The following is a 55,274-nucleotide window of genomic DNA, read 5'->3' on the forward strand; positions in this document are numbered from 1 at the left end:
AGGTCGATCACCCCCTGCTTGAGGAAGTCGATGATGCGCCCCGTGGTGCCGATGAGAAAGTCCACCCCCTGCTCCAGGGCCGCCAACTGCTTCTCGTAGGGCTCACCGCCATAGGCCAGCCCCAGGCTCAGGCCTGTGCTCTGGCTCATGCTCTGGGCGTCGTGATAAATCTGCACCGCCAGCTCCCGGGTGGGGGCCATGATGATGACGCGGGGCTGATTGGTCTTGCGCTGTTCAGAGGCGGGGTGAGTCAGCAGGTGGTGAAAGGCCCCTGCCAGAAAGGCGATGGTCTTACCCGTGCCTGTCTGGGCCTGGCCGGCCAAATCCTTGCCGTTGAGCAGCAGGGGCAGGGCCAGCGCTTGAATGGGGGTACAATAATGAAAACCCTTGGCTTCCAGACCTGCCAGCACCCGGGGATCCAGGCCCAGCTGGGCGAACTTTACGTCGGTTAGGTGTGTCTTGCTCATGAGCGGGTAGGTTGTCAGGTTAGGCTTGCAATAATAAACAGGATCCATTCAAATAGGGCAACTATTTGCCTTTTTATTTACATCTTAACCCCCGGCTAAAATTGCGGAGGAAGAGGATGAAAACACAGAACTGGAGTGGGAGATGAGTGACAAGATTGTGCATCTGACCGATGCCGGCTTCGAAGCTGATGTCATCAAGGCCGCCGGCCCCGTGCTGGTCGACTTCTGGGCCGAATGGTGTGGCCCGTGCAAGATGATAGCCCCGATCCTGGACGAGGTGGCCGATGAATACGCCGGCAAGTTGACGGTCGCCAAGCTGAACATCGACCAGAATTCCCAGACGCCGCCCAAGTTCGGCATCCGCGGCATTCCGACCCTGCTGCTGTTCAAGAACGGCACAGTGGCCGCCACCAAGGTGGGCGCCCTGTCCAAGAGCCAGCTCAAAGAGTTCCTGGACGCCAACATCTGATTCGACCCAAGGAGCGCAACGCGCTCCTTTTCTTTGCCCCCTCGCTGGACGCCCCCTTGCATTGGTGCTAACTTACTGTCTGTTTACTGAACGACTTTGCGCTGATCCCACCTGCAGCGGCCTCCGGCACCATCCTAATAACACCCCTGTTGATAGACATTCCTTGCCATGAATCTGACTGAATTAAAGAACACCCCTGTCTCCGAGCTGGTCAAGCTGGGCGAATCCATGGGGATCGAAAACCTCGCCCGCCTGCACAAGAAAGACATCATCTTCGCCATCCTCAAGGCCCACGCCAAGAGCGGTGAAGACATCTTCGGTGACGGCGTGCTGGAAATCCTGCAGGACGGCTTCGGTTTCCTGCGCAGCGCCGACAGCTCCTACCTGGCAGGCCCGGACGACATCTATGTCTCCCCCAGTCAGGTTCGTCGCTTCAACCTGCGCACCGGCGACACCATCTCCGGCAAGATACGGCCGCCGAAGGAAGGGGAACGCTACTTCGCCCTGCTGAAGGTGGATCGGGTCAACTACGACCGTCCGGAAAACGCCCGCAACAAGATACTGTTCGAAAACCTCACCCCTCTGCATCCGACCCAGCGCCTGCGCCTGGAACGGGGTAACGGTTCAACCGAAGACATTACGGCCCGGGTACTGGATCTGGCCTCTCCCATCGGTAAGGGACAACGGGGCCTGATAGTCGCACCGCCCAAGGCCGGTAAGACCATACTGCTGCAGAACATCGCCCAGAGCATCACCAGCAACCATCCCGAATGTGAGCTCATCGTCCTGCTGATCGACGAACGTCCCGAAGAAGTGACCGAGATGCAGCGCATGGTGAAGGGCGAAGTGGTGGCCTCCACCTTCGACGAACCGGCGACCCGTCACGTGCAGGTGGCCGAGATGGTCATCGAGAAGGCCAAGCGTCTCGTCGAGCACAAGAAGGACGTGGTGATCCTGCTGGACTCCATCACCCGTCTGGCCCGTGCCTACAACACCGTCATCCCCTCCTCCGGCAAGGTACTGACCGGTGGTGTGGACGCCAACGCCCTGCACAGACCCAAGCGCTTCTTCGGTGCCGCCCGTAACGTGGAAGAGGGCGGCTCCCTGACCATCATAGCCACCGCCCTCATCGACACCGGCTCCAAGATGGATGAAGTCATCTACGAAGAGTTCAAGGGCACCGGCAACATGGAACTGCACCTGTCGCGCAAGATCGCCGAGAAGCGGGTCTACCCGGCCATCGACATCACCCGTTCCGGCACCCGCCGCGAAGAGCTGCTGGCGCCCCAGGACGAGCTGCAGAAGATGTGGATACTGCGCAAGATAGTCCACCCCATGGGCGAGATCGACGCCATGGAATTCCTCATCGACAAGCTGTCCCTGAGCAAGACCAACGACGAATTCTTCGACGCCATGAAGCGGCAGCAGAAGTAAGTCCGTCTGGGCTAAGAAAAACGCCGGCAATTGCCGGCGTTTTTTATTGGGCGAGTCAGGCTCATTCGGGCAGCAGACTGCGATGCACCTTCACCACTATCTTGCGCAACCCGGCCGGCGCCAGGGGAGTACACAGAGGGGTGTGCAGCTCGCCAGGCGGGAAGATGACAAAGTCCCCCGGCAGCAGGGCCACCAGGCTCTGGGCCGGCGTATCGACGAAGAACAGATCCGGATGCGGATGATCGGCCCGGCTGTGGGGGCCGGTAAAGGGCCCGACGCCCATCCACTCGCGGCCACTGAGCAGCACCTGGATGTCCAGGTGCTCGTCGTGGTACTCGGCCCGGCGTTCCGCCACCGGCTGGCTCAGATCCTCCGACAGGATCAGGAACAGCCGGCCATCGCCCACGAACTCCGGCAGCAGATCGTCATGCTTGCCGGTCTTGGCACTCAGCCAGCGGCTACCATCACCGATCACCTCCTGGAGGATGCGGCGCAGCAGGGCCGGCAGCAAGGGATGTTCCTGAGCCAGATTGCCTTGATACATGTCCGCTCCTTAGGCCACACAGGCCCGGCTGATGATGCCGTCGAGGAAGCGGCCAAAGTCGTGACCATTGTGCTCCAGCAGCTTGGGGAACATGGAGATGGGCGTCATCCCCGGGAAGGTGTTGATCTCGTTGAGCAGTATCTCGTTGTCCTCGGTGAGGAAGAAGTCCACCCGCGACAGGTGCTTGAGCCCCAGCTGGCGGAAGGCCTTGAGGGCATAGGTGCGGATCAGTTCGATCTGCTCGGCGCTGAGGCCGGGAGCCGCCAGATGGGTGGTGGAGTGGCTGCCGGCACTGTACTTCTCCTCGTAGGAGTAGAAGCCATCGCTGGGGGCGCAGATCTCACCGGGGGCCGTGGCCACCAGCTCACCGTCATACTCGTAGACCGCCACCTCCAGCTCCCGCGGCTTGACCGCCTTCTCCACCAGCACCTGCTGGGAGTAGCCGAAGGCCGCATTCACCGCATCGGACAGCGCGGCGGCATCCTTGACCTGGTAGCAGCCCACGGAGGAACCCTGGCTCGCCGCCTTGACGAACACGGTTCCCCAGTTACGCAGGGCCGTGTGAGCCTGGGCGTGGGCCGCCTCGTCGTTCTGGGACAAAAACAGGAAGGGGGTGTTGGGGATGTCCAGGGCACTGAGCCACAACTTGGTGCTCACCTTGTTGAAACACAGCTTGCTGCCTTCGGCCTCGCAGCCCAGAAACGGCAGGCCCATCAGGGTCAGCAGCGACTGGATGTCACCTGTCTCGCCGGGATAGCCGTGAATACAGGGCACCACGAAGTCCACCGGCTGCTGGCCATCGGCAAATTGCAGCTGGCGATCGGCGCCCAGGCGACAGGTGCGGCCATCGGCGGCCACCCAACGATCGGGGAAGATTTCCACCCGGGTCACGCTCAGGTGCGGCAGGCTGCGCAGTTGCAGCTCGAGAAAATTGGCACTGAGCAGGGAGATGTCGTGTTCGCTGCCGCCACCGCCGCACAGCAACAACACATGGAGCTTGTTCATGTCTGAATTCCTTCGGTTCCTTCGGCCCCACGGGAGGCGCGACCTGGCGTGCCAGTCTAGCAAGCCGGATCCGACGATGAAAGGCGCCAGCCCACATCTGTGGCCAAGCCGCCCCCGGCGGGGACAGTAAGGGAGCCAGAAGCGTCGCAAGCTGATAAGCTTAGCCTTCCCATCACCACCCCCGGAGGAAGAGGATGCGACTGCTGATGCTGTGCCTTAGCCTGTTGCTGGCGGGCTGCGTTACCGAGATCGATGGCAAGCCTGTGCCCCCCCCCATGGAGCCCAAGGGTGAGTTCGCCCAGCTGCCTTTCGCCGCCACCCAACAGATGATGGAGCGCCTGCTGGCCGCAGAGGACAAGGCCAAGCAAGAGGTGCTGGCCGCGCCCAATCAACAGACGCCCCCCGTGCTGTTCGCCCTGGCCCTGCTGCTGGAACAGCAAGGGGATCATCAGGGCGCCCTGTTCTGGTACTACACGGCTCAGCTGCGCGCCCGCTCCGATGCCAACAAGTCGCTGGATCCCACCGTCACCGCCGGCGTAACCCAGTTGGGTAGCCAGTTTGGCGGCCTGATCGAGCAATATGCCGCCGGTCACCCGGATCTGGTGCGCTATGTCGTCCCCAAGGTACTGCGCTGGGATGCCAAGGCGATCCGCCAATATGATGCCCGCTGGGTGGCGCTGCAGGGCCAGGATGTGCGGACCAAGACGGTCATCGCCTTCCTGCCCGAGGCCCAGTGGCCGGAAATTGACCGCCTCACCCGAGAAGGCTTTGCCCGGGGTTTCCGCCGGGCCCTGCTCAAACAGAGGCAGCAGCCATGAGCCCGAATCTGGATGCCCTGCGCCACCGGCTGCTGAGCCTGCCCGCCAGCCAGGAGACCTATCCCTTCGGCCCCGAGGTGATGGTGTTCAAGGTGGCGGACAAGATGTTCGCCCTGCTGGCCTGGCAGGAGAACCCCCTGCGGCTGTCGGTGAAGGCCGAGCCCCAGCAGGTGCTCTGGTGGCAGCAGTGCTACCCTCAGATAGGCCCGGGCTATCACCTCAACAAGCGCCACTGGCTCACGGCTCAGCTGGATGAGGCCCTGCCCTGGGAGACCATCTGCCGCCTGATGGGCGACTCCTATGCCCTGGTGGTGGCCGGTCTGCCCAAGGGCCGCCGCCAGGCGTTGCAGGCCGCATCCCGGCCAGACGGTTGCTGATAGGCGTCTCCCCGCCTAGACTCCAGAACCTGGTGCCATCCATGAGTGACCCCATGAAGTACAAAGATCTGCGTGATTTCCTCCATCAGCTGGAACAGCAAGGCCAGCTCAAACGCATCCCCCAGGAGATAGATCCCTACCTGGAGATGACAGAGATTGCCGACCGCACCCTGCGGGCCGGCGGCCCGGCCCTGCTCTTTGAGAACCCCAAGGGCTATGACATGCCGGTGCTGGCCAACCTGTTCGGCACCCCCCAGCGGGTGGCGCTGGGCATGGGCCAGCCCGACACCTCGGCGTTGCGTCAGGTGGGGGAATGGCTGGCGCTGCTCAAGGAGCCCGAGCCACCCAAGGGACTCAAGGATCTGATGGAGAAGTGGCCCCTGTTCAAGCAGGTGCTCAACATGCCGGTCAAACGGCTGGCCAAGGCCCCCTGCCAGGAGCTGGTGCAGGAAGGCGAGGCGGTGGATCTCACCGCCCTGCCCATCCAGCACTGCTGGCCCGGTGACGTGGCGCCCCTGCTCTCCTGGGGCCTGACCATCACCCGCGGCCCCTACAAGAGCCGACAGAACCTGGGCATCTACCGCCAGCAGCTGCTGGGCAAGAACAAGCTCATCATGCGCTGGCTGGATCACCGCGGTGGCGCCATCGACTGCCGCGAGTGGCAGGAGCGCCATCCGGGCAAACCCTTCCCGGTGGCGGTGGCCATCGGTGCCGATCCGGCCACCATTCTCGGCGCCGTGACCCCGGTGCCGGACACCCTGTCCGAATACGCCTTCGCCGGCCTGCTGCGGGGTGGCCGCACCGAGGTGGTCAAGGCCATCAGCTGCGATCTGGAGGTGCCCGCCAGCGCCGAAATCGTGCTGGAGGGCTACATCCAGCCCGGCGAGACGGCCCCCGAGGGCCCCTATGGCGATCACACCGGCTATTACAACGAGGTGGACGAATTCCCGGTGTTCACCGTCACCCATATCACCCGTCGGCGGGATGCCATCTACCACAGCACCTACACAGGCCGCCCGCCCGATGAGCCGGCCATGCTGGGAGTGGCCCTCAACGAGGTGTTCGTGCCCCTGCTGCGCAAGCAGTTCCCCGAGATAGTGGACTTCTACCTGCCGCCGGAGGGCTGTTCCTACCGGCTGGCGGTGGTGACCATGAAGAAGCGCTACCCGGGCCACGCCAAGCGGGTGATGCTGGGGGTATGGAGCTTCCTGCGCCAGTTCATGTACACCAAGTTCGTCATCGTATGTGACGAAGATGTTAACGCCCGGGACTGGAATGACGTAATATGGGCCATCACCACCCGGATGGATCCGGCCAGAGACACCACCCTGATAGAACACACCCCCATCGACTACCTGGACTTCGCCTCCCCGGTCTCCGGACTGGGATCTAAAATGGGGTTGGATGCCACCAACAAGTGGCCCGGAGAGACGCAGCGGGAGTGGGGGCGACCCATCGTCATGGATGAGTCGGTCAAACGGCGTATCGACGATCTCTGGCCAACCCTGGGGATCCTGGACCGGGGTGACAGCTAAGGAGCCCTATGCAACGAATCATCTGTACCCTGGACGCCTTGCACGAGTGCGCCAGTCATATTTGGCACGTCCGCCTCAAACCGCAACAGCCGGTCAGCTACAAGGCCGGCCAGTACCTGCAGGTGGTGATGGGGGAGAAGGACAAGCGCCCCTTCACCATCGCCAACTCCCCCACCCGCAACGGCTATCTGGAGCTGCAGATCGGCGCCCCCCCCGGTGCTCCCTACCCGGGCGAGGTATTGGCCCGCCTGCGGGAAGAGGGCGAGCTGACGGTGGAGCTGCCCCTGGGCAAGGCCACCCTGCGGGAGGAGTCCCAACGCCCGATCCTGCTGATCGCCGGCGGCACCGGCTACTCCTACGCCCGCGCCCTGCTGCAGTACCTGATGGACACCGGCCTCAACCGCCCTGTCTACCTCTACTGGGGCGTGCGTCATGCCGAACAGCTCTACGAGGGCCAGGAGGTGCTGGAGTGGACCGGCGAGTTCCCGCCACTGACCTTCGTCCCCGTGGTGGAGCAGCCGCCGGTGGGCTGGCAAGGCAAGACGGGCCTGGTACACGAGGCGGTGCTGGCGGACTTTGCCAGCCTGGATCTGTACGACATCTATGTGGCGGGCCGCTTCGAGATGGCCGCCGTGGTGCGCGAATCCCTGCGCCTGCGGGGCGTGTCGGCGGATCACCTGTTCGGTGATGCCTACCAGTTCATCTAGGCGCTCTTGTCTCGGCGCCAAAGACCACAAAGGCGGCCCAAGGGCCGCCTTTGTCTTGTCTGTCTGACCGGCCTTACTCGGCCTTGTCCTGCAGGCGGGCTTCCAGCTCCGCCAGCTTGGCCTCCAGGGCGGTGAGCTTCTCCCGGGTGCGCAGCAGCACCTTGGTCTGCACCTCAAACTCCTCGCGGCTCACCATGTCCAGCTTGTTGAGCTGGGCCTGCAGCACCTGCTTGACCTTCTTGTCCACCTCTTCGCCCAGGCTCTTGATACCGGGCGGCAGGGCCGCGTGTATCTTGCTGGCCATCTCTTCAATCTTCTTGGGGTCGATCATGCTCGTCTCCTCATCGGCTGGCGTCATTGTGCCTGAGCCGGGCGTCCGGCTCCAGCACAGGGATCCCACTAGCGAGTCAGGTGATCACGAATGCAGGTCAGGAAGGCCTCGCCGAAGCGCTCCAGCTTGCGATAGCCCACGCCGTTGATGGCCAGCAGCTCGGTCTCGTCACAGGGCTGCTGGCGCGCCATCTCCTGCAGGGTAGCGTCGTTGAACACCACGTAGGGCGGCACCTCTTCTTCTTCGGCGATCTGCTTGCGCAGGGCCCGCAGGGCACGGAACAGCTTGGCATCCCCCGGCGCCAGCTCGCTGTCGCGCTCCCGGGGGGAGCGGGCCTTGCGGCCGGTGAGCACCTGCAGCCGCGGCACCGCCAGCATCAGGGTCTGATCCCCCCGCAATACGGGGCGCGCCGCCTCGGTGAGCTGCAGGGTCAGGTGGCGGGTGATGGACTGGGTGAGCAGCCCCTGGTGGATCAGCTGGCGTAACACCGACAGCCAGTGCTCGTGGCTGCGATCCCGGCCGATGCCGTAGGTGGAGAGCTTGTCGTGGCCCTGCTCCTTGATACGTTGGTTCTGGGCGCCGCGCAGCACCTCGATGACATAGCCGGTGCCGAAGCGCTGGCCCAGGCGGTAGACGCAGGAGAGCGCCTTGCGGGCGTCCTCGGTGGCGTCGAAGGTGCGGGGCGGATCCAGGCAGACATCGCAGTTGCCGCAGGGCTCGCCCTGGCTCTCGCCGAAGTAGTTGAGCAGCACCTGGCGGCGGCAGGTCTGAGCCTCGGCGAAAGCCGCCATCAGGTTGAGCTTGTACTGCTCCACCCGCAACCGCTCCGGATCCACATAGTCGCCGGCCTCCAGCATGCGCCGCAGCCGCTCGGTGTCCGCCGGATCGTAGAGCAGCAGGGCCTCGGCGGGCAGACCATCCCGCCCGGCACGGCCCGTCTCCTGATAGTAGGACTCGATGTTCTTGGGGGTGTCGTAGTGCACCACGAAGCGCACGTTGGGCTTGTCGATGCCCATGCCGAACGCCACCGTGGCCACCACCACCTCGATGTCGTCCTTGAGGAAGCCCTCCTGCACCCGGTTACGCTCCGCCACCGGCAGGCCGGCGTGGTAGCAGGCCGCCTTGTGGCCCCGGGTCACCAGCAGGCGTGCCACCTCCTCGGTACGGCTGCGGCTGGTGCAGTAGACGATGCCGCACTGGCCGCCCTGCTTGGCCAGGTAAGCCAGCAGCTGGTCGTTAGGCTTGTACTTGTCCAGCAGGCTGTAGCGGATGTTGGGCCGATCGAAGCTGGCCAGATGGACGAAGGGATCCGGCAGGCCCAGCCGCTGGAGTATGTCCTCCCGGGTGGCCGCGTCGGCGGTGGCGGTGAGAGCCACCAGGGGCACCTGGGGAAAGCGCTGCTTGAGGCAGCCCAGCTGGGCATATTCGGGGCGAAAATCGTGGCCCCACTGGGAGATGCAGTGGGCCTCGTCGATGGCAAACAGCGCCAGGGGCAGCTCCGCCAGCCGCTCGAGAAAGTCCGGCAGCAGCAACCGCTCCGGCGCCACGTACAACAGCTTGAGATCGCCGCGGCGCAGCTGGCCGTAGATCTCCTGTGCCTCGTCCCGCCCCAGGGAGGAGTTGAGACAGGCCGCCGCCACCCCGTTGGCCCTGAGGGTGTCCACCTGATCCTTCATCAGGGCGATGAGGGGCGACACCACCACCGTCAGGCCGGGCCGCACCAGCGCCGGGATCTGATAGCAGAGGGACTTGCCGCCGCCGGTGGGCATGATCACCAGGCCATCACGGCCGGCGATGAGCTGATCCAGGATAGCCGCCTGCCCCGGGCGGAACGCCTGGTAGCCGAACACCTCCCGCAACACCTGCAGCGGCGTCGGGCGCTGGGTGAAGGGGCTGTCGGAGACGGAAAAATCGGGGCTGGCTGGCTGCATAGGGGCGCCATTGTAATGCAGGCGGCAAGCACAATAAACCGACTTTGGCCAACTAGACTCACCCGCAAACCTGACAGGTCAATTGGCGAAAACCGGCCTAATTGACTAAAATTTGACCTCAGTCAATCCCCCATCCGTCCGCCGGCCGGTCACCGTCGCATACTTGATTAGGGAGGTGAGCTGTATGAGCAAGTTGACGACCATCCAGTGCACGGATCTGATAGAGCGCATGCATTGCCTGTATCAGACGGCACGCGAAGCAAGCCTGAAGCAGTGGCTGCAACGGGAGCTGGAGGGTTATGCGGACATGGACGCCCTGCCTTGGTATCGGGTTGTAGAATGCCGGCAACGGGGGCTCTTCATCCATGCCCACAGCGGTCGGCAACGGACCTGCCATATCCACGACGATAGCCTGGGGCAACGGGATCTGAACGAGGTGAAGTTCCTCTTGCTACGGGGACCCGTCTCCGCCTACCTGGACTGTCACGTGCTGGTGCTGGAGCGGTGGCCGGACGAGCTGCTCGACGCCTACCGACGGCAGCTGATCCCGGATCACATCTGCCTGCACGCCTGGCGCGAACCCGTCGGCTCGGTGAAAGAGAAACTGCTGCTGGGGGTGGATCACATGCTGCAGGAGTACCTGCCGGCCATGGCGCGGGAAATGTGCCAGTGCAACAAATCCCTGCGGGCCATTCAGCACAGGCATTGGCAGATTTAGGGTTCTCCCCGTGTAGACAAGCGGAGCTGCGGCTCCGCTTTTTGTGGCCACGTTTTGCGTTACAATGCCCGGCGACCCCGCCCGGGGCCGTCTTCCTCAGGTACCCTTATGAACCCCCATCGCCAAGGCGTGCTCTTCGCCGTTGCCGCCTTTCTCATCTGGGGCATCTGCCCCCTCTATTTCAAGCTGCTGACCCAGGTGCCCGCCGGGGAAATCCTCACCCACCGCATCATCTGGTCCTGTGTGCTCCTGCTGGGCCTGTTGCTGGCCAGCCGCCAGGTGCACCGCATTCGCGCCGCCCTGCGCCAGCCCCGCCAGCTGCTCAACCTCACCGTCTCCGCCCTGCTGGTGGCCGGTAACTGGCTGCTGTTCATCTGGGCGGTAAACAACAACCACCTGCTGGAGGCCAGCCTGGGCTATTACATCAACCCCCTGTTCAATGTGCTGCTGGGCCTGCTGTTCCTCGGTGAGCGGTTGCGCCGCCTGCAATGGCTGGCGGTGGCGCTGGCCAGCACAGGGGTGCTGATCCAGGTGCTGCTGCTGGGCCACCTGCCCTGGATCGCCCTGACCCTGGCCGGCAGCTTCGGCATCTATGGCCTGATCCGCAAGCAGATCCCGGTGGACGCCCAGACCGGCCTGTTCGTCGAGACCCTGCTGCTGTTGCCCCTGGCGCTGATCTATTTGTTCGTCATCGCCGACAGCCCCACCAGCCACCTGGCGGCCAACCCCTGGCAACTGAACGGCCTGCTGCTGGCCGCCGGCGTGGTGACGACAGTGCCCCTGCTGCTGTTCACCGCCGGCGCCCGCCTCATCCCTCTCTCCACCCTGGGCTTCATCCAGTACCTGGGCCCCAGCCTGATGTTCCTGCTGGCCATCTTCCTGTATGGCGAGCCCATCCAGGGCGCCAAGCTGCTGACCTTCGCCTGCATCTGGCTGGCGTTGGCCCTGTTCAGCCTGGAGGGCTGGCAGCGCAGCCGGCGCCAGCGGCTGGCGAGTCAAGCGGGCTAACGCCTGCACAGGCTGGCTGACGGTCATTTTTCGGTTTGACCGTTACGCCCTACTCGGCGCCGAGCCTTTCCAGCTTCCCGCTTGGCGGGGGCGCGCAAAGGGGGATTGTGCCATCCCCCGTTACGACGTCATCCCTGACTAACGACCCGCTCCGGGCTCCTGCCCTCCGCGCCAAACCGGGCCGGGATACTCAATCCCGTCCCTGTCCGGTTTGGCCCCGGCATGACAGACCGAGGGGAGCCGAATCCAATTAGCCAGTCCGCAGGCTTGTATCGCTGGGAGGATTGTTTCCCATGCGTGCGATTGGGCTAACGCTAATCACCTATGCGGACTCCCACACCAACCTGTGGTGTGGTTGGCAAAAACCGATCAGTCAGGGTGTCATACGGCACAACAACAATTAGGATGCGACCGATTGGGAAATGACCGACCTCACCCGCAAAACCAAGGCGCACGGCGAGAAACCACGCCAGTCACATCAGGACAAGGACGCACGATGGAAGAGAACCGTTTTTTCAAATACGTCTGGCGGATAAATGGTCTGCTGTTATTGCTGGTCGGCCTGTTGGCTGCGGCCCTGCTGGCGTTTACCGGCTACCAGCTGTATGCGTCGAGCGGCCTTCGCGCCCCCCATGACCTGCCGCGAACGACGGACACGAAGACGCCCTCGCCGAGGCAGCTTGGCACCCCCGTCGCCATCGCAGGTACACCCCATGTGATGGTGCCACTCTGGGCGGATGCGGTGGAGAAGCGCGACTACTTCAGCAAGTCCAACGACAACGCGAGCAACTACCTGTTCATCGATGGCCAGCATCAGACGCAGCACTGGCTGCTGCCGGACAACAACCGCCTGATCCTCGGCTCAGACCTGCTCTCGGAACTGGGCTGCTGCGACGACAAGCGCACCATTCGCGCCATCCTCTATCAGGTGGTGACGGCAGACAGCAATGGTGACCAAAGGCTCAGCCAGCAGGATGCCGTCACCCTGGCACTCTCCCGCGCCGATGGCAGTGGGTATCGTCAGTTGATCCCGGCGGTGGATCGCCTGCTGGGGCAGCTGCCCCTGGATGATCACACCCTGCTGCTGCTCTATCAGAAACAGGGGATGGGCTATGCCGCCTGGGTCTCACTGACCGATCTCGTCCTGTTGAAGGAGCAGCCCCTGGCCAAGGTCGGTGACCCGGCATCTTGAGCGGATGACAGACCTTAGATGGAACTCTTAATGCGTTCTCTTCTTGAGATTCTGGATATGAGGCCAACCATGCTTAAACCGTCAGACGGTGGGATAACATACTGGCTCACAACAGTGCGAGGATGAACACCCACCCACTAATCTGAGCTGAAAAGACCGAGACCACTCAGGTATCCAACGGCCGAGTGTTCATGTGATAGACCTTGTTGACCGTCACTTGATTGGCATCCTCCTGATAGGAATCGCCATAGCTGACCTGCATGGCGAAATGAGGGGAGTAAAGTTCGGATATCTCATGGTCGATTAATGCGGCGGAATCCTGATTTCTCATGGGATCTGCATCTTCTGTCGTTAATAACAACATGGGTTTCAATAACGGCATGAATGAAAGTAACTTGGTGACATAGGCCTTCCTGATTTTTTCTGGCAGGGCGGTCAACGCAGCGCGATCGTAGACGGCGTCAATCAGGCCCAGGCTCGCGCTTTTTAATAAAAAAATATCACCGCAAAAAATACTGATCCGCCCGTGTCGCCACACGGTGAAGTTGCCGAGGCGCGTTTTCTTTGGTTTCAACTTGTTCTCATCGAAAAAGGCTCTCACGGCCACCGAGCTCAGCTCAATACCAACGACCTGAAACCCCTTTTCGGCAAGCCAGATCAAGTCGTTACTCTTGCCACACAAGGGTACCAACACTCGCCCCCAGGCGGGGATTGCGAGTCGATGCCAATGGTCCTGCAACTGCTGATTGACGAGCACCTGATGAAAGTCGCTCTGTCGATTCTTCCACATGGCGAGCCATAAGCCATTGTCCGCTGATGTCAACATACCCGGTTCCTTCTGTTGTGATCAGCACAATGTCTGATTGTCCGCATCGATATTGATGGCAGGTGCTGCATGATGTTGCGGTACAACACCACATAGAGCGTGGCCTGATGCCAATCTGGTGCTGTCGTGTTCAGGCCAATAAGCGGAGTGCAGAGTTAGGGTTTCAAGAATCGATCCAGACCAGGCGAATGGCGCCCCTTTCTCGACAGAAGCCCATAGGGGTGGCTGAGTAACAAGGCCTCTACCCCACGGCAAGGTGCTCTATCTGACGCTGAACGGCCAAAACCCGGTGCCTATGCCTGTTTCCTCAAAAATCCGTTTCAGGATAACGGGCCCCGCCGATCCTCTGCCTATCTTCTGTCATCCCCTCGCCGATTAAGCCGCACCATGCCAGCTGACGCCGCCTCCCTTGGCGTTATGCTGGCCGCTCCCCGCCCCCGACCCGGAGTCTATCGTGAAGATTTAGCTTGGCCCGCTGCAGCCCGTGTAGGGGCTATTAGCGCAGCGTAAGAATTCGTAACGAATTCATCGATGGCTGCCGCCGTTCTCCACCGGTATGGTGGCTTCAGGTGTCCGGTCTGGCCGGACGAAGAGAGCCGGGGCCGGATTGTCCGGCACCGTGACGAATTGGGTGTTTCCATGAAGAGGATACTGTTAAGCGGTATCTGCCTGAGCCTTTTGGCAGGCTGTTTCGATTCGCCCTCGCCCCAGGCGACGGGGGCCGGGCCAGTCATGCCATCGACCGCGTCGGCCACCCTGCTGCCGCCCAGCGATCCACCGGGTGCCCTGCCCGGTGCCGCCTCGGGCGCCCTGCCGGTTCCCCCCTCCGGGGCCAGGCCTGCCGCACCACTAGGCTCGGGGGGCGATCGTCAGGGGCTGCCACCGGGTGGTCCGGGCAGACAGAACATGGGGGGCGGCCCGGGTGGTCAACCCCCAGGGCCACCGCCTGGCGGCATGGCCGGGGGACCAGGCGGCCCACTGCCGGGCCCGCCCCCCGGGGGCTTCGGGCCTGGCGGGCAGGGTGGCCCCGGAGGCGCGGACAAGGTAGAGACGGGGCACGGCGCCCTGGTGCTGGCTGCAGGGCAGCAGCTCAAGGGCGGCGTCTATGGCTCCAGCCAGGCGGATGAGAACGCCATCCGGGCCGACGGCAACACCCGGGCCCGGCTGCTGGATGTGACGGTAGAAAAGAACGCCGGGGCGGCCAGCAACAACGAGGCCTCCAGCTTCTATGGCCTGAACGCCGCCGTGTTAGCCCTGGGCCAGGCGCACCTGACCCTGGAGGGGGGCTCGGTGCAGGCCTCCGCCGAGGGGGCCACCGGGGTGTTCGCCTATGACGGCGCCACCATCTACCTGCAGGACACGGACATCCAGGTCACAGGCGGTAACGCCGGGGGGATCGAGGTGGCCGGTGGCGGCACCCTATATGCCCGCAACCTGACGGTGAGTTCGGCGGACAAGGCGGCAATCCGCAGCGACCGGGGCGGCGGCAAGCTGTTGGTGGAAGGCGGCCGCTATCGCACCCAGGGGCATCTGGGGGCGCCGGTGATCTACAGCACGGCGGATATCCAGGTGCACGATGCCAGCCTGATGGCGCTGGACTCGGAGGCGGTGGTCATCGAGGGGTTCAACTCGGTGAGCCTGGTGAACAGCCAGCTAAGCGGGCACATGCAGGGGAGCTATGATCCGGCGGCCAGCGACAATCCGCGCACCGTGATGCTCTACCAGAGCATGTCCGGCGATGCGAACGAGGGTACCAGCCACTTCAGCATGCAGGGCGGCAGCCTGGCCTCCGGCAACGGCGATCTGTTTTATGTCACCAACACCGCCAGCATCATAGACCTGCACCAAGTGGCTGTGACCCCTGCCCAGGGTGCCTGGCTGCTGAAGGTGGCAGGCAATGATGGCGCCCGGGGTTGGGGCCGAGTCGGCGCCAACGGCGGCCGCTGCACCCTGAACCTGACTGCCCAGCTCCTGACCGGTGACATACGGGTGGATGCCATCTCCAGCCTGACCCTGAACCTGAGACGGGGATCTGTCCTGACCGGCACCATCAACGCCGACGGCACCCAGGCCCAGTCCCTGGTGGTGAGCCTGGATGCCGGCAGCCGCTGGATCCTGACCCAGGACAGCCATATCACGGCCCTGCAGGGCGACCACCAGGGGCTGGATCTCAACGGTCACCAGCTCTACGTGGCCGGTCAGCCGTTTACCCCCTAGCCAAGCCGCTTGGGCAGAGGTGCAATCAACAGGAACCGCACGCTGTTCCTTTTTTATGGTGATTGCGCCGCATGGATGAACGGCGACAGGCAGTGGGTTTACACAGCTAGATGCGGCGATTGTCGTTACGCTCCCCGTCTGGCCAAAGAGAGCCGATGGCCCGGACGACGGGTGTGCCGCGGCGCCCGCCTCCTACTCCCCCCGCGCCTGCAACAGCAGGCAGCCCAGTATCAAGCCCATGCCCAGCCAACCCAGGGCGGGGATGGGTTCCCCCACCACGGTCACCGCCAGCAGGGCGGCCACCACCGGCTCGAACAGGGTCAGCAGGGTGGCCTGGCTGGCCGCCACGTGGCGCAGGGCAAAGCCGAAGGCCAGGTAGCCGAGAAACATGGGCACCAGGGCCATGTAGCCCACCACCAGCAGGTTGCCGACGGGGGCCGTCAGGTGACTGCCGGTGAGCAGCAGGCTGGGCAGCAACAGCAGGGCGCCGAGGCCGAACAGGCTGCCCATGGCGGCCTGGGAGCGGATGCCGCCGGCAATCAGCCGCTTGGCCACCCAGGAGTAGAGGGCATAGGTGAAACCGGCCAGCAGCCCCAGCAGGGTGCCGATCACCGGGGCCGGCGCCGAGGCCGGCGCGGCGCCCGGCAGGCTCAGCAGCGCCAGGCCGATGACCCCCAGGGCGAAGCTCAGCCACCAGCGGCGGCTCACCGCGCCACCTTGGCCGATCAGACACTCCAGCAGCAGGGTGAAGAAGGGGGCGGTGCCGATGGAGATGACGGTGCCGATGGCCACCCCCGCCAGGCGCATGGCGCTGTAAAAGGCCAGCGGGTAGACGGCGATGGCCAGGGCGCCGGTGAGCACCAAGGGCCAGTGGGCCTGCAGGGCAGCCAGCGCCCGGTGGATATGCCGCCAGGCCAGCAGGGTCTGCAACAGGCCACCCACCCCCATGGCGAAGGCGCCGATGGCCAAGGGGCTCAGGGCCTGGGAGAAGCTGGCGACCGTGCCCGTGGTGCCCCACAGCAAGGAGGCCAGCAGGACGGCGGCACGGGCCTGGGGCACTGGGGCGGACAGACGGGCAAGCATGGTGATTCCTTTTGAGACCTGCAGACAACCCGGCCAGCATAGGGTATGCGCTGGCCTATTAGTTTGCCGAACGGACGCTTTTGTTGCCAAAACGGCCGCACCTACCGCCGGCTCAGCGGCGCGCCTTAGCCGCGGAACTGGCGGGGCGAGAGGCCGGTGTGGCGGGTGAAGCGGCGGCTGAAGGCCGACACATCGCCGTAGCCCACCTGCTCGGCCACCTGCTGCACCGGCAGGTCAGTGTGGGTCAGCAGGGCGCGGGCCTTCTCCATCCGCTGGCGGATCAGGTACTGGTGGACGCTGAGATCCAGCTGGGCGGTGAACAGCTTCTTGAACTGGGTGGGCGACAGGCAGGCCACCGCCGCCAGCTCGGCGATGGTCAGGGGCTCGGCCAGCCGTTCGGCGATCACCGCCTGCACCGCCCGGATGCGAGGATCCCGCGGTCTGTCCTGGGCCTGGCGGGCCAGCAGCTGGCAAAACAACGGCAGCAGGGCCGACTCCAGCTCAGGATCCAAGTGATGTTGCAGTTGGCACTCGACGAAGGTCAGGTAGGCCTGCAGTGGCGGGCTGACCGCAAACACCCGGCCCGGCAGGGCCAGCAGGCCGGCGGGCAGGTTGTCCAGATCCGCGACCATGAAGCGGGCCGCCTCATCGGCGCGAAAGTCGTGGGCCTCCCCGGCGGGGATCACCACACACTCCCCCACCGCCACCTTGCCGGTGAAGCCGGCCAGCTCGATGCGGATCACCCCCTGCAGGGGCAGCACCAGCTGGTGAAAGGCGTGGGCGTGACGCTGCCGCTGCCGGCTGTAGCGACGTATGCTCAGACTGTTGGGCATGCAGACCTCCGGATCTGGAGGCGCCATTATAGCCCCAGCCCCATGGCCGGCCAGCGCGCCCGCGCCTGACGACAGGCCGGCACGCTCACTGCATAAGCCTCATCACGCCGATAGGGGTATGATGGCCGCCGGCTCGGCGGGGTTGCCGCCTCATGACGACACGAGAACAAGAGAAACGCCTATGTTGACACCCAAGCTGCGCTGGTGGAGCGCCTTGCTCATCAGCGCCCTGCTGCTGTTGTGGCGCCTGCTGGATTTTCTGGATGAGGCCCGGCACCACGACTACCACATCAGCCGGGTGGGCCTGTCGGTATTCGGCGGCAAGGCCGAATGGCTGCAGCTGCTGCTGATCCTGGCCTGCCTGGGGGGTGTGCTGCTGAGCCTGGCCCGCCTCTGGTGGTTGCGCCGCCCGACCCAGTCGCCCGCCAATGAACCCGAAAAAATGTGCTTGGCTTCACAAAGGGACTCGGATATTGTCTAGGCTCGGACGTTTGGATGGCTAAACGTCCAAATCATCCCGCGCGGCGCGCCCCAGACTGGCGCAGCTGCCATGACAAGGAGCCCGTTATGACATCATCCCTGCGACTCGCCGCCGCCCTGCTCGGCGCCACCCTCTTCGCGGCCAGCCTGCCGTTGCAGGCCGCCGATCCGGCCAAGGCCACCATCGTCATCGGCACCACGGTGGGCGACTTCGGCAACATGGTCACCGACTCCATCAAGCCCCAGTTGGAGGCCCAGGGGTACCAGGTCAAGCTGGTGGAGTTCACCGACTACATAACTCCCAACATCGCCCTGGCCGACGGCTCACTGGATGTGAACTGCTTCCAGCACAAGCCCTATCTCGACAGCTTCGCCGCCAGCCGCGGCCTGGATCTGACCCCGGTCACCCAGGTGCCCACCGGCCCCATGGGGCTGTATGCCGGCAAGAAGAGTCGGCTGGATCAGGTGGCGGATGGCGATAGCGTCTCCCTGCCCAACGATCCCACCAACCAGGCCCGCGCCCTGCTGATGCTGCAGGAGCTGGGCTGGCTCAAGCTCAAGGACGGCATCGATCCCCTGAAGGCCAGCGAGTTCGATGTGGTGGAGAACCCCCACCAGCTCAAGCTGGTGCTGCTGGAAGCGGCGCAACTGCCCCGCTCCCGGGAGGATGTGGACTTTGCGGTGGTGAACGGCAACTACGCCGCCTCCAGCGGCATCCCCTTCACCAGCGGCCTGTTCCTGGAGAAGGGCTATGACTTCATCAACTGGGTGGTGGTACGCAGCCAGGACAAGGACAAGCCCTTCGTCAAGGATCTGGTGGCCGCCTACAACTCACCGGCGTTCCGCGACTACGCCAAGGGGCGTTACCTGGGCTACAAGTTCCCCCAGGGCTGGTAAGTCAGCCACCACAGCAGACGCCGGGCCCCGCCCGGCGTTTTTGTTGGCCTCAGGCCAGGGCCCACTCCAGCGCCGCCGCCGCGTGCAAGGCCGCGGTGTCGTACAGCGGGATATCGGTATGCTGCGGCTGTACCAGCAAAGGGATCTCGGTACAGCCCAGCACCACCGCTTGGGCCCCCCGTGCTTGCAGCTTGGCCATGATGTCCAGGTAGGCCTGCCGGGAGTCGGGGCGGATCTGGCCGCAGCACAGCTCGCGGTAGATGATGTCGTGCACCCGCTGACGCTCCTCGGCTTCGGGCACCAACAGCTCTATGCCGAAGCGCGCCGCCAGCCGGGCGTGGTAGAAGTCCTGCTCCATGGTGAAGCGGGTACCCAACAGGCCCGCCCGGGTGACGCCGTCGGCCTTGAGCCGGGCCCCCACCGCATCGGCGATGTGCAGCAGGGGGATCTCCAGCGCCGCCTCAAGCTGGGGCGCCAGCTTGTGCATGGTGTTGGTGGCGATCAGCAGCCCCTGGGCCCCCGCCCCCTGCAACCCCAGGGCCGCGTCCACCAACAGCCGGGCCAGGGCATCCCAGTCACCCCTGTGCTGCAGCGCCTCCACCTCGGCGAAGTCGACGCTGTGCAGCAGCAGGCGTGCCGAATGCAGGCCCCCCAGCCGCGCCTTCACCCCCTGATTGAGCGCCTGGTAGTAGCTGACGGTGGACTCCCAGCTCATGCCACCCAGTATGCCTATGACCTTCATCGCATTTCTCCAATATTCAAATGGATATCATGACGGCGCGCGTGCCTTTTGGCTTGCACGGGATTGCGCTTGTACCCCGCCGGTTCACTGTGCCCGCCTGCCACAAGCCTGTCATCAAACGGGCATCCAATGATCAGACCGCTTGCGGACGGAGCGGTTACCCATAATCAGACCAACGAAGGAAATCAGCATGTTCAAATATCTTTTCAGGGGGGGGCTGCTGTGTCTGCTGGCGCTGGCACTGTGCAGCTGTAACGACTCGGACTCCACCACCAGTACCAGCAGCAGCGATGTACCCGTGACCCTGAGCGACGCCGTCACGGCCCGCACCTTTGCGCTGAGCAGCGATGCCAGCCAGGTGATCTTCGTGTTCGATGCCGCCAGCCAGAGCGATGCCCTTGACGCCCAGGGCATCACCGACAGCAGCACCATCTCGGCGGTGGAGGTGCGCGGCTCCTTTAACGGCTGGAGCAGCGACAGCGCCCTGCCCCTGACCGCCAGTCAGACCGACAGCGGCGTCTGGTATCTGGCCACCGATGCCGACGCCCTGGATGTTCCGGGCAACAGCGGCCATCCGGAGTACAAGTTCGTGGTGACGGTGGACGGCACCACCCACTGGCTGGATCTCTCCAGCACAGTGCCGGACGGCTACCACTTCCTCGGCAACCATATCCTGGTGGGTGCCGATGAGGATCTGACCACCATCATCGCCAACGAGGCCCAGGCCAACGCCATCAAGACACTGGCGGACTTCGACCTCACCACCACAGAGGGGCAGCAGACCCTGGCCAACTTCCGCCGCGCCGCCGACGGCCTGCAGCTGTTCCGCTCCTATCACCCCTACAAGCAGTCCCGCCCGGCGCTGGAAACCGAAGCGCCGCGCCTGACCTACGTCAACAGCCTGATGGCGGCCAACGGCATCGGCTCCGTCATCACACTCTCCGGTGACGAAACCGCCAGCCTGGACAGCAGCCTGGGCGAGTCCATCAGCGACTATATGCAGGCCATCATCGACCAGGGCGACAACCTGAACCTGGAGCTGGGTTACAACCTGGTGTACTACAAGTCCGACAGCAGCGAGTTCGGTCAGGCCATCCAGACCATCGTCAGCTTCATCGATGACGACGTCCATCCTGGGCCCTATCTGGTGCATTGCCGCCTGGGCACCGACCGCACCGGGGTGATCACCGCCATGCTCTCCGGCCTGGCCGGCACAAACTGGCAGACCATAGCCGCCGACTACCAGGCCTCCAACAACATGGGTATCGGCGAATTCCGCGACTACGGCCTGCTGGAATACTCGTTGCGCCACATGCTGGGAGTGGATCCGGCGGATGCCGATCTGGATCTGCAGGCGGCGCTGACCGAATACTTTGTCAGCAACGGCTACCTGACCCAGGCGCAGATCAGCACACTGCAGCAGAAGCTGAAGGCGGGCTAACCCGCCAACGTCGTGCGCAAGATGCCGGGCTCTGCCCGGCATGGTTTTCTCCGGCGCAGGACTGGGCACTGGCTGACGCTTGGCTTACTTGTTGCGCTTCGCTCTGGGATGGGCCTGGTCGTAGACCTGGGCCAGGTGCTGGAAGTCGAGGTGGGTGTAGATCTGGGTGGTGGCCAGGTTGGCGTGGCCCAGCAGCTCCTGCACCGCCCGCAGATCGCCGGAAGATTCCAGCAGGTGGGTGGCGAAGCTGTGGCGCAGCTTGTGGGGGTGGACATGGCTGGGCAGGGACTGCTTGACGCCCCACTCCGCCAGCCGCTTCTGCACCGAGCGGGGGCTCAGCCGCCGGTGCTGCTGGCTTAAGAACAGCGCCGGCTCGTCACTGCCCGGGGCGACAAACGCCGGCCGCAGGGCCAGCCACTTGGCCAGCCACTCCAGGGCCAGGCGGCCCACCGGCACCACCCGCTCCTTGCTGCCCTTGCCCAGCACCCGCAGCATGCGCTCGCCGGGCACCAGATCCGCCACATTGAGGGCCACCAGCTCCGCCAGCCGCAGGCCGGAGGAGTAGAACAGCTCCATGATGGCGCGATCCCGCACCGCCAAGGGGTCGCTCTCGTCGGTCAGGTTGAGCAGCTGGTGCAGCTCGTCCACGTCCAGGTTGTTGGGCAGGGGGCGCCCCTGCTTGGGGGTGACCACACCCCGGGCGGGATTGGCCTTCAGCACCCCCTGGCGCACCAGGTAGTCGCCGAAGCTGCGCAGGGCGGAGAGCTTGGTGGCCAGGGTGCGGGGGGCCTGACGGCCGCCCTTGTGCAGCCGCACCACCAGGGCCCGCACCAGGGGCGCCTTGAGCCAGTGCCAGTCATCCAGCCCCAGCTCCGCCAAGTGGGCACTGCACTCCCCGAGGTGGCGACGGTAGTTGGTGAGGGTGTGCGGGCTGAGCTGACGCTCCACCCGCAGGTGTTGCAGGAAGGCCTCGACGGCCGGGGCCAGGGCCTCAGGCACGCCCCAGCACCAGATCCGGCAGCAAGAGGGCGACGAAGCGGCCCAGCTGCTCCAGCAGCAGGCAGTCCATCCCCGGCTGGTAGTGATGGGGGTTGGCGTGGCCAAAGGCCAGCAGACCGGCCTCGCCGTTATCGCCCAGGCGCAGCAGGGCCACCGAGTGCACCAGGGCATCGGCGCCGAACAGGATCTGCTTGTCGCTCTCGCCGATGGGCCCCAGGTAGATGGTGCGCTGTGCCATGGGTTGGCGGGTCAGCCGCGCGAAGGTGTCGGCGGGCAGCACGAAGCCCTTGTCGGAGCGCTTGACCTGCACGGCCCCGGCGTTGAGCCAGAGGGCGCTCACCGGGATGCGCAGCCGCTCCTGGAAGGTGTGGTGCAGCCGCTTCCACAGCTGGCGCAGTGTGGTGCAGTGGAACAGCTCGGGGTAGACGTCACCGTAGACCCGGAAGATGTGCTCGTTGCGGCTGGCGTTGGCCAGCAGGGCCCGCTGCTGCTGCTCCAGCTCATGCAGCCGCTCCCGCCAGCGCTCCTGCTGCAGCTGCAGCAAGGAGGCGGCGCCATAGGTCTCGTGGGGGATCACCAGCTCGTCCAGCAAGGCCCTGTGCTGCAAGAAAAACTCTGGATGACGGCGCAGGTACTCGGCCACTTCCGCCGCCTTGCTCATCTCGGTGAACACCCCACTTTCGCTCATAGTTCGATTACACCATCAAACACATGTTCTGCCGGACCTGTCATGAACACAGGTTTGCCGGGCCCTTGCCAACTGATGACCAGGCTGCCGCCGGGCAGGTTGACCTTCACCTTGTCCCGCAGCCGCCCCTGGCTCATGCCCACCACGGCGGCGGCACAGGCGCCGGTGCCGCAGGCTAGCGTCTCGCCGGCTCCCCGCTCGAACACCCGCAGGTTGATCTCACCGGCGCTGATGCGCTGGGAGAAGCCCACGTTGACCCGCTCAGGGAAGCGCTCGTGGCTCTCCAGCTCGGCCCCCAGGCGCTCCACCGGCGCCGTCTTGACGTCGTCCACATCCAGCACGCAGTGGGGATTGCCCATGGAGACCACGCCGCACAGCACCGTCTGATCGTTGCTGCGCAGCAGGTAGGTCTTCTCGGCCTTCTGGGCGCGAAACGGCACCTTGCCGGGCTCGAACTCCGGCACCCCCATGTTGACCGTCACCTGGTTGTCGCGCTCCAGGGTCAGCACTATCTTGCCGCTCATGGTGCTTACCGCGATGCGATCCTTGTTGGTGAGGCCCTTCAGGCGCACGAAGCGGGCAAAGCAGCGGGCGCCGTTGCCGCACTGCTGCACCTCGGAGCCGTCGGCGTTGAAGATGCGGTAGTGGAAGTCCTGCTCCGGGTCGTAGGGCGGCTCCACCAGCAGCAGCTGGTCGAAGCCGACGCCGAAGTGGCGATCCGCCAGGCGACGGATCAGCTCAGGGCTGAAGAACACCTTCTGGGTGATACCGTCCACCACCATGAAGTCGTTGCCCAGGCCGTGCATCTTGGCAAAGTGCAGGGTCTGGCCGTTGCGCTCACGATCGCGATCGCGCTCCCGCTCGCGGTTCATGGCAGTACCTTCTCCAGTCGCCACAGATCCTCCAGGGGCTCACGCTGGCGCACCAGATGGGCGGTATCGCCGTCCACCAGCACCTCGGCGGCACGGGGACGGGCGTTGTAGTTGGAAGACATGGAGAAGCCATAGGCGCCGGCGGAGCGCACCGCCACCAGATCGCCGGCGGCGATGGTCAGTTCACGATCCTTACCCAGGAAATCGCCGGTCTCGCAGATGGGGCCCACCACATCGTAGCGCTTAGGCTCACGCACCAGTGCCTTGTTCACCGGCACTATGTTCATCCAGGCGCTGTAGAGCGAGGGCCGGATCAGATCGTTCATGGCGGCGTCGACGATGGCAAAGTCACGATCCTCGCCGGCCTTCAGGTATTCCACCTTGCTCACCAGCACGCCGGCGTTGGCCATGATGGCGCGGCCCGGTTCGAAGATCAGGGTCAGATCCCGGCCGGTCAGGCGCGCCTTGAGGGCGGCGGCATATTGCTCGGGATGGGGCGGGTTCTCGTCGCCATAGTTGACCCCCAGGCCCCCCCCCACGTCCAGGTGATGGATCCGGATGCCCTCGGCCGCCAGGCGGTCGATCAGCACCAGCAGCTTGTCCATGGAGGCCAGGAAGGGTTCCAGCTCGGTGAGCTGGGAGCCGATGTGACAGTCGATGCCGGTCACCTGGATGTGGGGCAGCTTGGCTGCCACCCGGTACAGGGCGATGGCACGCTCGATGGGCACGCCGAACTTGTTCTGCTTGAGGCCGGTGGAGATGTAGGGATGGGTGCCGGCGTCGATGTCCGGGTTCACCCGCACGGAAATCGGCGCCACCTTGCCCAGCTCGCCGGCCACGGCGTTGAGCCGCTCCAGCTCCGCCTCGGACTCCAGGTTGAAGCAGAGGATGCCCAGCTCCAGGGCGTAGCGCATCTCCTCGGCGGTCTTGCCGACGCCGGAGAACACCACCTTGGCCGGATCCCCGCCGGCCGCCACCACCCGGGCCAGCTCGCCACCGGAGACGATGTCAAACCCCGAGCCCAGGCGCGCCAACAGGTTGAGCACCGCCAGGTTGCCGTTGGCCTTCACCGCGTAGCAGATCAGGTGGGGCACCTCACCGGCGGCGGAGTCGAAGGCCTGCCAGTGGCGCTCTATGGTGGCGCGGGAGTAGACATACAGGGGCGTGCCGTGTTGGGCGACCAGCTCGGGCAGGGCGCAATCTTCGGCACAGAGGACACCGTCATCCCGGTAGTTGAAAAAATCCATGTTACTCTTGTTCCTTGTCTTGGGGGGTGGCAGGCACGTCCTGCGCCTCGACCTGGGCAGGCGTCTCTTTGCTGGGCATCTGCAGCGGCCCCTTGAGGCCACAGCCGGAAAGACCGGTCATCACCAGCAACAGCAGCCCGCAGGCCAGCTTGGCGTTGTTCATGGCGCTAGTGCTAAATAGGTAAATGGGCCCCTATAATCGCACTCATCCTCTTAAATGCAATAGGACGGTAACAGATGAAAGACAGCGAATTCCACGCCCTGGCAGAGCAGCAGTTCCAGGCCATCGAGGAAGGGATCGAGGCCAGCGGAGTGGACATCGACTGCGAGCGCCAGGGCAATGTGCTGACCCTGACCTTCGAGAACAAGAGCAAGATCATCATCAACACCCAGGAACCCCTGCATCAGATCTGGGTAGCCACCCGCGCCAACGGTTTTCACTTCGCCTATCAAGGCGATGCCTGGATCGACAATCGGGAAGGCAACGAGCTGATGACACTGCTGTCCGCCGCCTGCTCCAGCCAAGCCGGCGAAGACGTGGAGCTGCTCTCATGAGCGGCACCGACAAGCCCAGGGTCGACATCTACTACTGCCGCCAGTGCAACTGGATGCTGCGGGCCAGCTGGATGGCCCAGGAGCTGCTGCACACCTTCAGCGAGGAGCTGGGCAGCGTGACCCTGCACCCGGATACCGGCGGGCATTTCGAAATCCTGGTGAATGGCGAGACCATCTGGGAGCGCAAGCGCGATGGCGGCTTCCCGGATGTGAAGCAGTTGAAGCAGCGGGTGCGGGACTGTATCGACCCGGCGCGGGATCTGGGCCACCTGGATCGCCCCGCCACCCCGCCGGCCGAATGAGGGGTTAGCTCGGGATGCGACGCCTGATCCAGGCGTCAAAGCGACTGGCCGCTTAAACCCTCCGCCGCCGGGTAGCTATTCTACAAGTGAGTGGAGTAGAGAGGCTTTATGGCTGCCTCTCTATTTTCATTAATTAATAACCAAACTCTTTGCGGGTTGCAGCTTCAATCACTTTATACTGCGGCAAGGCCTGAATAATATCCCTGAGTACTTTGTCGTATTCCTTTGGCTGGTTAAATATAACGGCATACTCCCCACCACTTGCTGGTATTTCCATAATTTCAACACCATAAACCTTGCCAAAGAACAATATTTCACCAGATCCTTTGTAGATACAGCCATAATGGCGAATACGAGGTTTCATCTTGGTGATTTTAAAGGCCAGGAATGCGCCGGCACCGGCCCCCGCCAGGGCCAATGGGCCAACCAGCCCCATGGCGATAAGACTGACCAGGATCAACAGCCAGCCGATCCCGCGCGCAATGGTATAAGCCATCGCGGGAATATTGTCCTGCTGGCTATAGTAGATCCCCTTGGCAGTCATTCGGTAGTGATAGAGTTGGTTTGGATCAGTTAAACACCGACAATAAAAAACAGATATAAGCCCAAGAACCATAAAAAACAGCGTTAACTGACCAGCAACATGACGGTCATCAAAGATGAAGAAGCCTAAACCAATTGTCCAATACACAGCCCCCATCAAGAGTGATGATGACCAAGCGTAGGGAGGAGCATGGTCAATCTCCCACGCATACAAGACCGGCTCTTTCTGTAATTCAAGGTACTGCTCACTGTAGTAGTGGTTAGCCGCGTCACCCTCGGTCATTGATCGCTGCTCTGTGGCGTCGTTCATTTTAATTCAACTCTATGCTGGTGCCCTGAACAGGCAGTTTATCATCGATCTCCGCCGTCAAGACGACCCCGTTAACAGCAGCTCATCCCCCTCACTGGCGGCAATCACCAGGCTCACCTGCCCGGGGCCTTTACTGGCGACCTGGATGGCCGCCTCTTGCGCCGGCCCCAGCACCGACGTCACCACGGAGGCCGGATAGCTTTGCTTGGCCAGTTCATAACCGAGGCGCTTTATCGACAACCGCAGGGTGAGGCTGCTCAGGTGGGTGGGTACCTCGACCACCAGCTTGTCCGCCGCCAGCTGTACCGTCGGCTGGCTGGCGATCCGTTCATATTGATATAGCTCCTCAGCCGCCGGCCATCCCGCCGGTTTGGTGCCCCAGGTGGATTGCAGCAGCCAGCGCTCGATAGGCAGACGCGCATTGCTAGCCAGTATCAGGGTAGCCGCCAGATAGAGCAGGGTACCGATCCCCATAGCCACCACCATCCAGGGGGCCCAGATTGCGCCAAGTGATGCTCCACGTCCCAAGAGCCAAAAATGGGCAAGTCCAAGCACAAGATCAGCAACTGGAAACAGTACAACCAAGCCATGGTGCAACGCGGTTCGTTGAAGCCCTCGCCCTGGTGGGTTTCGGTGCGCAGCACGGTGCGGATCTTGTGCTCAGGCGGCGCATAGGGCGGCCGGTTGGTGGCATGAAAGGTGCGGCCGGTGACGATGGGCTGGTCGGGGTCGACTGCTAAGAAAATTTGGGAACGTGTGTGCCGGTCACGTTGACCGGCAGTTTGCCCCGGATGGTGAACCACTGGTTCTGCTCCGGCGGGTCAATCGGCGCCTAGTCATAGTGATAGCGGCTGCAACCGCCCAGCCCGCTGGCCAGTCCGATAAGCAGGCCGGAAATGAGATATTTCGGCATCTTGGCGCCCTGAGAAAAGTTGCGTCCTAATTGTTGGTCGGTGCCTGGGCCTGCTCCAGGCGCCGCAGGCCGCACCAACCAATGTGGCCGACGTTAGGCCTCCACCTCTTCAGCAGCGGTAACCGTCTCGATACCACGAGGGAGAAAGAAGTTATTGCTGCGCAGCAGGGTATTGGCCTGGGCATCCAGGGTGGCGTGCTTGAGTTCGGCTGAGCCGAAGTCGTGCATAAAGTAGTTGAAGAAGGCGTCAATGGCCGGTGGCACCCGCATCGACTCCTTAAAGTGGATGACAAGGTGGGCGTAGTGGATGGCTTGCGCTGCCTTGCTGCCGCTGAGCTGCGATCTGGCTATGTTTTCGGCATCCCGCCCCACCTGCTCAAGCCAGCCCCACTGCTCTTTAAGGGCATCTCTGTCACTGCCGCGCGCCTCGCGCAAACAGGCCAGGTAGTCATGGAGCTTTTCCCCCAGCCAGACGCAATAGCCCTGCATATGCCGCGCAAAGCCGGCGGGCGTCGGGTCATCAAACCGGCCTATCCAGTGGCGGTAGTAGTGGCTAAAGTCCCGCACCGAATGGCCCGCCAGGTGATCCCGCATCACGAAGTAACTGGCTACCCTACGAGAGGTTTTCTGTAGCGTGAGAAAGTTAGGAAAGGGCACCTGGGCACCACGGGCGGCATCAAACATCTGGCGCAAGGGCACCCGGCACAGCTCGGCGCTGGGGCGCTGCTCGTTGGGCAAGAGCCCCCCCGTCACATCCTCACTGACGCCGGGGCAGAGCTGTTCACGCCACCCCGGCCGCAGCGGCCCCAACGGCAACCAGGGGCGATAGTCTCGCCGCTCGTGAGCCGCCACCAGATGCAAGGCCCGCTTTACCGCCGGATGCAGGGGCTGGTCGAATTCGATCACCTTGGCTCCGGCCACCACCCCTAACGGTGCGCCCGCCGGGCTCTTGCTAAACAGCCCGGCCCAGCTTGCCGCCTCGGCAACCGCATCCCCCATATCCAGCGGGCTGCGGCGGCTACAGTCGAACAGGCCGGCGAAGATCACCTCAACCTTGCTTTCCTGGTAACGGTACTCGTTGCCCGTCTTGCTGCAGACCGACGCCAGCAGCTCGTCGATAAAGCGGCGCGCCAGCACGGCCCCCAGATCGGCGCCAAACACCGAGATCTGGATCAGCTTGATGGGGAGCGGGTTCTCTTTCTTACTGAGTGCAATGCTTTCTTTAAACTTGTTTTTGGCAAAATCCACCCGGGCATCGACCCCGGACATCAGCAGATCCGCCACCAACGGGTTGTCCCGGATGGGGGCGGCAGCCTCCAGCAGGGTCCGTTTGGCGGCGTTTTTGACGGCGGAGACGGTGGCGTTGAAACCGCTCTTCAGGCTCAACAGCTCCTCCAGCTTATTGGCCGGCACCTGACTCCAGTCGCCATGGGCGGCCCCCTTGACCGTATCCACCACGGCTTCCTTGCCCTGCTCGATAAGACTCTCGCCATAATCGGTTGGCAAGGCCTTAAGCCGGGCATCCAGAATACTGTCCAGCCGCTCGGCGGCCGTATCCTCAAGCAGCGTGCCCAGGCCGGGAATATAGACTTTCGCGTATGAATAAAACGAAGTGAGCGGAGCCTTTAGCTCAAGGGGGTGGGCTCGAAACAAACGACCGACATTGGTCAGCCGATGGCTATCCTCATCCACATAGATATTGCGCTCACGGCCATCGAAGAAGAAGCCTATCTGTAAGGCCAGCGAACAGGTGCCGATGCCCGCCTGATGACGGCTCTCCTCCCGCGCCACCCGGCATGCCAGATCATCCTGATCGATCATCTTCCTTTCCTCGTACGATAGGTCTCAATTACATCGTCCATTACGGGCTCTGCCCAGCCGCCCCATCGCACCATCACTTTATTGTCGGGCAAGAACAGTACATGAAAGTTATTCTGCCCCTTTTCCCGCTTGGGCATGGGTAGCGTGAGGGTATGCTTTTCAAACTGGTATCCCGCCATTTCTTGCTCTTCGGTCATATCGAGTTCCCAGTCAATCTTTACCGTATCGCCCTCAATACGATAAGGGCCTGCAAAACTACCGCCGCCCGCGCTAAATCCATCGAACGCGAAGGTGTTGCCGCCCATCTTGCCGTTGACATAGACATAGCTGATGGGTCTGTCCATCACCGACATGACTATCAAGGCTGCTCCACCATGCCTCTCCTGCCCTAGCCAGCTCCAGCCCAGCCAGAGCACCAGTAAAATGCCGGAGACCCCGCGGCCCCAGCGGGGCATCAGCTGCCAAGCCGCCGTGGCCATCATGGACATCAGTCGCGTCAGACTGTTTGCCACTGTCATGCTGATGTCCTCTGGCTTGCCAGGGACCAGTTTCTGGCGGCCTGATGACGGCTCTCCTCACGCGCCACCCGGCACGCCAGATCATCCTGATCGATCATCTTTATCTCCTTGTTCGATAGGTATCCACAATGCTATCCATCTCAACGGGGCAGCTATTGGCCCAACGCACCAATGGCTTGTTATCCGGCAAAAACAGCACGCAAAAATCATTCTGCCCTTTTGTCCGCTTGGGCATGGGTAAAGTAATGGTATGGATCTCAGGCCGGTAACCGAGTTCATCGTACTGCTTACGGGTCATTGCCAATTCCCATTTGATTTCGACCGTATCGCCCTCAATACGATAAGGGCCAGCAAAACTACCTCCACCTGCATTAAATCCATCAAACGCGAAGGTGTTACCTCCCATCTTGCCGTTGACATAGACATAGCTGATGGGGCGGTCAATTACCGAATGAACCACAATGGTTGCACCACCAAACCGCTCCTGCCCTAGCCAGCTCCAGCCCAGCCAGAGCACCAGTAAACTACCGGTTAACCAGCGGCCCCAGCGGGGCATCAGCTGCCAGGCCTCCGTGGCCATCATGGACATCAGTCGCGTCAGGCTGTTAGCTACTGTCATGCAGACCTCCTCTGGTTTGCCAGGGCCCAGCTTCTGGCGGCCTGATAACGCCTCTCCTCCCGCGTCACTCGGCACGCCAGATCATCCTGATCGATCATCTTTATCTCCTCGTTCGATAGGTATCCACAATGCCATCCATTTCCACCACACAACTCTGCGCCCAATGCACCAATGGCTTGTTATCCGGCAAAAACAGCACACAAAAATCATTCTGCCCCTTCTCCCGCTTGGGCATGGGTAGCGTCAGCGTGTGCTTTTCAAACTGATATCCCGCTTTTTCTTGCTCTTCGGTCATATCGAGTTCCCAGTCAATCTTTACCGTATCGCCCTCAATACGATAAGGGCCAGCACTGCCACCACCAGCATTTAGGCCGTCAAAAGCGAAGGCATTGCTACCCATCTTGCCGTTGACATAGACATAGCTGATGGGCCTATTCATAACCGATCCGACATCAATCGATGCACCGCCAAATCGCTCCTGGCCCAGCCAGCTCCAGCCCAGCCAGAGCACCAGTAACATACCGGTTAACCAGCGGCCCCAGCGGGGCATCAGCTGCCAGGCCGCCGTGGCCATCATGGACATCAGTCGCGTCAGACTGTTTGCCACTGTCATGCGGACCTCCTTTGTTGTTCCAGTGCCGGGCGACCACCCTCCAGATAAGCCAAGGCCCATAACAGCAACTGGGCTTCGCTGGCACCGGCTTGCTCGGCCTTGCCCAGTGCCTTGCGAACCATGGCCATCCGCTCACAGGGTGGGAAATGGCCGCAGTGCGCCCCCTCCGCCCAGAGCGCCAGCAGGCGATGGGCCTGTGGCGAGCCCTGCAGCGCCTGTTGAAGCTCGGGTGTCAGTTGTATCAACGCTGGCTCGACAGGCGGAATCGACAGCGCCAGCTCTCGCCAGCTGCCATCACACTCCCGCAGCCACCAACTAGCAATGCCGCCAAACAGACCGCCATACCAGGCGGCTTGCTGCTGCGCCAGCAGCAAGGGCAAGGCCTGCGGGGTGTAGAACCGCAGCAGTTGGCTAAACCGGCCTGCCGGCTCAATCACCCTAACCCCCAACGCCAATTGCCGTTGCAACCGAGCCATCGGCAGGTCGCTGTCAATGAGCCCCACCACATGCCCCTCTTGAACCAATTCCATCAGCAGGGCTTCATTGTCTGCCGAACAGTGCCAGAGCCAAGGTCCCAGGCTGACCAGCTCGAAGAGGTCGTCATGCAGATAAAGCGGCAGGAAAGGTTGCTCGCTGAGTCTTTCACGCTGCATCTGGTTTAGATGTGCGCCTTCCAGCAGAACCAGGCTCTGCGCCTGGCGCCAAATTCCTGCGGGTAACATCTACTCCCCCTTCACCAGAGCATCGCCTTGCGCCATGGCGCGCAGCAGACAGGGAATGCACACCGCTGTCTCAAGGGCCGGCATCCCCTCAAACAGCGGAGGTTTGGGTGGTGCAACCACTTCCACCGCCCCCGGCTGCTTGGGCAGCTGGGCGGCGCAGCCGGTGCCGGTGCCCGGGCTACCGCCGGAGTTCATCTTGATGCTGGCGCCGGACAGGGTGACACCGCTGGGATCCAGCTTGACGAAGTTGCCACCCACCTTGAGGGTGAGCTCCGCCCCCGCCTCCAGCACGATTTTCATGCCGGCCTTGTGGTGCACCTGGCTGCCCGCCTCCACCCGCAGGGACTGGCCGAGTTTGTGGTGCTGGCTGCCGTCCACGGTGAGCGAGTAGTCCTGCTGGATATGGTCGCGCTTCTCTCCCTGCACGCTCAGGTGGTCGTGGGCCTGGATGCGGGTGATGCGCTCGTTGTCGATGTCGAAGTGCTGGTCGTGTTTTATCTGCCAGGCCGCATCGTTCTCGATGAGCAGGTTGAGGTCTTTTTGCCCGTGGAGGTATATCTCTTCGGCGCCGGCCTGGTCTTCAAAGCGCAGCTCGTTGAAGCCCTCGCCCTGGTGGGTCTCGGTGCGCAGCACGGTGCGGGTCTTGTGCTCGGGCAGCGCATAGGGCGGCCGGTTGGTGGCGTGAAAGGTGCGGCCGGTGACGATGGGCTGGTCGGGGTCGCCCTCTAGAAACGAGACGATGACCTCGTGGCCGATGCGCGGCAAGGCCAGCATGCCGTACTGGCCGCCGGCCCAGCCCTGGGCCACCCGCACCCAGCAGGAGCTGTGTTCATCACTTGAACCATAGCGGTCCCAGGGAAACTGCAGCTTCACCCGGCCGTGCTCGTCGCAGTAAATCTCCTCGCCCTGAGGGCCCACCACTGTGGCCATCTGCGGGCCGTCCACCCTGGGCTTGACCATCGGCTGGGGCCGCCAGGGGGTCTGGGCCGGCACCAGGGTGAACTCGTTGACATAGACGGTGGCCTCGCCGCCCCCCTCTTCCTCCAGCGCCTGGGGCTGGCGACCGGTGTGCTGGATACGCACCGGCTGCCAGGCGATGTTGCACGCCGGGTTGGGGTGTTCACTCAGGCTGAACTGCTGACCCGGCTGCAGGCTGGCGGCGTTGGACGCCCCCTGGGCGCGCTGGGCCTCGGCCCGCAGGGCGTCCAGCCGGTAGTCGGTGAAGGCCTGGCCGCTGGGGTCGGCCTTGAAACGGCCGGGGTAGTCGAAGTGCTCATAGTGCTGTTGCGGCAGCTCACCGGCCTGGGCCTGATGCAGCAGGCCGTAGGCCGGGGTCTTGAAGCTGTAGTCCTTGAGGGCCACCTCATCCACGGCCACCGTCTGCTGGCAGCTCAGGCGGCGGATGAAGGCGCCCTGCTGCAACCCCTGGTTGGCCGGGTTGTAGAAGAGGTCGGGGCCGGAGCCCAGGGCCTGTACCGTGTCCGCCAGCACCAGGCGATGGACCCCCTGCTCGAACTCGTGAAAGTAGAACAGCCCCTCTTCGGCGGCCAAACGCTGGACAAAGTCCAGGTCGCTCTCCCGGTACTGCACGCAGTACTCCCGCTGGGCATGGTCGTGCTGCAGGGCGAAGGCGTAGTCGCTGATGCCGGCCTCCTGCAGCAGCACGCTGATAATCTCCTGGGGGGTGAGGGCCTGGAAGATGCGGCTGTTGTGGCGCAGCCCCAGGCGCCACAGGACCGGGCGCACCTCCAGCTGATAGCGGGTGCGGCGAAAGCCGGTGTCGCCCTGGGCAAATTGACTCACCACGCCACTGATGCGCCGCTGCAGCTGACCGTCGAACCAAATCAGCAGCTCGCAGGGGTGCTCCAGCAAGTCGGCGGCCTGGATATCCGGGCGTGGGCTGGCCAGGGAGAGCCGCAGGGTGAAGGGGGCGCTCAAGGCCTCCTCCAGGGCGAAGTCCACTACCGCCAGGCCCTGGTCCGTGCCGCCGTCGATGGTGACCGTAAACTGTAATCCCGTGCTGTTTGCCATCTGCTGCTGCCTTGTGAGGTGAGGCCGATTAACCAAGCTACCGCCCTCCTGCGTCGCTGGACAGGATAGGGGGTACTGTGTGCGGCGTGCCGCTTTGAGCTGGCCTGGAGGTCAAGCCAGGGCAAAATGGCAAAAGGCTCCGGTCGCCGCCAGGGCGGTGAGCCGGAGCAATGTGCAGGGAAACACCTTGGGCGGTTAGGCCTCGATGGGAGCACGCCAGTCATCGGCGCCGGAGGTGCCGGCCACCGTGTGCTCCCAGTCAATCTTGCGGTAGGCCAGAGAGACCTGGATGAGCTGAGTGAAGTCTGACTTGGTGGGGTCCTGGCAGTGGGGCATCTGGCAGTCGATGTCGACTATGGTGGCATCGGTCAGCAGGGTGCTGAAGAAGTGCTCCTGCTTGCCTTCCACCGAGGTGCGGTACCACTTGAGGGTGACCTTGGGCAGCATCTCGCCGGAGGCCAGGGCGTTGTACATCAGGGGCACGGCCTTGTTGAGCGCCACGGTGAACTTGAAGGGCTTGTGCACCCGCTGGCCGGCCGGCTGGCCGGACTGGGGGTCGGTGGGGACGGTGACGATGTGTTTGAACTCTTGCACCAGCATCTCGTCTTCATGGCCCTGGACAAAGATGTTGCCCACGGACTCGGAGGTGAAGGCACCGGCGGTGATGTTGCCCTGGGTCTTGCCTTCGATGCTGATATAACATGGGGTTGGCATGGATAACTCCTGTTAATGGATGGATTAGACGCAAATCCATACACGCAGGAGCCATGCCAATCTTTTTTATTGTTAATAATCAATAGATTAATTGTTTGCACCGCGCCGTCACGCGGCTTTTTGCGCAAAACAGCCAATATGGCTGCATTTTATTGCGCAGATGGCGGCATATCTCACCATTGATTTCTTTGGCGATAGATATGACCACTGGCAAGCATTATTTTGGCTGATGCCACCATTACGATTGAGGCGACGTGGCGGTTGGAGTCAAGAGGTGGTGCGGACTGACGGTTAACGGGGGGCGCTGCGGTAGGGCACCACCTGCTGCTGCCCGTTCTCTTCCACCAACTCGTAGAACTGGGGCAGGTTGAAGTTGATGAACTGCCCCTCGTTGTTGAAGCGCTCATGGGTCAATGTGTAGTAGCGGCTGACGCTCTGCACCAGATCATCCTTGCTGCCGAAGTAGTCCCGGTACATCTCCACCTTGTTGTGCTCATCCAGCACGAAGACGCTGAAACCGTGCTCCCTGTCTTGGAAGAAGAACTGGATCAGCCCCTCGCTGGCATAGGAGTCGACCACGGATGGCACGCCCTGGCGTCCGCCCTCGTCGTCATCCGGCAGCCGTTCGAGCTTGTTGTTGGCGATCTGGCGGTAGAAGTCGATGGCACCGGACATCTGCTTGACCGACACCCCGCGCCGCTCCAGGAACAGGGCAAACTTCTGCTGCCCCACCGACAGCAGCTTCACCAGCCGCTGCTTGTCCCGGGCCAGCCGCAGCTCGATGCACTCCTGCACCAGGCGGTTGAACTGATTGCGAATGAGGCCGCGGAAGTGCTGGCTGTAGCAGAACACCTCCACCGCCTCGGGGGCCGCGGCGTCCTGGTGCATCTTGCCCAGTATGGTGGACAGGGCGTCCACCACCGCCTCGGGGCCGGTGAAGTGCAGGGTGCGCATCTCGTTCCAGGAGTTGCGGTAGACGAGATCCACCGTGCCCACCAGGCACTCCTGCTCCAGGCCGAAGCTCAGCACGTCGGCATTCTCGGCATCGAAGGCCAGCTCCCGGTCCTGCCAGTGTGAGGTGGGATCCAGCTCCAGATTGAGGAAGATGCCCAGGTGGCGCACCTCGCAGGGCCGGCTCAGGGCCAGGTTGGCCGCCGGCGGCAGGCGCACCGGGAAGGTAGCCGCCAGGTCATGGCAAAACTGGTGCAACGCCGGCAGGGCCAGATCCGAGCCCAGGGAACGCAGATGAACCCGACTGGTACCGGTGAGCAGGCCGTTGAAGTAGGCCCAGGCCACCAGCTTGCTGATGTAGCCGTTATATTCCAGCGGCGCCCGGCCTATGATGGCCGCCGGCGCCAGGCTGTACTTGTAGAGATACCAGCCGGCGCGGTTGATGCCGCCGGGCGGCACCTGGATGAAGCTCAGATCCGCCTCGTGCAGGTTGGGCGCTATCTTGAGGTTGATGCGCTGCACCTTGCCGGGCAGGGATTCGAAGGCGGCATACAGCTTGCGGGAGAGGATGCCGATGTCCTCGGGGTTGATGGACTCGCTGATGTTGTTGCGCCGGGCGAACTGGATGAGCTGGCTGTAGCTCTGCATCAGGGTTTCCAGCAGCTCGCCATAGGCGTACTTGACCTCTTCCACCTTCCAGCCGTCGCGGCTGTCCAGATGGTGCACCACCTCGGCGCTCCAGCCCCACTCGGCGATCAGCCGATCCAGCACCGCCTGGCGCCAGGGCTGACGGCCACCGCCGTGATCGCACACCTTGAGGTAGAAGCAGCGGCGGGCCAGATCCAGCCGCTTGAGATCGCCAATGCCCTGCAGGTACTGGGTGACCTTCTGCAGCATCAGGTAATAGGTGTCCATGGCCAGATCGTAGCCTTCGTGGTGCTGGAACCACTCCTTGGCCTCCACCGACAGCAAGCGGGTGTCGGGGAACTCGGCGGAGTAGGCCTCCATCAGCAGTATCTTCAGCACCGCCTTGTAGGGGGAGTCGAGGCCCTTGTACAGCAACCAGAGGGCGGAGCCGAAATACTCCTCCGCCGGGATGCGCTGCAGGCCGCCCAGATCCAGCCACTCCTCCGGCTTGAGGCCGCAGTCCCGCATCAGGGTGCTGACCACCTGGTCGTAGTCCTCTTCCCACTCCACCGGCACCACGGGCCACAGCAGGCGACGGCCGGCAATGCGCAGGGCGCTGCGGTAGAACTCGTCCAGCAACAGCAGGTGCTGGGCACTGCCGCAGTTGTCACCCCCCAGCTCGGCGATGTTATCCAGACGGAACTTGTTGTCGGGGATCAGGAAGAAGTTGAGCTCGACGCCACGGTGCTCGGCCAGCTTGGAGATCAGCAGGCACTTGTGCTCCAGCAGCTCCAGCCGATCCAGGCTCAGGTGATGGGAGTGACAGACCCAGATATCCAGATCCGAGCTGCAGCACTGGCCGATGGAGGCGGTGCTGCCCATGGAGTAGACCCCCAGAATGGCGGTCTCGCTGGCCTGGATGCCCTGCAGATTGTGGGTGGCCATGCAGATGTCGTCGATGAACTCCTGCTGCGCCTCGGACAGGGTGAAGAAATCGATGCCGTGGGGCACCTCCCCGGAGACATAGCCAGGCAACAGAGGGTGATTGAAGTGCAGCAGCACCGGCAGCAGCTCAAAGATCTGCTGACCGTATTCGCTCATGGCCTCCAATGCACGCTCAGTCTTCGCTTGATTGATGGCGTCGTAGCGCGCAATCAGCGTCTGAATAGGGTTCGACAACAGACTGGCCTTCCGCTTCCGTGGGATGGGAACAAATCCTGGGATCTGCTAAAAACGTGAGCATGGTAACAACAGCCTCAGGTTGGGTAAACCATTTCTCCGAACCGACTTGGTGCAAAAACACTTCGGATTCATGCGGATACCAACATGCACCGCCGAGCCAGGGGTGTTACTATCCGGCTACCCGACTCCAGCACAGATAAATGATGACCTCACAGCCCCTGCGCATCGCCACCCGCAAGAGCCCCCTGGCCCTCTGGCAAGCCGAACACATACGCCATCGTCTCCAGCAGCTCCACCCCCAGCTGGCGGTGGAGCTGGTGCCCATGAGCACCCGCGGCGACAAGATACTGGACACGCCGCTGGCCAAGGTCGGCGGCAAGGGATTGTTCGTCAAGGAGCTGGAAACCGCCCTGCTGGAAGGCCGCGCCGATCTGGCGGTGCACTCCATGAAGGACGTGCCGGTGGACTTCCCAGAGGGCCTGGGGCTGACGGTGATCTGCGCCGGGGAAGATCCCCGGGATGCCTTCGTCAGCCCCCGCTTCGCCAGCCTGGACGAACTGCCCCAGGGGGCCGTGGTGGGCACCTCCAGCCTGCGCCGCCAGTGCCAGCTGCGAGCCCGCCGGCCGGACCTGCAGGTGCGGGATCTGCGGGGCAACGTCAACACCCGGCTGGCCAAGCTGGACGCCGGCGAGTATGACGCCATCCTGCTGGCCGCCGCCGGTCTGCAACGGCTGGGCATGGCCCAGCGCATTCGCCAGGCACTGCCGGTGGAGCTCAGCCTGCCGGCCAACGGTCAGGGGGTGCTGGCCATCGAGTGCCGCCTGGCAGACAGCCAGACGCTCGCCCTGCTGGCCCCCCTGGATGATGCCGACAGCCGGGATCGGGTGTTGGCGGAACGGGCCATGAACCGCGCCCTTCAGGGGGGCTGCCAGGTACCTATCGGCGCCCACGCCGTGGTGGCGGGCGACCAGCTCTGGCTGCGAGGCCTGGTGGGAAGCCCGGACGGCCGCCTGCTGCTGCGTGACGAGATCCGCGGCCCGCGGCAACAGGCGGAGGCACTGGGCGAGACCCTGGCCCGTCGCCTGCTGGCCGCCGGCGCGGATCGCATTCTGGCCCAGGTGTACGGCGACTGATGACGCCCCTGGTCCTGCGCCCGCAACCCCAGGCCGACGCCCTGTGCCAGGCGTTGGCACAGGCGGGCCATCACCCCGTCTGTTGCCCCCTGTTTGCCCTGACCCCGGGCCGCCAGCTGAGCCAGCTGCCCCAGGCCCTGGCCGAGGCGACACTGGTCATCGCCGTCAGCGCTCCGGCGGTGGAGCAGGCCCACCACTGGCTGCAAGCGCACGGGCTGAGCTGGCCGGCCAAACCGACCCTCGCCGTGGGCCCCGCCACCGCCGCCGCCTGGCAACAGGCCGGGATCCAGGCTCTGGCACCCGAGCAGGCGGACAGCGAAGGCCTGCTGGCCTTGCCGGCCCTGCAACCCCAGGCGGTGGCCGATCGGCCCGTGCTGATCCTGCGGGGTGACAGCGGTCGCGAGTTCCTGGCCCAGCAGCTGACGGCCCGCGGCGCCCGGGTGCGGTACTGCGAATGCTACCGCCGGGAGCCGCTGCCGCTGGATGGGCCCAGTCTCTGGCACAAATGGCGCTCATCCGGAGTGGACAGTGTTATCATCACCAGCGGCGATCTGTTTAACCGCTTGTGCCAGCTGCTGCCCGTCGAGGCCAAGCCCTGGCTTGAGCAATTGACCTATTATGTGCCCAGCACCCGGATCGGCGACTGGCTGGCCCAGGCCGGCCTGCATCACATCCAGCTGACCCGGGGGGCCGCCACCGCTGCCATCCTGGCGGCGCTGCCAACGAGGACCCCATGATGACGGAACAAGCGACTCCTCCCGAGACCGACGCCAAGACCGAGCCCCAGGCCCAGGTCGAGCCGCCCAAGGTGGCCGCCGCGGCAACCCCGACGCCCAAGCCCGCCACACCACAGCGCAGCGGCCGCGCCCTGGCGGCCCTGGCCCTGCTGCTGGCCTTGGGCACCGCCGCCGGCGTCTACGGCTACGGCCGCTGGTTCAGCGACCAGCAGAGTGCCCAGCTGCAGCAGCTGCAGCTGCAACTCACCGAACTCAAGGCCCAGCAGAGCCCTCTGCTCAGCCAGCTCTCCCAGGCCGATGAGCGGCTGCGGGATCTGCAGCAGCAACTGCTCAAGGACAGCGACCGGCAGAACCAGCTGGAGCATCAGCTGCTGACCCTGAGCAGTCGCCGCCCCAACGACTGGCTGCTGGCGGAGGCCGACTACCTGGTGCGCATGGCCGGCCGCAAGCTGTGGCTGGAACATGACGTCAACGCCGCCCTGCTGTTGTTGCACGAGGCCGATGGCCGTATCCGGGATCTCAACGACCCGGCCCTGCTGCCGGTGCGCAAGGCCTTTGCCGCCGATCAGGCCAGCCTGCAGGCCCTGCCCCAGCTGGATAAGGAAGGCCTGGTGTTGCGCCTCTCCGCCCTTATCGACAACCTGGATCAGCTGCCAATCAAGGGCATGACCCCCAGCGCCCCCACCACAGCGGACGACACCCAGCTCAGCGACTCCCTGGCCGACTGGCGGGACAACCTCTATAAGAGCTGGCGCAGCTTTGCCGACAACTTCATCAGCATCCGTCGGCTGGACAGCGACAGCGAGGCCCTGCTCTCTCCGGATCAGCGCTGGTATCTGAAGGCCAACCTGCGCACCCAGCTGCTCAACGCCCAGCAGGCCGTCTACCGGGAGCAGAGCGCCGTCTACGAGGACAGCTTGCAGCGGGTCAGCCAGTGGCTGGAGCAATATTTCGATGGCGATGACAGCAGCACCCAGTTCATGCAGTCCGAACTGCAGAAGCTGCTGGCCGAGCCCCTGGCCCAGCACTACCCCGACAAGCTGGCCAGCCAGGCTCAGCTTGAAGATCTGGTGCAGCAACGGCTGCAAACCCTGATGAACCGGTCCTGACAGGAGGCGCCATGTTTCGAATCCTGCTACTGCTGTTGCTGCTGGCGGTCGCCCTGTTCGCCGGCCCCCATCTGGCGGGCAACCAGGGCTATGTGCAGATCATCTTCGGCCACTACAGCGTCGAGATGACGGTGGTCAGTGCCACCCTGCTGGCGGTGCTGGGCTACTTCGGCCTGCTGCTGCTGGAATACCTGCTCACCCGGCTACTCTCTTTGGGCAGCCGCACCCGCAACTGGTTCGGCCTGCGCCGCAGCAACAAGGCGCACCAGCGAACCCGCAAGGGGCACCTGGCCCTGGCCACCGGCGACTACCGGCAGGCCGAGCGCCTGATGGCCGCCAGCGCCGCCGACAGCGAATTCCCCCTGCTCAACTACCTGGGTGCCGCCCGGGCAGCGGATGCCCAAGGGCGTGACGAGGCGCGGGATCGCTACCTGCAGCAGGCCCAGGCCCATCCTCAGGGCGCCTTGGCCGCCGGCCTGCTGGCCGCCCGTCTGGCCCTGCGCAACCGGCAACCGGAGCTGGCCATCAGCCAGCTGACCCCGCTGCTGACCGAGCATGCCAAGCATCCACGCCTGCTGACCCTCTATCAGCGCGCCCTGCTGGCCGCCGGCCGCTGGCAGGAGCTGATCGAACTGCTGCCCCGCCTGCAGCAACTCAAGCTGCTGACCCCGGACGCCCTGAGTCAGTTACAGCACACGGCCTACCCGGCGCGCTTTGCCGAGCTGGCCGCAGAGGGCAGCGAGGCCCTGCTGAGTTACTGGCGCGCCCTGGCCAAGCCCCTGCGTCAGCAGGTGGCGCTGCGGGCCGCCTGCTGCCAGCAACTGATCCGCTTGCAGGCCCACGGTGAGGCCGAAACCCTGCTGCGCGAAGGGCTCAAACAGCGTCGTGACCCGGCCCTGTTGGCCCTGTGTGGCCAGTTGCAGCTGCCGGACTACCAGCCCCTGCTGAACCTGCTGCAAGAGTACGGCCCGGATCAGGACAACGAGGCCGCCCTGCTCTCCGCCCAAGGTCAGCTCAACTTCCTGCTGCAGCGCTATCCCCTGGCCCAGCAGCTGCTGGAGAAGGCCGTGGCCCTGGCGCCGAACGCCCGGGACTACCGGCTGCTGGGTCAGCTGATGGAGCGCCAGCGGCTGTTCGAGAAGGCCAACCACTACTACCTCGCCGGTCTGCAACTGACCGCCTGATCCCCCCGGCCACGCCGTGTGCGTGGCCGCCCCTCCCCCAAAGCACCAGTTAAGTGCAAAGCACCATTTAAGTGCTTTACGTCTGCACGAAGACACGCCATCTTGCCCCATCAAGAGCCAATTTGGCGCACTCTTATTTCATTTCAAATCATATGGTTATAGTAGAAAGCCCCAAATTGATTCGGGTTTGTCGCCATTTTGGCACGAGTTTTGTTTCATTGGCTGCCAATTGCACTGGGATTGCGCCCCAAGGGTGCACAAAGATGCACAGGTGGTGCAAACGAAGCCATCCCCCGGTGACACCGGCTCGACTTGAAATAAACGGAGGTTATAGTGGAAGAAACCAACAGTGCGGTGGCCAGTCTGGTGACGGGCTCCAACACCTTGTTCGTCCTGCTCGGCGCCATCATGGTGCTGGCGATGCACGCCGGCTTTGCCTTTCTGGAGCTGGGCACGGTACGGGCCAAGAACCAGGTCAACGCCCTGGTGAAGATACTCACCGACTTCGGGGTCTCCACCCTGGCCTACTTCTTCGTCGGCTATCAGCTGGCCTATGGCGAAAACTTCCTGGGTAGCGCCCAGAGCCTGATGGCCGACAACGGCTATGCCCTGGTGAAGTTCTTCTTCCTGCTGACCTTCGCCGCCGCCATTCCGGCCATCGTCAGCGGCGGCATCGCCGAGCGGGCGCGCTTCTACCCCATGCTGATCTGCTCCGCCCTGATGGTGGGCCTGGTCTATCCCCTGTTTGAGGGCATCGCCTGGAACAATCACTTCGGTCTGCAAACCTGGCTGGAGGGCCACTATGGTGCCGCCTTCCACGACTTCGCCGGTTCCGTGGTGGTGCATGCGGTGGGCGGCTGGATCGGTCTCGTCGCCCTGCTGCTGCTGGGCACCCGTCGCGGTCGGGTGCGCAACGGCCAGATGCTCAGCTTCGCCCCGTCCAACATCCCCATGCTGGCCCTGGGCAGCTGGATCCTGATCGTCGGCTGGTTCGGCTTCAACGTCATGTCCGCCCAGAAGCTGGAGGGCATCAGCGGCCTGGTGGCGGTGAACTCCCTGATGGCCATGGTGGGCGGCACTGTGGTGGCCCTGGTGATGGGCAAGAACGACCCCGGCTTCATCCACAACGGCCCCCTGGCCGGTCTGGTGGCCGTGTGTGCCGGTTCCGATCTGATGCACCCGGTGGGCGCCCTGGTGGTGGGCGGCGTAGCCGCCGCCATCTTCATCCTGGTATTCACCTGGCTGCAGCGTAAGCCTAAGCTGGACGACGTGCTGGGTGTCTGGCCGCTGCACGGCCTGTGTGGCGCCTGGGGTGGCATCGCCGCCGGCATCTTCGGCAGTGAAGCCCTGGGTGGCCTGGGCGGTATCAGCCTGATGAGCCAGCTGATCGGCACCCTGTTAGGGGTGAGCATCGCCGTGGTGGGCGCCTTGATCGTCTACGGTCTGATGGCCAAGCTGGTGGGCCTGCGCCTGTCCCAGGAAGACGAACACCAGGGGGCGGATCTGGCCATCCACAAGATCAGCGCCACCGCCGGCGAGGTGCAGATCTAAGCGCAGATCTGACACGCAGATCTAAGCGACTCACAGATGAAACAAGGCGCCTGGTTAGGCGCCTTTGTTATTGGCTGGCGGTACCATAGGCCGCCTGGATCAGGGCGTCCAGCGGCCAGGCCTTGGCGGGGTTGAACAGGCCGCGGCCCAGCGCCTGGGGCAAGGGCGCGGGCTGAGCCAGCTGCTGGAGTATGGCCAGCAGACTGCGCCGGTTGGCCCGCAGCCAGCAATCCTCGGCACACCACTCGCCGTCGTTGAGCGGCCGCCCATCCAGCGTCAAGGGTGCGTACTGCCAGGTCTCACCAGGCCGATAGTGACCGGCAAGCCGCAGCAGGCCGCCTTGGGTGTGCAACTCCAGCGTCTGATAGAGGCCCGGCGCCTCCGCCGGGCCGCAATAGAGCGCGGCGGGCACGCCACCCAGAGTGGCGGACAGGGCATGGGGGGAATGCACGGCGATGAGCCGTGGCTCCCCCAGCCGGTGGGCCAAAAAGGAGAGCGGGTGGCTCGCCACCTCCAGCCACCACTGGGCCGGGGTGAAGGTGAGCGGCAGCCGGTAGTGGCAAGCCAGCTTGATGCGATGGACGGGCCCCAGGGTCGACAGGGTGTGCGCCAGCAGGCGGGCGGAGTCGAGAAAGGCAAAGGCGTAGTTGACCCAGACGGGGTGGCGCCGTGCCGGCCAGTCCGCCGGCGAGCCGGTGAGCCCCAGCAGGGGCTTCTCACAGATGACGGGATAATCGACCAGCCGGGCCAGCCAGTCGCCGTGGCTGATGGCCGGGGTGGCCAGACTCACCAGATCCGGCGCCAGCTCGGCAATCTCCTCGAAACGGGTCAGCGCATGGGGGATGCCCTGCTCCCGGGCGAGGCGGGCCACTGGCTCCTCCCGACGGCCCAGCAGACCCACCACCTCGATGCCGGCCTGGCGGTAGGCGCCGAGATGCACCAGTCCCCAGTTACCGCCGATGAGCAGGGCCCGGCGCATCATGCGGGCACCCGCGCCAGCACGGCGATGAAGCGCGCCCCCTCGTCACCGGCCAGGGCGGCATGAGCCATGCCCGGCGACAACAGGTGCCTGTCCCCCGGCAGCAAGCGGAACGACGCCAGCTGGCCATCAGCCTCTTGCACCGACACCGTCAGGCTCCCCTCCAGCAGGTAGTAGATCTCCTCGCTGTCCGTGTGCCGGTGCCAGCCGATGCTGGCCCCCGGCGGCAATCGGCTGTCGATCACCCCGTCGAGGGCCGAGCGCAGGCGCCCCTCCGCCGCCAGCCCCTGCTCGCAGGCCACCCAGATGCAGGGGTTCTCCCCCTGCCCCTGCTGCCAGCCGTCGGCGGCCGGATTGCCATGGGCGGGGCGATAGCAGACATGGGGCAGATCCTGCGCCCGGGTCACGGGCCCCACCTCGCCGGTCGGCCTTGGCCGGTCGTGGAATGCCGCGGCGTCGAGCCAGTGGATGTCCGGCTCAGGGCACATCGTAGCCCAGGGCCGCCTTGCGGATACGGAACCACTGCTGGCGATCCAGCTGCAATCTGTCGGCCTGCAGGGCGCTGGCGATCCGCTCCCGCCGACCGGAGCCTATGATGGGCAGCGGCTGGCTGGGCAGCCGCATCACCCAGGCGTACACCACCTGCTCCAGGGTCTGGGCCCCCAGCTCCTGACGCACCCGCTCCAGCTCTTCGCGCAGGAAGTGGCAGGCCGGATCGGTCAGCAGGCGACCGCCGCCCAGGCAGGACCAGGCCATGGGCCGGATGCGCAGCTGCTGCAGCTGATCCAGGGTGCCGTCCAGGGTGGGCTCCTGGTGCAAGGGGGATATCTCCACCTGGTTGGTCACCAATGGGAAGGGCAGCCGGGATTGCAGCAGGGCGAACTGCCCGGGAGTGAAGTTGGAGACCCCGGCATGGCGGATCTTGCCCGCCTGGCGCAGGGCGATGAAGGCCTCGGCCACCTCGTCGGCGTCCATCAGGGGATCGGGTCTGTGGATCAGCAGCAGATCCAGATAGTCGGTGCCCAAGCGCTGCAAGGAGCGCTCGGCGCTACTGATGATGTGCTCCCGGCTGGTGATGTAGTGGTTGAGCTGGTGGGCCGGATCCGCGGTCAGGGCGATACCGCACTTGCTGACGATCTCCAGCCGCTGGCGCAGCTCGGGGGCGAGCTTGAGCCCCTCACCGAAGGCCGCCTCGCACTGGTAGCCGCCGTAGATGTCGGCGTGATCCACAGTGGTGACCCCCAGATCCAGGTGATAGTGCAGCAGATCCCGCCGCTGGGCCGGGTTCAGCCCCCACTCCATCAGGCGCCAGTAGCCCATGATGAAACGGGAAAACTCTGGCCCTTCCGGGTGCAGCTTGATACGTGATACGGACATGGTGTGCTCCTCGCAGTATGAGGCCTCATCTTGGCCAAGGCCTCTGGGTCAGGCAATAATAGCGGCTCACAAGATTCGCACTTTGGTACGACCCCTCAGGATTACGAAATGAAAGGTTTTGCCGAGCGGCTGCAACAATTGATGGACGAGGAAAGCGTCAGCGCCTTCGCCCGCAAGGTCGGCCTCTCCGAGTCCCTGATCCGCAAATACCTCAAGGGCGCCGAGCCGGGCTTTGCCAAGGCCAACCAGATCGCCCTCAGGGCCAACTGCTCCCTGGAGTGGCTGGCCACCGGTTGCGGCTACCTCTACCGCCGGGCCGAGGTGGTGGACCGGGAGGCCCTGGCCGCCGCCGACCGCCTCACCGCCGAGCACCTGGGCCGCACACCACTCTGGCAGGGGGAGGATCTCACCACCCTGCTGGCCTACTACCAGTTTCTGCGCAGCCACAAGAAGGAGGACGGCTTCTTCGATCTGGCCCTGGCCCGCCAGTTTGGCAAGCACCTGGACGAGGCCTGACTGGCCAAGCAGTCCCCCCGGCTGGTTAAGGTAGGCCCCCACCAACACAGGAAGACAACGCATCATGCCCCATATCGACAAACTGGCCCTGCTGCAGCTGCAGGACAACCGCCTGCTGATGGTCCGCAGCCAGGGCAAGGCCCTGTTCTACCTGCCCGGCGGCAAGCGCGAGGCCGGCGAGAGCGACACCCAGGCCCTGTGCCGAGAGATAGCCGAGGAGCTGGCGGTGACCCTGGAGCCCGACTCCCTGCAGCATCAGGTCACCCTCAGCGCCCAGGCGGACGGCAAGCCCGCTGGCACCCTGGTGCGCCTCACCTGCTATGCCGGCCACTATGCCGGCACGCCGCAACCCGCCGCCGAGATCGCCGAGCTGGCCTGGCTGGGGCTGGCCGACCGGGCCCGCTGTTCCGCCGCCGCCCTGCTGGTACTGGACTGGCTGGCGCAACAGGGCCTGCTGCGCTAAGCCATCTCAGCGCCGCCAGATGAGAATGGTTTTTGACAAGCCGACCGGCGGGACACTACCTTCAACCCGAGGTGAGTCGTCCTCCCTGCCGGTGGGTGCCGGCAGGCCATCGCCCGTCGGAGGATCCCATGCGTCTGCTGTCCCTCGCCCTGGCGGCCGCCCTGTTGCTGGCCTGCCGTCCCGGTCTGGCCGCCGGCCAGACCGTCCGCTACCTCATCGATAACCAGCCCTTCGAGGGCTACTACCAGGCCCCTCATCCCCATGCCCCCCTGCTGGTGCTGGTGCATGACTGGGACGGCCTCACCGACTACGAGCGGCAACGGGCCGACATGCTGGCCCAGCTGGGTTACCGGGTGTTCGCCCTGGATCTGTTCGGTGAGGGCATACGCCCCACCGCCGAGGCCGACAAGCGCCGCCTCACCGGCGCCCTGTATGCCGATCGTGACCTGTTGCGCCACCGCCTGCAGGCCGGCGTCGCGGCAGCCGAGGCCCAGGGCGACCGTCCGACACCCCGGGTGTTGCTGGGCTACTGCTTTGGCGGCGCCGCCGTGCTGGAGGCCGCCCGCAGCGGCCTGCCGGCCCAAGGCTTTGTCAGCTTCCACGGGGGGCTTGCCACCCCGCCCGGGCAGGACTACCGCCAGACCCGCGGCAGCGTGCTGGTGTTCCACGGCTCGGCGGATGACGCCGTGCCGCTGACCGACTTTGCCGACCTGGCGAGCCGGCTGGAGCAGGCCGGCGTGCCCCACGAGATGACGACCTACAGCGGCGCACCCCACGCCTTCAGCGTGTTCGGCTCCCCCCGCTACCACGCCGAAGCCGACAGAAAATCCTGGCAACGCTTCACCGCCTACCTGCAAGACACCCTGCCGCTGAGCGCCGCCCGGTGAGGTGCCCCCTGCGCCTCCATCCCCCGACTCCCCCTCCCCGGTGCTAGTGCCGGGCGAGCCCAGGGGCTAGAGTGGCGGTAACGCCAACCGGGCCAGCGAGTAGGCTCACACGTAGGAGAGTGCCATGGTGCCTTTGGGTCATTATCGGGATGAGACGGGACAATCCTGTTTCCGGGTGTTCGCGCCGGATGCGGCGCAGCTGGATCTGCTGCTGGACGGGAGCGACCACCCCCTGCCGATGGAGAAGCACGCCAACGGCTACTGGACCCTGCGCCTGCCGCCCCTGGCCGAGGGCCACCGCTACCGCTACCGGGTCAACGGCACCCCCTACCCGGATCCGGCCTCCCGCGCCCAACCCGAGGGGGTACACGGCCCCTCGGCGGTGGCCTACCCGCCCAGCGTGGATCGCTCCGGCTGGGCCGGCATCGCCATCGACGACGCCATCCTCTACGAGCTGCACCTGGGCACCTTCACCCCCGAGGGCAGCCTGGCCGCCGCCACCGACAAGCTGCCGCACCTCAAAGACCTGGGCATCACCGTCATCGAGCTGCTGCCCATCGCCGCCTTCCCCGGCCAGCGCAACTGGGGCTACGACGGCACCTACCAGTTCGCCCTGCAGTCCAGCTACGGCAGCTATGGCGATCTCAAGACCTTCATCGAGACGGCCCACAGCCTGGGCATGGCGGTGATCCTGGACGTGGTCTACAACCACTTCGGCCCGGAGGGCAACTACAGCGCCGCCTTCGCCCCCTACACCAAGGCCGCCGACACCCCCTGGGGCGACGCCATCAACTTCGACCGCGGCCACAGCGAGGGCATCCGCGCCTTTTACCTGGCCAACACCCGCTACTGGCTGCAGGAGATCGGCTTCGACGGCTTCCGCATGGATGCCGTCTCCCTGATCTTCGACGACTCACCACGCCATATCCTGCGGGAAATAACGGATCTAGCCCGGGAGATCGGTCAGGCGGAGCAGCGCCAGGTGCTGATGATCGCCGAACACCTGCGCAACGAGACCCAGGTCACCGCCGCCGACGGCCTGGGCTATCACAGCCAGTGGAACGATGACCTCAACCACGCCCTGTTCGCCTACCTCACCGGCGAGCAGGGCCGCCACTACTCCAGCTTCGGCAGCTTCGCCGACATAGTGAAGGCGCTGCGGGACAGCTTCGTGCTGGACGGCACCCGCTGGCACAAGTTTTACAACCGCCCCTACGGCACCGACGGCCGGGGTACCGCCGCCACCGAACACCTGGTGCACAGCCAGAACCACGATCAGGTGGGCAACCGGCTGCACGGCGATCGCATGATCGCCAGTTACGGCGCCGACAAGGCCCTGCTGGCCGCCACCGCCGTGCTGGCCAGCCCCTATGTGCCCATGCTGTTCATGGGCGAGGAGTATGGCGAGACCGCCCCCTTCCTGTTCTTCGAGGACTTTGGCGATGCCCACCTCGTCGAGGCGGTGCGCCAGGGGCGCAAGGGCGAGTTCGCCTTCGGTGGCGCCGAGCCGCGGGATGCCCACGATCCATCGGCCTTCCTCGACTCCAAGCTGGACTGGTCGCGGCTGGCCGGCGCCGAGGGGCAGCGTATCCTGCACTATTACCGCCAGCTGCTGGCGCTCAAACGCAGCGGCGAGCTGGGGCCGCGGGACAAGGCCCGCTGCCGCATCCAGGCCGACGAGGTTAATCGCCTCCTGCTCATCGAGACCGACAGCCTGCAGACCTGGCTCAACTTTGCCGACCGGGCCCAGCCCCTGCCCGGCGACGCCCGTGGCCGCCTGATCCTGAGCAGCCAGCCCCTGGCCAGCCCCGCCACCCTGCCGCCCTTCGCCGCCGCCCTCTATCGGCGCTAAAACCGGGCTATCTTGCTGCGCCGACGGCCACAAAGAGGCCCGTTCGGCGCTCTTTCCCGCCAACATCTCTGTCTATCCGGTTGATTTATGGCGTCTTGTTCGCTCTGGTGCATGCCGCAGCGCCTAGCACTTTTCTGCTGAAAACATAGACAGAATGGCCGTGATTTTTTGCTGTGACCGGCATCACGACCGCAGCAGAGTCCAGCAGCCATCCTGTGTCTCGATGAAACCGCTTGCAGCGACTTTCACCGGGCCCGGCCCGCTAGCCAGGGGAGCCTGTTGTCCCCCACCCATTGAGACAACCAGGGAGTCAAATTCCATGCGATGCAAACCCAGCGTACTGGCGTGCCTGCTGGCCGCCACCTTCGGCCTCAGCGCCACCGCCCAGGCCATGACAGTCGGCTTCTCCCAGATCGGCTCCGAGAGCGGCTGGCGTACCTCGGAAACCGAGTCCATCAAGGCCGAGGCGCAGCAGCGCGGCATTGAGCTGAAGTTCTCCGATGCCCAGCAGAAGCAGGAGAACCAGATCAAGGCCCTGCGCTCCTTCATCGCCCAGGGGGTAGACGCCATCCTGCTGGCACCCGTGGTGGAAACCGGTTGGGATCAGGTGCTCAAGGAGGCCAAGGACGCCGGCATCCCGGTGGTGCTGGTGGATCGCGGGGTCAAGGTGAAGGATGAGGGCCTCTATCTGACCAAGGTGGCCTCGGACTTCGTGGAAGAGGGCCGTCTGGCGGGCAGCTGGCTGGCCGCCGAGACCAGCGGCAAGTGCGATCTGGTGGAGCTGCAGGGCACCGTCGGCTCCAGCGCCGCCATCGACCGCAAGACCGGCTTTGCCCAGGTGGTGGATCTGTTCCCCCGCATGCATGTCCTGCGCTCCCAGAGCGGTGACTTCACCCGCGCCGGCGGCAAAATGGTGATGGAGAGCTTCCTCAAGGCCGAGAACGGCGGCAAGGGGCTGTGCGCCGTCTACGCCCACAACGATGACATGGCCCTGGGCGCCATCCAGGCCATCAAGGAAGCCGGCCTCAAGCCGGGCAAGGATCTCAAGGTGATCTCCATCGACGCCGTGCCGGACATCTTCAAGGCCATGGCCGAAGGGGAGACCAACGCCACCATAGAGCTCTCCCCCAACCTGGGCGGCCCGGCCTTCGATGCCATCGACGCCGCCAAGGCCGGCAAGGCGGTGCCCAAGTGGATCAAGGTGCAGGGCCCGCTCTACCTGCCCGACACCGCCGCCGCCGAGTATCAGCGCCGCAGCCAGTAAGCCTCAGGTGCCCGGCTTGCCGGGCGCCCCTGCTGACCAGGAGGTCGTCATGCCCCCATCCGCCCTGCTTTCGCTGCGCGACATCGCCATCTCCTTTGGCGACTTCAAGGCGCTGCAGGCCATCCAGGCCGACTTTCACGCCGGTGAGATCCATGCCCTGCTCGGGGAGAATGGCGCCGGCAAATCCACCCTGATCAAGGTCATCACCGGCGTCTACCAGCCCGATGAGGGCCAGCTGTTTCTCGACGGCCAGGCCTACCGGGCCGGCGGCTCCGCCGAGGCCCAGGCCCTGGGCATCAGCACCGTCTACCAGGAGGTGAACCTGATCCCCACCCTGACGGTGGCACAGAACCTCTCGTTGGGCCGTCAGCCCACCCGCTTCGGCCTGGTGCGCTGGGGCGCCGCCCAGCGGCAGGCCCGGGCGCTGCTTGCCCGCCTGGAGCTGGAGATCGACGTCAACCGCCCCCTGGGCTCCTATTCCATCGCCATCCAGCAGCTGGTGGCCATCGCCCGGGCCCTGGCCCTGGATGCCAAGGTGCTGATCCTGGACGAACCCACCGCCAGCCTGGACGGCCACGAGGTGGAGGTGCTGTTCGGCCTGCTGCGCCAGCTGCGCGCCCAGGGCATGGCCATCGTCTTCGTCACCCACTTTCTCGATCAGGTGTATGCCCTGTGCGACCGCATCACCGTGCTGCGCAACGGCCGCCTGGTCACCTCGGCGCCCATCGCCGAACTGCCCCGCCTCAAGCTGGTGGAGCAGATGCTGGGCCGGCAACTGGCCCCCAGCGACAGCCCGACCCAGGATACCGCCCGGCAGAGCGACAAACAGCAACACCCCCTGCTGCTGGAGGTGGATCGCCTGGGGCGCAAGCGCATGCTGGAACCCCTCAGCTTCAGCCTGCGCCAGGGGGAAACCCTGGGGCTGGCCGGCCTGCTGGGCTCGGGCCGCACCGAGACGGTCAAGCTGCTGTTTGGCGCCGAGCGGGCGGACAGCGGTCAGCTGCGCCTCGCCGGCGCCCCCTGCACCATCCACAACCCGCGCCAGGCCATCCGCCAGGGGCTGGGCTTCTGCCCCGAGGATCGCAAGCGCGAGGGGCTGGTGCTGGAGCTGTCGGTGCGGGAGAACCTGATCCTGGCGCTGCAGGCCAAGCGCGGCTGGCGCAAGCCGATCCCCGAGGCCCAGCAGCAACAGCTGGCCGACGAGATGATCCGGGCCCTGGGCATCGCCACCCCGGATGCCGAGAAGCCGGTGGGGCAATTGAGCGGCGGCAACCAGCAGAAGGTGATCCTGGGTCGCTGGCTCATCGCCCAGCCCAGGCTGCTGATCCTGGACGAGCCCACCCGGGGCATAGACGTGGGGGCCCACGCCGAGATCGTCGCCCTGATCCGCCGGCTGTGTGCCGAGGGCATGTCCCTGCTGGTGGTCTCCTCCGAACTGGATGAGGTGGTGGTGTTCAGCGACCGCATCATGGTGATGCGGGACCGCTTCAAGGCCGCCGAGCTGACCGCCCCCCTGCACCCCAACGACATCATCAAGGCCATCGCATCATGACCCTACCCCTCTCTCTCTCCCAGGCGCCCCAGCGGCGTCGCGGCACCGGCGGCGGAACGCACCAGCAGTGGCTGCTGCCGGTCACCGCCTTGGCCCTGATCTTCCTGGTCAACGCCCTGCTCTCCCCCAGCTTCTTCTCCTTGGGGGTGGTGGAGGGCCACCTGTACGGCAGCCTGGTGGACATACTGCACCGGGGCGCGCCCCTGGCGCTGCTGGCCATCGGGATGTCCATCGTCATCGGCACCGGCGGCATCGACCTGTCGGTGGGGGCCATCATCGCCATCTGCGGCAGCCTGATGGCGGTGCTGATCCAGCAGGATGTCTCCCCCCTGCTCACCACCCTGCTGACCCTGGGGGCCGGCCTGCTGTGCGGCCTGTGGAACGGCCTGCTGGTGGCGGTGCTGCGCATCCAGCCCATAGTCGCGACCCTGATCCTGATGGTGGCGGGCCGGGGCATAGCCCAGATGATCACCGGCGGCCAGATCGTCACCTTCCACAGTGAGGTGTTCGGCCAGCTGGGCAGCGGTTACCTCGTCATGCTGCCCATGCGGGTGATCCTCACCGCCCTGGTGCTGGGGCTGCTCATCGCCCTGGTGCGCCGCTCGGCCCTCGGGCTCTTCATCGAGGCGGTGGGGGGCAACGCCGAGGCCAGCCGGCTGGCGGGTATCGACAGCCGGGGCATCCTCATCGGCGCCTACCTCATCTCCGGCCTGTGCGCCGCCTTCGCCGGCATGATCATCGCCGCCGACATCAGCGGCGCCGATGCCAACAACGCCGGGCTGTGGATGGAGATGGACGCCATCCTGGCGGTGGTGATCGGCGGCGCCTCGTTGGCGGGGGGCCGTTTCTATCTGGGACTGACCCTGCTGGGCACCCTGGTGATCCAGAGCCTGACCACCTCCATCCTGGTGAGCGGCCTGCCGGCCCAGTACAACCTGCTGGTGAAGGCCCTGGTCATCCTGGTGTTCCTGCTGATCCAGTCCCGCCCGGTGAAGCAGCGGCTGCTGGGCTGGTTGCAGCGCCGCCGCCCGTCCCCCAAGTCATAAGGAGGCCGACATGAAAAATGAACGCTGGATCCCGGTGCTGGCCACCCTGCTGGTACTGTTGCTGCTGTACGCCTTTGGCGTCAGCCAGTACCGCAACTTCGCCTCCACCCTGGTGTTGGGCAACCTGCTGACCGACAACGCCTTTGTCATCATCGCCGGGGTGGGCATGACGCTAGTGATCCTCTCCGGCGGCATCGACCTGTCGGTAGGCTCCATGATCGCCTTTACCGGCGTGCTCATCGCCCTGCTGGTGGGCCAGGCCGGCTGGCATCCCCTGGCGGCCATCGGCTTCGCCCTGCTGCTGGGCACCTGCATCGGCGCCATCATGGGCTACCTGATCGACGCCTTCGAGCTGCAGCCCTTCATCGTCACCCTGGCCTTGATGTTCCTGCTGCGGGGGCTGGCCTTTTTGCTGAGCCTGGAGTCGGTGCCCATCGATCCCCCCTTCGTGGAGCAGTTCGCCAACTTCCGCATCCCCCTGCCGGGCCGCGGCTGGCTCACCGCCTCCGCCCTGGTGATGCTGGTGGTGCTGCTGGCGGGCATGGTGCTGGCCCACTACACCCGCTTCGGCACCAACGTCTATGCCGTGGGGGGTGACAAGAGCTCCGCCGCCCTGCTGGGGGTGTCGGTGCGCGGCACGCTAGTAGGCGTCTACGCCTGCTCCGGTTTCACCAGCGCCCTGGCGGGGGTCATCTACACCCTCTACACCGCCTCGGGCTACCCGCTGGCCACCGTCGGGGTGGAGCTGGACGTGATCGCCGCCGTGGTGATCGGCGGCACCCTGCTCACCGGCGGGGTAGGCTTCATCTTCGGCACCCTGCTGGGGGGCCTGATCCAAGGGGTCATCCAGACGCTGATTGCCTTTGACGGCAGCCTCAACAGCTGGTGGACCAAGATCGTCATCGGCCTGCTGCTGTTCATCTTCATCGTGCTGCAACGGCTGCTGAGCCGCTCCTTCGGCTCCATGCTGAAGGCCGCCTAGCGGCCCCGAGGCCTGGTCCGCTACAGGCTGGGCAAGGCCTCCCCCAGCAGGTACTCCACCAGCAGGCGCAGGCGCAGCAGCTGGGGCGCCCTGTCCCGGTAGAGCAGGTAGCAGGGCCTGGGCTGCCCCTGCCAGGGGGCCATCACGGGCACCACCTCGCCGCTGGCCAGCCAGGGCGCCATCAGGGAGCGGGACACCAGCCCCACCCCCAGACCGGCGGCCACCACCTGGGCGACGGTGGCCAGATCGTCCACCGCCAGCCGCACATTCTCCCCAGGGCGGTACTCCAGCCGCTCGCCCGTCTCGGGCTGCCACAGGCGCCAGCGGGTCACCGGCTTGCCCACCACCAGGGGGACAGTCCCGAGCTGTTCCGGCGCCTGCAGGCTCGCCACCGCCGGGCTGTCATGCCGGGCAAACAGGCCCATGGGGATCTGCCCCAGGGGGCGGGCGATCCATTCGGCGATCTGCGGCTCCCCCACCCGGATGGCCAGATCCACCCCCTGGTCGCTGAGATCTATGTTGCTGTTGGAGAGGGTCAGGTCCACCTGGATATGGGGGTAACGCAGCAGGAAGCGACCCAGGGCCGGCCCCAGCCAGGCTTGGGCCAGGTTGATGGGCGCCGCCACCCGGATGGGCCCCCGCGGCAGCTGGCGCTCGTCATCCAGTTCGCCGGAGATGGTGTTGAGCTCGGCAAACAGCGGGTCGCAGCGCGCCAGGTAGCGGCTGCCGGTGTCCGTGAGGCTGAGCCGATGGGCGTTGCGGTGCAGCAACCGCAGCCCCAGCTGCTGCTCCAGCCGCGCCAGCCGGCGGCTCAGGGTGGAGACCGGCATGGCCAGCTGCGCCGCGGCGGCGGTGAGGCTGCCCTGGTGGGCCACCACCCAGAACAGCCGCAGATCGTCCAATGAGTAGGGAGTTTTCATTTATGGAACCTCATGTCCCGTTTTTGCCCGTTTAATCCATTTATGGAAGCAATACACTGGAGCTCATCCCCTAGCAAGCCCCGGAGGCTCCATGAACCGCGCATCCCCCACCCTGCCGATCCTGCTGCTGCTGATCTGCGTCTTCTCCTGGGGCAGCGTCTTCCCCATCGCCAAACAGGTGCTGCTGGAGATGAGCGACCTGGCCCTGGCCATCTGGCGCTTCGTCATCGCCATCGTCTGCCTGGGCGCCTACCTGGGGCTGCGCCGCCTGAGCTGGCCCCGCCTGGCCCTCTGGCAATATGCGGTGGTGCTGCTGATCGGCGCCCTGGGGATCGGCGGCTTCAACCTGGCGCTGTTCGCCGGGCTGCGGCAGACCTCCGCCACCAACGGTGCCCTCATCATGGCCCTGAGCCCCCTCACCACCGCCCTGATCTCCAGCC

General features: G+C 64.6%; 57 protein-coding genes (2 of these 57 cut by a window edge). 29 read left to right on the plus strand and 28 right to left on the minus strand.

Annotated features, from left to right (window positions below):
• Positions 1-467: the beginning of an ATP-dependent RNA helicase RhlB gene (gene rhlB / locus ABD847_RS03360; RefSeq protein ID WP_345010035.1), read on the minus strand. 817 nt of this gene lie to the left of the window's left edge; 467 of the gene's 1,284 nt are visible here — the first part of the coding sequence; the start codon lies at positions 465-467; its stop codon lies off the left edge, out of view.
• A gap of 142 nt (positions 468-609) precedes the next feature.
• Here rhlB and trxA point away from each other — a divergent pair, with 142 nt between their 5' ends.
• The gene (gene trxA, locus ABD847_RS03365; protein ID WP_345010037.1) at positions 610-936 is read left to right on the plus strand and encodes a thioredoxin TrxA; all 327 of its coding nucleotides are present in this window, start codon (positions 610-612) and stop codon (positions 934-936) included.
• Positions 937-1,104: 168 nt separating this feature from the next.
• Entirely contained in the window at positions 1,105-2,370 is a 1,266-nt protein-coding gene (gene rho, locus ABD847_RS03370) for a transcription termination factor Rho (RefSeq protein ID WP_345010039.1), read from the plus strand.
• Positions 2,371-2,431: 61 nt separating this feature from the next.
• Here rho and ABD847_RS03375 read toward each other — a convergent pair whose 3' ends face one another.
• Entirely contained in the window at positions 2,432-2,914 is a 483-nt protein-coding gene (locus tag ABD847_RS03375; RefSeq protein WP_345010041.1) for a NanQ anomerase/TabA/YiaL family protein, read from the minus strand.
• A gap of 9 nt (positions 2,915-2,923) precedes the next feature.
• Positions 2,924-3,919, minus strand: a complete 996-nt coding sequence (locus ABD847_RS03380) for a D-alanine--D-alanine ligase (RefSeq protein WP_345010043.1) — start codon at positions 3,917-3,919, stop codon at positions 2,924-2,926.
• Positions 3,920-4,113: 194 nt separating this feature from the next.
• Between ABD847_RS03380 and ABD847_RS03385 the strand changes: the two genes are divergently transcribed.
• The 4 genes from ABD847_RS03385 to fre are packed head-to-tail and all read left to right on the plus strand — an operon-like array spanning position 4,114 to position 7,356.
• Positions 4,114-4,737 carry a hypothetical protein gene (locus ABD847_RS03385; protein ID WP_345010044.1) on the plus strand — a complete coding sequence of 208 codons (624 nt, stop codon included), beginning with the start codon at positions 4,114-4,116 and terminating at the stop codon, positions 4,735-4,737.
• Positions 4,734-5,114, plus strand: coding sequence for an MmcQ/YjbR family DNA-binding protein (locus ABD847_RS03390; RefSeq protein WP_345010046.1), 381 nt, complete (start codon positions 4,734-4,736; stop codon positions 5,112-5,114). Before ABD847_RS03385 ends, ABD847_RS03390 begins: the two co-directional genes overlap by 4 nt.
• A 53-nt stretch (positions 5,115-5,167) precedes the next feature.
• Positions 5,168-6,649, plus strand: a complete 1,482-nt coding sequence (gene ubiD / locus ABD847_RS03395; RefSeq protein ID WP_345010048.1) for a 4-hydroxy-3-polyprenylbenzoate decarboxylase — start codon at positions 5,168-5,170, stop codon at positions 6,647-6,649.
• 8 nt (positions 6,650-6,657) lie between these two features.
• Complete coding sequence (gene fre / locus ABD847_RS03400) at positions 6,658-7,356, plus strand: NAD(P)H-flavin reductase (protein WP_345010050.1); 699 nt, start codon at positions 6,658-6,660, stop codon at positions 7,354-7,356.
• A gap of 73 nt (positions 7,357-7,429) precedes the next feature.
• Here fre and ubiK read toward each other — a convergent pair whose 3' ends face one another.
• On the minus strand, positions 7,430-7,687 hold the full coding sequence (ubiK, locus tag ABD847_RS03405; protein WP_345010052.1) for a ubiquinone biosynthesis accessory factor UbiK: 258 nt from the start codon (positions 7,685-7,687) through the stop codon (positions 7,430-7,432).
• A 68-nt stretch (positions 7,688-7,755) separates the two neighbouring features.
• Positions 7,756-9,618, minus strand: coding sequence for a DNA helicase RecQ (gene recQ, locus ABD847_RS03410; protein ID WP_345010054.1), 1,863 nt, complete (start codon positions 9,616-9,618; stop codon positions 7,756-7,758).
• A 184-nt stretch (positions 9,619-9,802) separates the two neighbouring features.
• Between recQ and ABD847_RS03415 the strand changes: the two genes are divergently transcribed.
• The 3 genes from ABD847_RS03415 (at position 9,803) to ABD847_RS03425 (ending at position 12,536) form a co-directional block, all read left to right on the plus strand.
• Positions 9,803-10,336 carry an AbiTii domain-containing protein gene (locus ABD847_RS03415; protein WP_345010056.1) on the plus strand — a complete coding sequence of 178 codons (534 nt, stop codon included), beginning with the start codon at positions 9,803-9,805 and terminating at the stop codon, positions 10,334-10,336.
• Between the two features lie 108 nt (positions 10,337-10,444).
• Positions 10,445-11,344 (plus strand): EamA family transporter RarD, encoded by a 900-nt coding sequence (rarD, locus tag ABD847_RS03420; protein ID WP_345010058.1) that lies wholly within the window; start codon positions 10,445-10,447, stop codon positions 11,342-11,344.
• Between the two features lie 496 nt (positions 11,345-11,840).
• Positions 11,841-12,536 carry a hypothetical protein gene (locus tag ABD847_RS03425; RefSeq protein ID WP_345010060.1) on the plus strand — a complete coding sequence of 232 codons (696 nt, stop codon included), beginning with the start codon at positions 11,841-11,843 and terminating at the stop codon, positions 12,534-12,536.
• A gap of 166 nt (positions 12,537-12,702) precedes the next feature.
• Here ABD847_RS03425 and ABD847_RS03430 read toward each other — a convergent pair whose 3' ends face one another.
• The gene (locus tag ABD847_RS03430) at positions 12,703-13,362 is read right to left on the minus strand and encodes a thiopurine S-methyltransferase (RefSeq protein WP_345010062.1); all 660 of its coding nucleotides are present in this window, start codon (positions 13,360-13,362) and stop codon (positions 12,703-12,705) included.
• Positions 13,363-14,001: 639 nt separating this feature from the next.
• On the opposite strand from ABD847_RS03430, the gene ABD847_RS03435 reads away from it, so the two are divergent.
• Positions 14,002-15,579, plus strand: coding sequence for a hypothetical protein (locus ABD847_RS03435; protein WP_345010065.1), 1,578 nt, complete (start codon positions 14,002-14,004; stop codon positions 15,577-15,579).
• Positions 15,580-15,771: 192 nt separating this feature from the next.
• Here ABD847_RS03435 and ABD847_RS03440 read toward each other — a convergent pair whose 3' ends face one another.
• Both ABD847_RS03440 and ABD847_RS03445 read right to left on the minus strand, forming a co-directional pair.
• Complete coding sequence (locus tag ABD847_RS03440) at positions 15,772-16,662, minus strand: DMT family transporter (RefSeq protein ID WP_345010066.1); 891 nt, start codon at positions 16,660-16,662, stop codon at positions 15,772-15,774.
• A gap of 125 nt (positions 16,663-16,787) precedes the next feature.
• Positions 16,788-17,495, minus strand: a complete 708-nt coding sequence (locus tag ABD847_RS03445; RefSeq protein ID WP_345010068.1) for an AraC family transcriptional regulator — start codon at positions 17,493-17,495, stop codon at positions 16,788-16,790.
• Between the two features lie 181 nt (positions 17,496-17,676).
• On the opposite strand from ABD847_RS03445, the gene ABD847_RS03450 reads away from it, so the two are divergent.
• A complete protein-coding gene (locus tag ABD847_RS03450; protein WP_345010070.1) occupies positions 17,677-17,976 on the plus strand; it encodes a hypothetical protein in 300 nt (99 codons plus the stop codon).
• Between the two features lie 86 nt (positions 17,977-18,062).
• The gene (locus tag ABD847_RS03455; protein ID WP_345010072.1) at positions 18,063-18,872 is read left to right on the plus strand and encodes a MetQ/NlpA family ABC transporter substrate-binding protein; all 810 of its coding nucleotides are present in this window, start codon (positions 18,063-18,065) and stop codon (positions 18,870-18,872) included.
• Positions 18,873-18,921: 49 nt separating this feature from the next.
• Here ABD847_RS03455 and ABD847_RS03460 read toward each other — a convergent pair whose 3' ends face one another.
• Positions 18,922-19,614, minus strand: a complete 693-nt coding sequence (locus ABD847_RS03460; RefSeq protein WP_345010074.1) for an aspartate/glutamate racemase family protein — start codon at positions 19,612-19,614, stop codon at positions 18,922-18,924.
• Between the two features lie 190 nt (positions 19,615-19,804).
• Here ABD847_RS03460 and ABD847_RS03465 point away from each other — a divergent pair, with 190 nt between their 5' ends.
• Complete coding sequence (locus ABD847_RS03465) at positions 19,805-21,055, plus strand: tyrosine-protein phosphatase (protein WP_345010076.1); 1,251 nt, start codon at positions 19,805-19,807, stop codon at positions 21,053-21,055.
• 84 nt (positions 21,056-21,139) lie between these two features.
• On the opposite strand, the gene xerC is transcribed toward ABD847_RS03465, so the two are convergent.
• The 5 genes from xerC to lptM form a co-directional block, all read right to left on the minus strand.
• Positions 21,140-22,054 (minus strand): tyrosine recombinase XerC, encoded by a 915-nt coding sequence (xerC, locus tag ABD847_RS03470; protein ID WP_345010078.1) that lies wholly within the window; start codon positions 22,052-22,054, stop codon positions 21,140-21,142.
• Positions 22,047-22,742, minus strand: coding sequence for a DUF484 family protein (locus tag ABD847_RS03475; protein WP_345010080.1), 696 nt, complete (start codon positions 22,740-22,742; stop codon positions 22,047-22,049). The genes xerC and ABD847_RS03475 overlap by 8 nt, the downstream gene beginning before the upstream one ends.
• Positions 22,739-23,548: a diaminopimelate epimerase gene (dapF, locus tag ABD847_RS03480; RefSeq protein ID WP_345010171.1), complete on the minus strand. Its 810-nt coding sequence runs from the start codon at positions 23,546-23,548 to the stop codon at positions 22,739-22,741. The genes ABD847_RS03475 and dapF overlap by 4 nt, the downstream gene beginning before the upstream one ends.
• A gap of 62 nt (positions 23,549-23,610) precedes the next feature.
• Positions 23,611-24,861, minus strand: coding sequence for a diaminopimelate decarboxylase (gene lysA, locus ABD847_RS03485; protein WP_345010082.1), 1,251 nt, complete (start codon positions 24,859-24,861; stop codon positions 23,611-23,613).
• A gap of 1 nt (position 24,862) precedes the next feature.
• A complete protein-coding gene (gene lptM, locus ABD847_RS03490; RefSeq protein WP_345010084.1) occupies positions 24,863-25,024 on the minus strand; it encodes an LPS translocon maturation chaperone LptM in 162 nt (53 codons plus the stop codon).
• A 74-nt stretch (positions 25,025-25,098) separates the two neighbouring features.
• On the opposite strand from lptM, the gene cyaY reads away from it, so the two are divergent.
• Together cyaY and ABD847_RS03500 are read left to right on the plus strand one after the other, a co-directional pair.
• A complete protein-coding gene (gene cyaY, locus ABD847_RS03495; protein WP_345010086.1) occupies positions 25,099-25,416 on the plus strand; it encodes an iron donor protein CyaY in 318 nt (105 codons plus the stop codon).
• Positions 25,413-25,718 carry an Rdx family protein gene (locus ABD847_RS03500; protein ID WP_345010088.1) on the plus strand — a complete coding sequence of 102 codons (306 nt, stop codon included), beginning with the start codon at positions 25,413-25,415 and terminating at the stop codon, positions 25,716-25,718. Before cyaY ends, ABD847_RS03500 begins: the two co-directional genes overlap by 4 nt.
• Positions 25,719-25,851: 133 nt before the next feature.
• Here ABD847_RS03500 and ABD847_RS03505 read toward each other — a convergent pair whose 3' ends face one another.
• The 10 genes from ABD847_RS03505 to ABD847_RS03550 form a co-directional block, all read right to left on the minus strand.
• Positions 25,852-26,571: a hypothetical protein gene (locus ABD847_RS03505; protein WP_345010090.1), complete on the minus strand. Its 720-nt coding sequence runs from the start codon at positions 26,569-26,571 to the stop codon at positions 25,852-25,854.
• A 57-nt stretch (positions 26,572-26,628) separates the two neighbouring features.
• The gene (locus ABD847_RS03510; protein WP_345010092.1) at positions 26,629-27,045 is read right to left on the minus strand and encodes a hypothetical protein; all 417 of its coding nucleotides are present in this window, start codon (positions 27,043-27,045) and stop codon (positions 26,629-26,631) included.
• Between the two features lie 532 nt (positions 27,046-27,577).
• Positions 27,578-29,305 (minus strand): hypothetical protein, encoded by a 1,728-nt coding sequence (locus ABD847_RS03515; protein ID WP_345010094.1) that lies wholly within the window; start codon positions 29,303-29,305, stop codon positions 27,578-27,580.
• A complete protein-coding gene (locus tag ABD847_RS03520) occupies positions 29,302-29,823 on the minus strand; it encodes a DUF3304 domain-containing protein (RefSeq protein WP_345010096.1) in 522 nt (173 codons plus the stop codon). The genes ABD847_RS03515 and ABD847_RS03520 overlap by 4 nt, the downstream gene beginning before the upstream one ends.
• Before the next feature lie 100 nt (positions 29,824-29,923).
• Positions 29,924-30,442, minus strand: coding sequence for a hypothetical protein (locus ABD847_RS03525; protein WP_345010098.1), 519 nt, complete (start codon positions 30,440-30,442; stop codon positions 29,924-29,926).
• A 100-nt stretch (positions 30,443-30,542) separates the two neighbouring features.
• The gene (locus ABD847_RS03530; protein ID WP_345010100.1) at positions 30,543-31,055 is read right to left on the minus strand and encodes a hypothetical protein; all 513 of its coding nucleotides are present in this window, start codon (positions 31,053-31,055) and stop codon (positions 30,543-30,545) included.
• On the minus strand, positions 31,052-31,777 hold the full coding sequence (locus ABD847_RS03535; RefSeq protein ID WP_345010102.1) for a DUF4123 domain-containing protein: 726 nt from the start codon (positions 31,775-31,777) through the stop codon (positions 31,052-31,054). The genes ABD847_RS03530 and ABD847_RS03535 overlap by 4 nt, the downstream gene beginning before the upstream one ends.
• Entirely contained in the window at positions 31,778-33,808 is a 2,031-nt protein-coding gene (locus ABD847_RS03540) for a type VI secretion system Vgr family protein (RefSeq protein WP_345010104.1), read from the minus strand. It abuts the gene before it with no gap.
• A 195-nt stretch (positions 33,809-34,003) separates the two neighbouring features.
• The gene (gene hcp1, locus ABD847_RS03545; protein WP_345010106.1) at positions 34,004-34,522 is read right to left on the minus strand and encodes a type VI secretion system effector Hcp1; all 519 of its coding nucleotides are present in this window, start codon (positions 34,520-34,522) and stop codon (positions 34,004-34,006) included.
• A 291-nt stretch (positions 34,523-34,813) separates the two neighbouring features.
• On the minus strand, positions 34,814-37,279 hold the full coding sequence (locus ABD847_RS03550) for a class I adenylate cyclase (RefSeq protein ID WP_345010108.1): 2,466 nt from the start codon (positions 37,277-37,279) through the stop codon (positions 34,814-34,816).
• A 206-nt stretch (positions 37,280-37,485) separates the two neighbouring features.
• Between ABD847_RS03550 and hemC the strand changes: the two genes are divergently transcribed.
• From hemC to ABD847_RS03575, 5 genes are all read left to right on the plus strand, one after another.
• Positions 37,486-38,415 (plus strand): hydroxymethylbilane synthase, encoded by a 930-nt coding sequence (gene hemC, locus ABD847_RS03555; protein WP_345010173.1) that lies wholly within the window; start codon positions 37,486-37,488, stop codon positions 38,413-38,415.
• Entirely contained in the window at positions 38,415-39,152 is a 738-nt protein-coding gene (locus tag ABD847_RS03560; protein WP_345010110.1) for a uroporphyrinogen-III synthase, read from the plus strand. Before hemC ends, ABD847_RS03560 begins: the two co-directional genes overlap by 1 nt.
• Positions 39,149-40,261 (plus strand): uroporphyrinogen-III C-methyltransferase, encoded by a 1,113-nt coding sequence (locus tag ABD847_RS03565; RefSeq protein ID WP_345010112.1) that lies wholly within the window; start codon positions 39,149-39,151, stop codon positions 40,259-40,261. Before ABD847_RS03560 ends, ABD847_RS03565 begins: the two co-directional genes overlap by 4 nt.
• Positions 40,262-40,272: 11 nt before the next feature.
• On the plus strand, positions 40,273-41,445 hold the full coding sequence (locus tag ABD847_RS03570) for a heme biosynthesis HemY N-terminal domain-containing protein (RefSeq protein WP_345010114.1): 1,173 nt from the start codon (positions 40,273-40,275) through the stop codon (positions 41,443-41,445).
• Between the two features lie 333 nt (positions 41,446-41,778).
• Positions 41,779-42,996 carry an ammonium transporter gene (locus ABD847_RS03575; RefSeq protein ID WP_345010116.1) on the plus strand — a complete coding sequence of 406 codons (1,218 nt, stop codon included), beginning with the start codon at positions 41,779-41,781 and terminating at the stop codon, positions 42,994-42,996.
• Positions 42,997-43,063: 67 nt separating this feature from the next.
• On the opposite strand, the gene ABD847_RS03580 is transcribed toward ABD847_RS03575, so the two are convergent.
• The 3 genes from ABD847_RS03580 to ABD847_RS03590 all read right to left on the minus strand — a co-directional run bounded on the left by ABD847_RS03580 (position 43,064) and on the right by ABD847_RS03590 (position 45,352).
• Positions 43,064-43,978, minus strand: coding sequence for a Gfo/Idh/MocA family oxidoreductase (locus ABD847_RS03580; RefSeq protein WP_345010118.1), 915 nt, complete (start codon positions 43,976-43,978; stop codon positions 43,064-43,066).
• The gene (locus tag ABD847_RS03585) at positions 43,975-44,382 is read right to left on the minus strand and encodes a cupin domain-containing protein (RefSeq protein ID WP_345010120.1); all 408 of its coding nucleotides are present in this window, start codon (positions 44,380-44,382) and stop codon (positions 43,975-43,977) included. The genes ABD847_RS03580 and ABD847_RS03585 overlap by 4 nt, the downstream gene beginning before the upstream one ends.
• A gap of 70 nt (positions 44,383-44,452) precedes the next feature.
• Positions 44,453-45,352, minus strand: a complete 900-nt coding sequence (locus ABD847_RS03590) for an aldo/keto reductase (RefSeq protein ID WP_345010122.1) — start codon at positions 45,350-45,352, stop codon at positions 44,453-44,455.
• Positions 45,353-45,460: 108 nt separating this feature from the next.
• On the opposite strand from ABD847_RS03590, the gene ABD847_RS03595 reads away from it, so the two are divergent.
• The 8 genes from ABD847_RS03595 (at position 45,461) to yjfF (ending at position 53,914) form a co-directional block, all read left to right on the plus strand.
• Positions 45,461-45,868 carry a helix-turn-helix domain-containing protein gene (locus ABD847_RS03595; RefSeq protein WP_345010124.1) on the plus strand — a complete coding sequence of 136 codons (408 nt, stop codon included), beginning with the start codon at positions 45,461-45,463 and terminating at the stop codon, positions 45,866-45,868.
• 64 nt (positions 45,869-45,932) lie between these two features.
• Positions 45,933-46,331, plus strand: coding sequence for an NUDIX hydrolase (locus ABD847_RS03600; RefSeq protein ID WP_345010125.1), 399 nt, complete (start codon positions 45,933-45,935; stop codon positions 46,329-46,331).
• A 128-nt stretch (positions 46,332-46,459) separates the two neighbouring features.
• A complete protein-coding gene (locus ABD847_RS03605) occupies positions 46,460-47,218 on the plus strand; it encodes a dienelactone hydrolase family protein (protein ID WP_345010127.1) in 759 nt (252 codons plus the stop codon).
• A gap of 124 nt (positions 47,219-47,342) precedes the next feature.
• Entirely contained in the window at positions 47,343-49,070 is a 1,728-nt protein-coding gene (treZ, locus tag ABD847_RS03610) for a malto-oligosyltrehalose trehalohydrolase (protein ID WP_345010129.1), read from the plus strand.
• 319 nt (positions 49,071-49,389) lie between these two features.
• Positions 49,390-50,334, plus strand: a complete 945-nt coding sequence (locus ABD847_RS03615; protein ID WP_345010130.1) for an ABC transporter substrate-binding protein — start codon at positions 49,390-49,392, stop codon at positions 50,332-50,334.
• Between the two features lie 49 nt (positions 50,335-50,383).
• Positions 50,384-51,886: a sugar ABC transporter ATP-binding protein gene (locus ABD847_RS03620; RefSeq protein ID WP_345010131.1), complete on the plus strand. Its 1,503-nt coding sequence runs from the start codon at positions 50,384-50,386 to the stop codon at positions 51,884-51,886.
• Entirely contained in the window at positions 51,883-52,932 is a 1,050-nt protein-coding gene (locus ABD847_RS03625; protein WP_345010133.1) for an ABC transporter permease, read from the plus strand. Before ABD847_RS03620 ends, ABD847_RS03625 begins: the two co-directional genes overlap by 4 nt.
• 10 nt (positions 52,933-52,942) lie before the next feature.
• Positions 52,943-53,914, plus strand: coding sequence for a galactofuranose ABC transporter, permease protein YjfF (yjfF, locus tag ABD847_RS03630; RefSeq protein ID WP_345010135.1), 972 nt, complete (start codon positions 52,943-52,945; stop codon positions 53,912-53,914).
• A 20-nt stretch (positions 53,915-53,934) separates the two neighbouring features.
• Here the strand turns inward: yjfF and ABD847_RS03635 are convergent, their stop codons facing one another.
• Positions 53,935-54,834: a LysR family transcriptional regulator gene (locus ABD847_RS03635; protein ID WP_345010137.1), complete on the minus strand. Its 900-nt coding sequence runs from the start codon at positions 54,832-54,834 to the stop codon at positions 53,935-53,937.
• Positions 54,835-54,925: 91 nt separating this feature from the next.
• Between ABD847_RS03635 and ABD847_RS03640 the strand changes: the two genes are divergently transcribed.
• A protein-coding gene (locus tag ABD847_RS03640) for a DMT family transporter (protein WP_345010139.1) crosses the window boundary here: on the plus strand, positions 54,926-55,274 show its start. The gene runs 572 nt beyond the window's last position; 349 of the gene's 921 nt are visible here — the first part of the coding sequence; it begins with the start codon at positions 54,926-54,928; the stop codon falls past the right edge of the window.

Origin of the sequence: Pseudaeromonas paramecii, assembly GCF_039540575.1 — a bacterium.
In the GTDB taxonomy this organism is placed as follows: Bacteria; Pseudomonadota; Gammaproteobacteria; order Enterobacterales; family Aeromonadaceae; genus Pseudaeromonas; species Pseudaeromonas paramecii.

Excerpts from the sequence above, each read along its gene's own strand:
- yjfF (WP_345010135.1), top strand. The coding sequence starts at position 52,943 with ATGAAAAATGAACGCTGGATCCCGGTGCTGGCCACCCTGCTGGTACTG.
- ABD847_RS03615 (WP_345010130.1), top strand. The coding sequence starts at position 49,390 with ATGCGATGCAAACCCAGCGTACTGGCGTGCCTGCTGGCCGCCACCTTC.
- ABD847_RS03625 (WP_345010133.1), top strand. The coding sequence starts at position 51,883 with ATGACCCTACCCCTCTCTCTCTCCCAGGCGCCCCAGCGGCGTCGCGGC.
- cyaY (WP_345010086.1), top strand. The coding sequence starts at position 25,099 with ATGAAAGACAGCGAATTCCACGCCCTGGCAGAGCAGCAGTTCCAGGCC.
- ABD847_RS03465 (WP_345010076.1), top strand. The coding sequence starts at position 19,805 with ATGTTCAAATATCTTTTCAGGGGGGGGCTGCTGTGTCTGCTGGCGCTG.
- ABD847_RS03455 (WP_345010072.1), top strand. The coding sequence starts at position 18,063 with ATGACATCATCCCTGCGACTCGCCGCCGCCCTGCTCGGCGCCACCCTC.
- ABD847_RS03435 (WP_345010065.1), top strand. The coding sequence starts at position 14,002 with ATGAAGAGGATACTGTTAAGCGGTATCTGCCTGAGCCTTTTGGCAGGC.
- ABD847_RS03535 (WP_345010102.1), bottom strand. The coding sequence starts at position 31,777 with ATGTTACCCGCAGGAATTTGGCGCCAGGCGCAGAGCCTGGTTCTGCTG.
- ABD847_RS03445 (WP_345010068.1), bottom strand. The coding sequence starts at position 17,495 with ATGCCCAACAGTCTGAGCATACGTCGCTACAGCCGGCAGCGGCAGCGT.
- ABD847_RS03520 (WP_345010096.1), bottom strand. The coding sequence starts at position 29,823 with ATGACAGTGGCAAACAGTCTGACGCGACTGATGTCCATGATGGCCACG.
- ABD847_RS03580 (WP_345010118.1), bottom strand. The coding sequence starts at position 43,978 with ATGATGCGCCGGGCCCTGCTCATCGGCGGTAACTGGGGACTGGTGCAT.
- ABD847_RS03450 (WP_345010070.1), top strand. The coding sequence starts at position 17,677 with ATGTTGACACCCAAGCTGCGCTGGTGGAGCGCCTTGCTCATCAGCGCC.
- ABD847_RS03600 (WP_345010125.1), top strand. The coding sequence starts at position 45,933 with ATGCCCCATATCGACAAACTGGCCCTGCTGCAGCTGCAGGACAACCGC.
- recQ (WP_345010054.1), bottom strand. The coding sequence starts at position 9,618 with ATGCAGCCAGCCAGCCCCGATTTTTCCGTCTCCGACAGCCCCTTCACC.
- ABD847_RS03390 (WP_345010046.1), top strand. The coding sequence starts at position 4,734 with ATGAGCCCGAATCTGGATGCCCTGCGCCACCGGCTGCTGAGCCTGCCC.
- ubiD (WP_345010048.1), top strand. The coding sequence starts at position 5,168 with ATGAAGTACAAAGATCTGCGTGATTTCCTCCATCAGCTGGAACAGCAA.
- ABD847_RS03460 (WP_345010074.1), bottom strand. The coding sequence starts at position 19,614 with ATGAAGGTCATAGGCATACTGGGTGGCATGAGCTGGGAGTCCACCGTC.
- ABD847_RS03590 (WP_345010122.1), bottom strand. The coding sequence starts at position 45,352 with ATGTCCGTATCACGTATCAAGCTGCACCCGGAAGGGCCAGAGTTTTCC.
- lptM (WP_345010084.1), bottom strand. The coding sequence starts at position 25,024 with ATGAACAACGCCAAGCTGGCCTGCGGGCTGCTGTTGCTGGTGATGACC.
- ABD847_RS03385 (WP_345010044.1), top strand. The coding sequence starts at position 4,114 with ATGCGACTGCTGATGCTGTGCCTTAGCCTGTTGCTGGCGGGCTGCGTT.
- ABD847_RS03635 (WP_345010137.1), bottom strand. The coding sequence starts at position 54,834 with ATGAAAACTCCCTACTCATTGGACGATCTGCGGCTGTTCTGGGTGGTG.
- ABD847_RS03415 (WP_345010056.1), top strand. The coding sequence starts at position 9,803 with ATGAGCAAGTTGACGACCATCCAGTGCACGGATCTGATAGAGCGCATG.
- ABD847_RS03620 (WP_345010131.1), top strand. The coding sequence starts at position 50,384 with ATGCCCCCATCCGCCCTGCTTTCGCTGCGCGACATCGCCATCTCCTTT.
- ABD847_RS03440 (WP_345010066.1), bottom strand. The coding sequence starts at position 16,662 with ATGCTTGCCCGTCTGTCCGCCCCAGTGCCCCAGGCCCGTGCCGCCGTC.
- ABD847_RS03515 (WP_345010094.1), bottom strand. The coding sequence starts at position 29,305 with ATGATCGATCAGGATGATCTGGCATGCCGGGTGGCGCGGGAGGAGAGC.
- hcp1 (WP_345010106.1), bottom strand. The coding sequence starts at position 34,522 with ATGCCAACCCCATGTTATATCAGCATCGAAGGCAAGACCCAGGGCAAC.
- ABD847_RS03570 (WP_345010114.1), top strand. The coding sequence starts at position 40,273 with ATGTTTCGAATCCTGCTACTGCTGTTGCTGCTGGCGGTCGCCCTGTTC.
- fre (WP_345010050.1), top strand. The coding sequence starts at position 6,658 with ATGCAACGAATCATCTGTACCCTGGACGCCTTGCACGAGTGCGCCAGT.
- ABD847_RS03595 (WP_345010124.1), top strand. The coding sequence starts at position 45,461 with ATGAAAGGTTTTGCCGAGCGGCTGCAACAATTGATGGACGAGGAAAGC.
- ubiK (WP_345010052.1), bottom strand. The coding sequence starts at position 7,687 with ATGATCGACCCCAAGAAGATTGAAGAGATGGCCAGCAAGATACACGCG.
- ABD847_RS03605 (WP_345010127.1), top strand. The coding sequence starts at position 46,460 with ATGCGTCTGCTGTCCCTCGCCCTGGCGGCCGCCCTGTTGCTGGCCTGC.
- hemC (WP_345010173.1), top strand. The coding sequence starts at position 37,486 with ATGACCTCACAGCCCCTGCGCATCGCCACCCGCAAGAGCCCCCTGGCC.
- lysA (WP_345010082.1), bottom strand. The coding sequence starts at position 24,861 with ATGGATTTTTTCAACTACCGGGATGACGGTGTCCTCTGTGCCGAAGAT.
- ABD847_RS03380 (WP_345010043.1), bottom strand. The coding sequence starts at position 3,919 with ATGAACAAGCTCCATGTGTTGTTGCTGTGCGGCGGTGGCGGCAGCGAA.
- ABD847_RS03475 (WP_345010080.1), bottom strand. The coding sequence starts at position 22,742 with ATGAGCGAAAGTGGGGTGTTCACCGAGATGAGCAAGGCGGCGGAAGTG.
- rho (WP_345010039.1), top strand. The coding sequence starts at position 1,105 with ATGAATCTGACTGAATTAAAGAACACCCCTGTCTCCGAGCTGGTCAAG.
- ABD847_RS03560 (WP_345010110.1), top strand. The coding sequence starts at position 38,415 with ATGACGCCCCTGGTCCTGCGCCCGCAACCCCAGGCCGACGCCCTGTGC.
- rarD (WP_345010058.1), top strand. The coding sequence starts at position 10,445 with ATGAACCCCCATCGCCAAGGCGTGCTCTTCGCCGTTGCCGCCTTTCTC.
- treZ (WP_345010129.1), top strand. The coding sequence starts at position 47,343 with ATGGTGCCTTTGGGTCATTATCGGGATGAGACGGGACAATCCTGTTTC.
- ABD847_RS03430 (WP_345010062.1), bottom strand. The coding sequence starts at position 13,362 with ATGTTGACATCAGCGGACAATGGCTTATGGCTCGCCATGTGGAAGAAT.
- ABD847_RS03540 (WP_345010104.1), bottom strand. The coding sequence starts at position 33,808 with ATGGCAAACAGCACGGGATTACAGTTTACGGTCACCATCGACGGCGGC.
- ABD847_RS03565 (WP_345010112.1), top strand. The coding sequence starts at position 39,149 with ATGATGACGGAACAAGCGACTCCTCCCGAGACCGACGCCAAGACCGAG.
- trxA (WP_345010037.1), top strand. The coding sequence starts at position 610 with ATGAGTGACAAGATTGTGCATCTGACCGATGCCGGCTTCGAAGCTGAT.
- ABD847_RS03500 (WP_345010088.1), top strand. The coding sequence starts at position 25,413 with ATGAGCGGCACCGACAAGCCCAGGGTCGACATCTACTACTGCCGCCAG.
- ABD847_RS03530 (WP_345010100.1), bottom strand. The coding sequence starts at position 31,055 with ATGACAGTGGCAAACAGTCTGACGCGACTGATGTCCATGATGGCCACG.
- ABD847_RS03375 (WP_345010041.1), bottom strand. The coding sequence starts at position 2,914 with ATGTATCAAGGCAATCTGGCTCAGGAACATCCCTTGCTGCCGGCCCTG.
- dapF (WP_345010171.1), bottom strand. The coding sequence starts at position 23,548 with ATGCACGGCCTGGGCAACGACTTCATGGTGGTGGACGGTATCACCCAG.
- ABD847_RS03425 (WP_345010060.1), top strand. The coding sequence starts at position 11,841 with ATGGAAGAGAACCGTTTTTTCAAATACGTCTGGCGGATAAATGGTCTG.
- ABD847_RS03525 (WP_345010098.1), bottom strand. The coding sequence starts at position 30,442 with ATGACAGTAGCTAACAGCCTGACGCGACTGATGTCCATGATGGCCACG.
- ABD847_RS03510 (WP_345010092.1), bottom strand. The coding sequence starts at position 27,045 with ATGGGGATCGGTACCCTGCTCTATCTGGCGGCTACCCTGATACTGGCT.
- ABD847_RS03505 (WP_345010090.1), bottom strand. The coding sequence starts at position 26,571 with ATGAACGACGCCACAGAGCAGCGATCAATGACCGAGGGTGACGCGGCT.